This window comes from Alteromonas sp. 4NH20-0104 (assembly GCF_057547795.1).
Genome location: NZ_BAAJLP010000003.1, coordinates 173,014 through 218,294 on the forward strand (window position 1 = coordinate 173,014; position 45,281 = coordinate 218,294).

A 45,281-nucleotide genomic window follows, 5' to 3' on the forward strand; every position below is an offset into this window, starting at 1 on the left:
CACCACTGGCCACACACAGGCTTAGCTTAAGCATCTTTTTGGCGCGATAAGCCGCGCAGAGTTCCGGGTTTACACCACGGCTGGTGTCGCTGACTTTTATTCGTCCGGCACGCTCATACAGAGATTGCAATTCAGTAACCGCCTCAGCCAACTGCTCACCGTGGCGGAAAATCCCCACTTTGTCGGTCATCACTGATTGCATGGCTTCAATAATTTGCCAGGCGTTTTCGTTATTCTCGCTGCGCTGGAACGACGCCAGTTCATCACGAACCTCATTCACCTGGCTATCAATGGCCGTAGAACTGATTGCCAGGGTAGCCTCTGTGGTCAGGCTGTCGGCCATAAACTCGCCTACAATCATGCCGGCTACCACGGTTTCAGCCACCGAGTTACCGCCAAGGCGATTAAAACCGTGCATATCCCAGCAGGCTGCCTCGCCGGCTGCAAATAAGCCTTTTAGCGTTGGTGATTCGCCGCGGTAATCGGTACGGATACCACCCATAGAATAATGCTGAGCCGGGCGCACCGGAATAAGCGACTCGGTAGGATCGACACCTAAGAAATACTGGCAGATTTCCTTCACCTCGCGCAGTTTGCTGTTGATATGCTTTTTGCCCAGCAAACGGATATCCAGCCACAAATGTTCACCAAAACGGGACTGTACGCCGTGGCCGTTACGAATGTGCGTTTCCATCCAGCGCGACACCACATCGCGGGAGGCAAGCTCGCGCTTCTCGGGTTCATAATCCGGCATAAAGCGGTGCTCTTTTGCATCCAGCAACAGGCCGCCATCGCCGCGACAGCCCTCAGTAACCAGTATACCCGCCGGGAAAATTCCGGTGGGATGAAACTGCACCGCTTCCATATTGCCCAGTTTGGCAATGCCGGTTTCAAGTGCGATAGCAGTACCAATGCCCTGATTAATTACGGCGTTGGTGGATACCCGGTAAATACGGCCGAAGCCGCCGGTAGCAATACAGGTGACTTTAGCCAGGTAAACCATGAGTTCACCGGTAATGAGGTTTCGTACAATCGCACCCTGACAGCGGCCGTTATCATGGAGCAGAGCAATGGCCTCCATGCGCTCGTGGACTTCAATGCCCTCGGCAATGGCCTGATTACTCATGGTATACAGCATGGAGTGGCCGGTGCCGTCGGCCACATAGTTAGTGCGCCATTTGGCCGTGCCACCAAAGTTGCGTGCGGTAATCAGGCCGTGTGACTCATCCCTTTCTGTAATCGTTACTTCTTCGCCGTTGATCACACTTTTATGATCGCCTTTTTGTACCCGGTTCCAGGGGACACCCCAGGCAGCCAGTTCGCGCACCGCTTTCGGGGCGGTATGCACAAACATGCGGGCAACTACCTGATCGGCGCCCCAGTCACTGCCGCGAATAGTGTCGGCAAAATGCACGTCTTCGTTATCGCCCCAGCCCTTGGCACTGTTGCCTAAACTGGCCTGCATACCCCCTTGTGCTGCCGCACTGTGCGAGCGTTTGGGCGGCACAAGGCTTAAAATAAGTGGCGTAAAGCCACGGCGCTTAACCCCAATAGCGGCTCGTAAACCGGCCAGACCACCACCAATAATCAGCGCATCGGTTACAATCGTTTGCATTAGTCATTCTCTCCTTGCGAGGCGCTGTGCAGCTGCGAATATTCGGCGGGATGATAACGCTCTCCGGCGCGGTCCTGATGCTCGTAGCCTACTTTCATATAGGCGGCGAGCGTCAGTGATCCCAGTACCAGAAAGAATAAAGTGAGTACCCATTTGGCTATGGTCAGGCGTTTGCGGCCAACTTTTGGATCCTTGCCCATAAACCAGCCCCACTTGACGAGCACCCGGTACAGGCCAATGCCGCCGTGGAGCTCAACCACAAACAGCAGCATTAAATACAGCGGCCACATGCGCCCAGTCCATACTCTGTCGGATGAGGCGTACGGGCCGATATCCGCTGGATGCATGATTAACTGGTATAAATGAACAGAGGCCAGAAAGAATAAGGCGAAACCGGTGATCACCTGCACATACCACAGGTAACTGTCGGTATGGCGTATACCGCCAAGATGATTGTGCAGGGTACGGTACTGGCGGTGAGTGGCCGGAAACTTACGCATCGCCAGAAACGCGTGAAGCACAACTAACGACAGAATAAACAGCGCAAACAGGCTCACCAGAATGGGGTAGCCCTTACCAAAGATTGGCTCGCCCTCAAACATCTTGGTCACCCAGTACATGGCATCATTGCCCAGCAGAATGCTCGACACCATAAACATGTGCGCCCACATGAACAGGGCCAGAATGATGCCGCTGACACTTTGCAGCATGTCCATTACAGCGGGGCCGCGGGGGCTGGATAGCGGATTTTTGAACAGCACAGCACTTTCTCCCTGAAAGTCGGGTTCCCTGCATGCAGGGAAAGATGGCCTGAGTGATTGAATGTAAGAGTTAAGTTTTACTTTGTTATGACATGGCTGGTTGGGATTGCATAAGACGACAGCACAAACCATGCGGTATTTGTTTTACTTTACGGCACTAAAAAGTGTGGCGCAATGCACTAACTAAGGCAACTTTACCAATGTTTGTTCTGGATCATCCTCTGGTTTCAATCTCCCGTAAAAAGAGCAGGGTGGTTAAACTACTGGTACAGTTTTGTCTCGACAAGGAGCCTAAATGGCCCCTGGCTGTGCAGAATTTGGTATTTAAGAGGTCATCAGCAGGGTTGCTTTTACCGCTTTATGCCACTGGGTTAAACGCTGCTCGCGGGCGCTGTCGGTGGCATTGGCTTCAAACTCACGCTGGCAGGGATTCGCTTCGGCCAGTTGGTTTAATTCGGTGATATCTCCGGCCTGAAAAGCGGCCAGTAGTGCAGCGCCCAGTGCGGTGGTTTCCATCACTTTTGGCCTGACTACCGGCACATTCAACGTATCGGCCAGATACTGGCAAAACCACTCGTTGGCCACCATACCACCATCTACCTTTAAAATAGTTGGTGGATTACCGCCGCTGCTCATGGCAGTGACTAAGTCGTGGGTTTGAAAACAAATCGATTCGAGGGTAGCGCGCACAATATCATTGGCAGTAGTGGCACGGGTGATGCCGAAGACTGCCCCACGGGCATCAGGATCCCAGTGCGGTGCACCAAGACCGGTAAAAGCGGGCACTACCACCAGGCCGTGTTCGTTACCCACTTGTCCGGCAATGGCTTCGGAATCGGCGGCTTTTTCAATTAAACCCAGCCCGTCGCGCAGCCATTGTACCGCCGCGCCAGCAACAAAAATGGAGCCTTCTACCGCATAATGGGTTATACCGTTGAGCCGATACGCAATGGTGGTAAGCAGGCCCGTGTGGTTGATGTCACACTGGCTGCCGGTGTTGACCAGGGCAAAGCAGCCCGTGCCATAGGTGGCTTTAACGCTGCCCTGAGTAACACAGCCCTGGCCCACCATAGCAGCCTGCTGGTCGCCGGCAACACCGCTGATGTTTAACACCACAGGCAACAGGCCTGCCTGCGTTCGACCAAAGTCGTCGGCACAATCTTTAACCTCTGGCAGCAGGCCAGCTGGAATATCAAACAGCGCTAAGAGTTCTTCATCCCACTGCTGGCTGTGAATATTAAACAAACTGGTGCGACTGGCATTGGTCACATCGGTGGCGTGCACATTACCGTTGGTTAAACGCCAGATTAAGAACGTATCAACGGTCCCGAATAACAGCTTGTTATTTGCGGCCAGCTCGGCCGTGCCTTCCACATTGTCGAGGATCCAGCGAATCTTGCTGGCCGAAAAGTACGGGTCCAGTTTGAGGCCGGTTTTTTGTTGTACCAGGTTTTCATGCACAGACAAGCTACTGCAATAGCCGCTGGTGCGCCGGTCCTGCCAGACAATAGCATTGTACACAGGCTGGCCGGTTTCTTTGTTCCAGACCAGCGTGGTTTCCCGTTGGTTGGTGATCCCCACATGTTTGACAGACAGTTTGAGATCGCTGGCAACGGTTAGCGCTTCACGGGCCACATTCAGTACCGACTGCCAGAGTTCCTCCGGATCCTGCTCTACCCAACCGTTTTTGGGGTAGTACTGCGGAAATTCCCGCTGAGCCGTGTAAAGAATCTCAAACTGGTGGTTAAATAAAATGGCCCTGGAAGAAGTGGTTCCCTGGTCAATGGCCAGGTAGGCAGAGTTACCGGTTGCAGCAGGCATACGTTGCTCATTATTCAATTAGTTATAATGCTGTAGTTTAACGGGATAAAAGCGGAACGCCAGTCCCTGGCTTATGCGCGCCATACGACACAATAATTGTGGGTTAAGCCAATTTATTGCTTTGCTGCCTGCGATTTTTACTTTAATGTAAGTTAAGACTTATATTAATAAGCTTTTCCCGCTTCTACCTGCAGCATCAGCGGTTTAATACCCAACGACCTTTTACCACTCAAGGATGAAATATGACTCGCTTACGCTGCTTAAGTGCTTTAGTAGCTCTATGTTCCTGTGTTTTGCATATCAATGTTAACGCTGAAGAATGGCAACAAATTCCGGTGCCATCCACTGTAGAAATCATCAATGATGAGGGGCAACTGCAAACGCTGACACCGGCCTGTGCTCTGGAGACCATCACGGACCCTGCTACCGGGGCTGTTATTCCAAATGATTTCCACTTCTATTTTAAACCGGGCAATGCCGGTAAATTAGTGGTCTTTTTTAACGGTGGCGGTGCCTGCTGGAATGACGCGACCTGTGTAACATCACTGGCTCTGAGCGGCGTGCCTGGTGGCCGTCCTACTTATAACCCGTCTATGTACACCGAAAACTCGCCGGTCAATGCCGGCGGCATATTCGATGACGATAATCCGCGTAACCCCTTTGCCAACTGGAGCAAGGTATTTATTCCTTATTGCACCGGCGATATCCACATTGGTTCAAACGATGTGGTTTATGAAGATACCACCGGCATAATAACGGGCGTGCCTGCCGCGCCGGTACCTGTGCGCCACCGCGGTTTTGATAATTTTATGGCTGTGCGTGAGTGGTTGAAAGACTATTATGCTCACAGCACGGTTAAGCCCCGCAGAATGTTGGTTGCCGGTTCCAGTGCCGGTGGTTATGGTGCCACTATCAACTTCCCTTACCTGCAGGCTGCTTTCCCAAGAGCTCGTACCGCTTTGTTAAGCGATGGTGCTGCCGGGGTATTGTCTGCGGGCTTCGTGGAGTCGACCTTCTCCTTTGGTCATACCTGGGGCGTAGAAAATAGCCTGGCGCCGATGTTTGCTCAGTTTATGGGAGCTTATCAGGCAGCTACGTTAAATCAGGATATGATGGGTGTGCTGGCAGCCAGTTATCCTCAGGTTCGCTTTGCTCAGTATTCCACGCAACTGGATGCCGTACAGGTGCTGTTCTATAAAATTTCCTCAGAAATTGACGCCGGAAATATGGATCCGTTTACCTGGGGCCTTACTGAAGATGACTACCTGTTGTTTATGGAGTGGAGCGCTGCAATGACAGGCTCTTATACTTTCCTGAATGAGTATGTGCCAAATTATCAATATTTTATTGGCGCAGGTGATGCTCACACAGTGCTTACGAATACTTATCTCACCGCGCCGGGAGATAATCCGTTTTATGATGAAAGAGCGGGGCGAATGCGATTCACCCGCTGGCTTCATCAGTTTGCTAACCGCTGGCAGTTCAGAAAAACCAGTGTGATTGACCAGTAAAAAGTTAAGGCTGCCATCCGGCAGCCTTTTTTAATCGCTCAGATTAGCTCAGTAGCATCAGGAAACCACCGCCAATCATGAACAGGTTTTCCGACAGCGAAACAAAGCCCAGCGGCACATTGCTGTCGCCGCCGACGCAGGCGCATTTGAGTTCTCGCTTGTCTATATATACCGCTTTAAATACTGATAGGGCACCAACGGTACCGATAAACAGCGACACCGGAGCAACCCACAGGGCCGGCAAACCAGCTATCATGCCGATGCCTGCGTAGGCCTCCAGAAATGGGTAACAGTAACCATAGCGCAGCCAGCGCATGGCAAGCAGATCATAGGTAATAAAAGATTGGGTAAAGCTGTATAAATCCTGCAGTTTTTGCACTGCAAGAAAACACATGCTGACAGCAATAAACAGTAGTAATGACGATAAACTCAGCAGGCTGCTGCCCATGGCAAACTGCCAACCGACGGTCATTAATGCTGCTACCGAAAAAATGGTAATGACCGGCGTGTAGGTAGTACCTGTCTGGCCCGCCTCGTCTTTACCAAAATACTCGCGCAGGTCATCGTAACCGCCAACCCGCTTGCCATCAATGAAGGTTTGCGGGGTGGTTTCTACATCGTATTGCTGTTTAAACGCATCGGTTTCTTCGCGTGAAGATAACTGATGATCCTCCACCTCAAACCCTTTCCGCTCCAGTAAATCCTTAGAACGCAGGCCAAAAGGGCAGATATGTTGTGATGTCACCATGCGATATAGCCTGGCTGTTTTACTCATAACGTCCTCCACAATGAAAATTATTCACACCCAGCGCAACCAACCTGCAATAACTGCAGCTCAGCACGGTAAAATAGAGGGTGTTTTAAACTTTACGGGAGATCTATGCAGGAACTATTCCTGCCATGATGAATCAGCGGTTTTAGCTGTGTTGTGGCTTATTACAGGGTGTATTCAAGTAAAATCAAACTCAAAGTCGTAGTAGTGCTTACCATCGACTATCTGAATTTGCATATTTCCGTATAAACCCTCGAGACCTTCGGTGGCTGAATCTGGCACCACTATGACGGTTAACTTTTGCTCGCCCCGGCTCATAATGCCCAGATGTTGCAGGGAGAAGCTGCCTTTTTTGCCCTGTAGTTCGCCTTCAAAGGTTTCGATGGCTACGTAACCTGCCGACCCCTGCACTGTGCTGTGTTTACTGAGCATCTGGCCACTGGAAGTACCGGCAAGCTCGCCGGTAAAGGATTTTGTGAATAGCATTCTGCCCATGTCCAGCTCGTCCTGCTGCGGGGTTAACTCAACGGCAAATTCTCCTAATACACGTTGCATTCCCTCATACTCCTTTCCGTGGACTTATCCCGGCACCATGAAATGCTCACAGATAATATGTTAACGTCATGAATTTGTACTACTTTATGGTACTGTGGTGGGTAAAAAATAGTCAACAAATTTCTATCATATTGACTTAATACGTAAAAAAGCAGTAATCCGGGTCAGTTTTAGATGCGTAAATTGTCATAGCGCTGACTGTAAAGACCGTTATAATACGCGCCATGTGCATGTCAGCTGCAATCATTTTTTACCAGCACGCAAAATATTTAAGGTGTTAGCGATGGATGGAACTTCTCAGGAGTGGTCTGTTGAAGAGGCGGAACGCGTATACGGCGTTTCCCGCTGGGGCGGTGGCTATTTTCACATTGGTGAAAACGGCAATATTAAGGTTACCCCCAACCCTTCAGATCCATCAATTCAAATCGATTTCAAAGCGGTCATTGATGAAATCCATCAGGAAGGCGTGCAACTGCCGGTTGTAGTGCGTTTTCATGATATTTTGCGTTCTCAGGTTGCTAACCTGAATACCATCTTCCGCAATACCATTGCTGAGGCTGAATACAGCGGCGAATATCAGGGCGTGTATCCGGTAAAAGTTAACCAGATGCGTGAAGTAGTGGAAGAGATCGTTGATGTGGGCGAACACTACAACTATGGTCTTGAGGCCGGTTCAAAAGCCGAGCTAATTACCGTGTTAGCGCTTAACACCAATGAAGACTCATTAACCATTCTTAATGGCTATAAAGACGAAGAGTTTATGCGTCTGGCGTTGCTCGGTCGCAAACTCGGTCGGCGCATGGTTGTGGTCGTTGAGAAATACTCAGAGCTACTGTTACTGGTTAAAATCTCCAAAGAACTGGGCATTGAGCCGTTAATAGGTGTACGCGCCAAAATGACAGTGAAAGGCCGTGGTAAGTGGGAGAGCTCCGGTGGCGAACGTGCCAAATTTGGTTTGAGTTTTGCCGAAATCATTAATACCGCCCGTTACCTCAAAGAACAGGGAATGGCTCACTGCCTGAAGCTACTGCATTTTCATATTGGCAGCCAGCTTACCGACATCCGCTCCGTAAAAGAGGCGATTTCTGAAGGCGGCCGCATTTATGCCGAAATGCATAAAATGGGTTTCCCGCTCGACTATGTTGATGTAGGTGGTGGTCTGGGTATCGACTACGATGGTACTGCCTCAACCAGTGAATCCTCGCGTAACTACTCCATGCAGGAGTATGTGGCCGACGTGGTTTATGGCATGAAAGAAGTGTGTGATCTGGAAGGCGTGCCGCATCCTAATCTGGTGAGCGAAAGTGGCCGGGCGATTACCGCCCACCACAGCTGCGTAATCACCCAGATTATGGGCGAAATCCGCTCCAACAGCGCAGGCGTCGACACCAGCGAAGCAGAAGGTGAGCATTATTTCGTAAAGAACATGCGCGAAATGGCCAGCTCCTTCGACCAGCAAACCAATATGCAGGAACTGTATAACGATGCCTCTCAATACAAAGAGCAGGCGCTGGACGCGTTCAAGCTACGCGTTCTTTCTCTGGAAGAACTGGCAAAAATCGAAACCCTGTACTGGGAGATAATGGAGCGTTTACAGGAGTATTACGCCCACGCAGACTACGTACCCGAAGAGTTGCAGGAGCTTGATTACAGCTTGTCATCACAGTATCTGTGCAATTTCTCGGTGTTTCAGTCGGCTGCAGATACCTGGGCCATCGACCAGCTATTGCCGGTTGTGCCTATCTCGCGGATGAACGAGCGGCCGGACGTAAACTGCTCGCTGGTAGATATCACCTGCGACAGCGACGGAAAAATCGATCAGTTCACTGTTGGTCGTGAGATCACCGATGTGTTGCCCATGCATAAACTGCAGCCTAACGAGCCATACTACATCGGGCTGTTCCTGACCGGCGCTTATCAGGACGTAATGGGTGATATGCATAATCTGTTTGGTCGTCTGAACGAAGTGCATATCTTTAGTTACGACGACGATCCGGAAGATTTCTACATCGAAGAAGTGGTGAAAGGATCTTCGGTAGAAGATGTACTGAGCATTATGCAGTACAACCCTAAAGCCATGGCTTACGATGTTAAACGGTTAATCGACAAGCAGGTGTCGGCGGGCAATATCAAACCCCGCGAAGGTGTGCGTTGGACAGACTTTTATGAGGCCTGTCTGAGCGGATATACCTATTTAAAAACCGGTAAATAGCAGCAGCCCCGCCCGCAATTCTGTGGGCGGGGAACTACTCCGGCGAGCGACGTTTTGCCTGCTCAAAGTAAGCCTCCCAGAACTCCGCCGTGGTGGTGTTTATGAGATTAGACTCAGCGTTCATCAGCATCACATAGCCGGCTTTGTATTTCGGCGAAAACGACACATCTGCACGATAGCCTTTTACCCAGCCGCCATGATAGTTAAGCACCTCGCCGGCATAATCATAAATCCGCCAGCCAAGACCATAGTGGGCATCGCTAAGATCGTCACGCCAGCCGCGGCGGTAAACTTCACGGGTGGTGCGTACCCGCGGGGTGGTTACTGCTGCCACAACATCTTCCGGCACAACAGTGGGAAACTCTAATAACATCGCCTGCAGCCAGCGGGTCATGTCGTTGATGCTGGCATTCACACCGGCCGCGGGCGTAAACCGGTAGTAATTACTTTCCACCTGGCCCTCGCGCCAGCGATTTCGCGCTATGGCAATGTGCGGGCGGGCCCACTGCCCGGAAGCCAGCAAGCCGCCTTTGCCGGCACTGGCAGTATCCATTCCCAGCGGTGTGAGTAATTGCTCCTGCAACTGGCGCTGATAAGAGGTATTGCGACTGACAAAATACTCCTGGATCACGCCAAACAGCGCGTTCTGATAAGTGTAACACTCGCCGGGCTGACACAAGGGTTCGAGTCCGGCGAGTTGATTGAGGACCCGCTTTAATGGGTAATTCGCTTCAATAAGATTGTCGTAAGCGTTAGGCATAAAGCCACTGGACTGGCCAACAATATGGCCCAGTGTCATGCCTGGGTTCAATGTGCCTGCGGCGCCCAGCGTAGGGCTCATTTCGGTCACGGGGGTCGTCCAGTCGAGTTGATTCTGCCGCACCAGCTTGGCCATCAGTACAGCGGTAAAGGTCTTCGATACCGATGCCAGGCGGAACACCGTATTCTCGTCAACAGGCTTCCCGCCACTGTGAGTTCTGCCGTAAACCTTGATAACCGGTGATTTGCCCTGCTGATAAAATACCATGGCGTAACCGGGCACATTGTATTTGCGTGCGTCGCGCTTTACCTGGGCAGCATAGTCTTCAAACCACTGGTCGGCGGCGATCGTGGTGTTACTAACAATGCATCCAGGCATTACACACAGCGCGATAAAACAGTACCGACGCAGCAAGTCCAAATAAGGCAAACAAAAAACTCCGGAATATGGGATTGAATATTATTGTGGCAAATGATCGACGCTATTATGCGGGGTGACCGCACAGTGATCAACTCATTGAAAGTAAGTGCTGATTAATCCATCGCTGACTGTCAGTTCCGATTTCTTCGCAACCTGTTCAGCAAAGCAGGCTACAATGGCCATATGTAAATCAACCGCGAGACTGCGATGCTCACCCCCGCTCTGCAACAACAGTACTCTGAGGCCCGAAAATCGAGGGATCGCCGGTTTGACGGGCGGTTTTTTGTGGCAGTAAAAACTACCGGCATTTTTTGTCGGCCTGTCTGTCCTGCCCGTCTGCCGGATGAAAAAAACGTCGATTATTATCATTATGCCCAGCAGGCTATTGAACAGGGCTATCGGCCTTGTTTGCGGTGTCGGCCAGACAGCGCTCCGGGCTCATTTGCCTGGCGCGGCGTGAGTACCACCACCCAGCGTGCCATGCGCTTATTGAGTGAAGCGCTGGATGAAACGGTGCAGGCCATCGCTGAGCGGTTAGGGATCAGTGAGCGCTACCTTGGGCAGTTGATCAACCGGGAAGTGGGTATGTCTCCCAAACGGTTTCAGCTTCACAGCCGTTTATTGCTGGCTAAACGCCTGCTGCAGCAAACGTCTCTGCCAGTGGAGGACGTGGCATTGGCCTGCGGGTTTCAATCGAGTCGCAGCCTGCAAAGCCACTTAAAAAAGGATTTTGCCTTAACCGCCGGTGATATTCGCAAGGCTGGCGGGCGGCAGGCCTTGGCATCGGAACTAGTGCTTTTTATGCCGGTTCGTTTACCCTACAACTGGCCCCAGATCCGGGACTTTCTGCAATTAAGAGCACTGACGGATATCGAGAGTGTGGATGCGCGAAGTTATAGCCGTGCCTTTAGTGTTGATAATGAGCCGGGTTTTGTTTGCGCTACCTTCGATGAACAACAAGGCGGCTTTCACATAAAAGCGCAGCTCACCCGACCACAGCACTTGCAGCCGTTGCTGAGCACTTTGCGCCGGGTACTGGATATGGACACTGATCCGCATAGTGTCGGGCAGGCATTAAGCAATGCTGGCGTACCGCCTGAGCTGCAGGCCAACGGCGTGCGTTTACCCGGCGTGTGGAGTGTATTTGAAGCCGGCTGTCGGGCAATTATAGGTCAGCAAATCAGTATCAAAGCGGCAATCACGCAGTTGCAGCGTTTGAGCAACGAGCTGGGTGAAAAGCAGCCATATGGCCATACTTTTCCAACCCCGCAGCAAGTGGCATCGTCGTCGCTGGATATGCTTAAAATGCCTGGAGCCAGAAAGCAGGCTATCCGCGATTTTGCCGCGCTGGTGGCAGCAAATCCGGGTAAGGAACTCAGCGTCAGTGACATTCTGGCAATTAAAGGCATTGGCCCCTGGACCCTACAATATATTAAACTGCGAGGCGGCAGTGAGCCGGATATCTATCTGGAAAAAGATCTTATTGTTGCTCGTCAGGCACAGCGCTTTGCCATTAAGGCATCGCTGGGGGCACCATGGCGCAGCTACCTTACCATCCAGCTATGGTTACTGGCCAATCAGCACACCGGAGAATCTTAATGGCACTCAGTTACTGGAAAAGCCCTTGCGGACTTATGGCAATCAGCGCGGATAAACAGGGCATCACCAGCATTCGGTTTGTGTCAGAACCGGCCGCTGAGGCAACCCCCTCAGATCTTACTCAGGCCTGTTGCGAGCAGCTCGACGCTTACTTCGACGGTCACCTGACCACTTTTAGCGTGCCGCTAAACCCTTCGGGTACAGCCTTTCAGCAGCAGGTCTGGCGCCAACTGCAGGCAATACCCTATGGTCAAACGGTAAGCTACGGCGCTATTGCCAATGGCATCGGTAAGCCCACGGCTTCGCGCGCGGTGGGCATGGCTAACGGCAAAAATCCGTTAACCATTATTGTGCCCTGTCATCGGGTGATTGGCAGTAATGGCAAATTAACCGGCTATGCGGGCGGGTTAACCAGAAAGCAGTTTTTATTGGCTTTGGAAGGAGCAATTTAGGTGACATCGCGAGAGCTGGGCGCATTATTACTCCTTGGCGCGATTTGGGGAGCCTCGTTTATCTTTATGCGCGTGGCCGCGCCTGAATTTGGCATAGTGCCGCTGGTGGTCCTGAGAACGTCACTGGCAACCCTGGTGTTTTTACCCTTTCTATTTCTCACCGGCGGGGGCCGGCAAATGGTCAAACTGTGGAAGCCAATGTGTCTGTTGGGGGCAATAAATACTGCGGTGCCTTTTGCGTTATTCAACTTTGCCAGTTTGCAATTACAAAGTGGGGTACTGGCTATTCTTAATGCTACTGCGCCGATGTTTGCTGCTATGTTTGCCTTTATCTGGTTGCGCGAACGCCTCAGTAAGCTCGCTATAGCTGGCCTGATGTGTGGATTTGTTGGCGTGGTGGTGATCAGCCTGGATAAAACCCTGGGCAGTCAGCTTAGCATTGTGCCGGTACTGGCGGTGCTCGGCGCTGCCGGTTGTTACGGCTGGGGCGCCTGTATGATGAAGAAATCGCTGGCGGGGGTAAAACCGGTGGCCGTGGCTGCGGGCAGTCAATTCTGGGCCTCGCTGTTACTTACCCCGTTTGCATTAATGCAGCTTCCCCAGGCCTGGCCTTCGTCGCTGGCATGGATGAACGCTCTGGCGCTGGCTCTGGTGGGGACTGGTTTGGCTTATTTGCTGTATTTCTATTTGATAGCTTCTGCCGGCCCGGCCAAAGCGGTGATGGTGGGCTATCTGGTGCCGTTATTTGGCATTGCCTGGGGCGTGATATTTTTGAATGAGATGCTAAGTGTGTGGGACTTCTGCGGCGGACTGCTGATCTTGCTGGGGATAAGTTTTACCACGGGGGTCGCCCAGCGCGTTGCGCACTGGGCAAAACAGCGGTTAGTCGTCAATTAACTGCACGCGTACCAGATTACGGCCATCACGACGAGCCTGATATAACGCATCTTCAGCGTGTGCGGTTAGCTCATTAAGGTTTCGTTTTGAGGCGGTAAACGACACACCAAAACTGGCGGTTAAGTGCATTTCCGGATAGTCGCTCGGCGGTGGCAGAATAGCAATGCCATGGCGCAGCGTCTGTGCCAGTCCCTGCGCCTCACGAGGGCCCATTTCGGGGAGCAGAATAATAAACTCCTCACTGCTCCAACGCCCCAGTACGTCCTGTTCCCGCAGGTGACTGGAAATAAAACCAGAGACTTTGTCGAGCACGTCATCACCGGCATTGCGGCCAAACTGGTCGTTGATATCCATAAAGTGATCTATGTCGACCATAATAATACTCAGTGACGCATTTTGTTCCGAAAGCGACTGGTAGGTTTCTTCCAGCTGATTGCGATCCGGCAAACGGTGAGTATTGCGAATAATCAACTCCGGCTGCATATCGCGGCGGAAGTAGTACAGCAAATTATAGATAAGCAGAAACAGCGCAAAAATAATTACCAGCATGGTAACCACGCTGAAAATAAAGCCCTGGGAAATCTCTGCTTGTCTGGCGTCAAGCGGACTCAACAGGTAAACCGTCCAGCCAAACTGAGGCAGACTCACTTCAGCAATGAGGTGGTCTTTACCATCAATGGTGATCAGCTGGTTGTTAAGAGCGTCTTCGGCGCGGATAGGTTCCGGCAGGCTGGCGTACCAGGGTAGCTCTGATAAGTTGGTAAATTCGGAATAGGTGGCAACCAGCGTTTGATCCGATGACAGCATAATGTCGCCTGAACCATCTACGAACAAAAAGTCGTAGCCATACTGGCGTTTGTAGGTTTCAAAAACCGAAACAAAGCTTTTTAAGCTTTTTCCTACACCAAAAAAGCCTAAAAACTTACCGGCATCGTCATAAATCTTGATATCGATATAAAAATGTGGGTTTTCCCACTTACCAATATCCGCTACTGCATCGGCTTCTCTGTCACGATATTTAAAATACCACGACACCTCGCCTTCAATCAGTGCGAGCTTGGTACCATCAGAGTTGTATTGCATGCGGGCCAGATCGCTGGCAATAAAAAAGGTTAAGCCAAACTCCTGCTCCAGGCGGTCCAAGGCAGAAAATACCTCGGATTCGTTGATATTTTCATGCTCCATTAATTCTACCAGCTCCCGGGATTTTCCAAGTGCTTCAGAAACATGCAGCGGTTTTAATATTTGCGACACAATAAGCGAAACCGCTGGCGACAACGATTGTTGTTGAGCCCGGCTTTGCTCGGCGACGATTTTTGAGATGCTGAAGTGTACCAGAGTGACAATGGCAATCACTACTACTGCAAATAGCAGTAGTATACTTCGATGTAATGTCCTGAACGCATTCACTTGCTTTCTGTTTCTCCTTGTAAGCGATGGTTTGGCCCGAAGCTGAGTATAATACAGACAGATGGCTTTGCATGCTACTGTCGCCAAACACTGACGTATAAGCTCTGACAACGAAAAACTCCCGCAGCTTGCAAATGAGCGCTGACTTGTTGTGCCGGCTTGGTTAAACTATTGGCCAATTATCAGTTAAAAGGATGAGTTATGGCGTTTTCTGTAGTGGTTCTGGCAGCCGGTAAGGGCACCAGAATGAAGTCGGCGTTACCCAAAGTGTTGCACCCGGTTGGCGGTGTGGCGATGGTTCAACGGATTATCAATACCGCAGAATCCTTAACGGCTACTGCCGTGCATCTGGTTTATGGCCATGGCGGAGACCAACTGCAGGCCAATGTTAACGGACAACAAATTAACTGGTGTCTGCAAGCCGAGCAGTTAGGCACCGGTCATGCCGTAATGCAAACGGTTGAACATATCAGCGACGAAGAAGACGTGATGATCCTGGTAGGGGATGCGCCTTTGATTAAAGCCGATACCCTGCAGCGACTGATTGATGTAAAAGCCAGTTGCGACTTAGCGCTTCTCACCGTAAATCTTGACGACCCCACCGGCATGGGGCGCATTATTCGTAACGACGATAACATAGTGGCCATTGTAGAACATAAAGATGCTACCGAAGCCCAGCGTGCCATTACCGAAATTAATACCGGCATGATGATGATGCCTGGTAAAGACTTAAAACGCTGGCTCAGCGAACTGAATAACGACAATGCCCAGGGCGAGTATTATCTTACCGACGTTATTGCTATGGCCGCCAATGAAGGCAAAGTGATCAAAGCTGCCCAGCCAGACTCGCCGCTGGAGGTTGAAGGGGTTAACAACCGTATTCAACTGGCCCGCCTGGAACGAACCCTGCAGCAATGGCAGGCCGAAGAACTGATGACCAACGGTGCAACCCTGGCCGACCCGCTGCGTGTGGATGTACGTGGCGAGTTAACCACCGGACAGGATGTGTTTATCGACATCAATACGGTGTTTAAAGGCAAAGTAACGCTGGGTAATAACGTGGTTATCGGCCCCAACTGCGTGCTGATTGATTGCGAGGTGGCGGATAACGCGGTAATCGAAGCTAACAGCATTGTGGAACAAGCCAGCGTTGGTGAGTCCTGTACCGTAGGCCCATACGGACGGCTACGCCCTGGCGCGGTAATGGAACGCGGTGCTAAAGTGGGCAATTTTGTCGAAATGAAAAAAGCCCGCTTAGGCGAAGGCGCCAAAGCCAATCACCTTACCTACCTGGGGGACGCCGACATTGGCGCTGGCAGTAATATTGGCGCCGGTACTATTACCTGTAACTATGACGGCGTAAATAAGTTTAAAACCCTCATTGGAGAAAATGCGTTTGTTGGTTCTAATTCGGCTTTAGTCGCTCCGGTAGAGATAGGCGCTGGCGCTACAGTTGCAGCCGGCTCTATTATTACCGCTAAAGTGCCTGACGACGCACTGGCCGTGGCACGTAGCAAGCAGCGCAATATCGCTGGCTGGCAGCGTCCTAAGAAAAAATAATGGCTATTTCAGTATTGGTTATGGGTTTTGGCTACGCCGCCAAAACCTTTCACGTACCGTTTTTACAGGCGATGGATGCGTATAGCATTGCTGGCGTGGTGTCATCGGATCCGGCCAAGGTGCAGGGAACGTTGCCCGGCGTTAGCGTGTATAACAGCTTTGAGCAGGCAAGCACTGACAATCACTTTGATTTAGTGGTGATTACGACCCCCAATCATCTGCACGCCGAACAGGCAGAAGCGGCACTGCGCGCCGGGTGCCATGTGCTGGTGGAGAAACCCTTTACCCTCAGCAGTGAACGGGCAGAGCAACTGGTAGCGCTTGCTGCTCAGCTTAATAAACAGCTTTGCGTATTTCATAATCGCCGCTTCGACGGTGACTTCCTTACCCTTAAACAGCTAATCGCCGAGCGAACAGTGGGCGATATTAAGCGTCTCGAAAGCCGTTTCGACCGCTTCAGGCCCACGCCGCGTAAGCGCTGGCGGGAAAATGCCGGCCCGGGCAGTGGAATATTCTGGGATCTCGGCCCCCACCTTATCGACCAGGCCGTGCAGTTATTCGGGATACCGCAGCAAGTGTCGGCCGATATCCGTATTTTACGCAACGGCGGCGAATCCGACGACGCCTTTGAGGTAACACTGCACTATGCTGCTATCACCGTGAAACTGGGCAGTTCGCCATTCGAAGCAGGCCCTACACTACGATATACTCTGCAGGGAACCCTAGGCAGTTACCATAAGTACCACCTCGATCCGCAGGAAGACCAGCTTAAAGCCGGCATGTCGTTTGACGCCCCCGACTGGTCTGTAGCACCTGCGCCGCAGCACGGTACGCTTTACCTTGAAGATGAAAGTAAAACGGTGGCAACGCTCAACGGTGGTTACACTACCTTTTACCGTCAGCTTGCAACGGCATTAATTACCAGTAACCCCGAGGCGTTACCTGCCAGCGGGCAAAGTGTGGTTAATGTGATTAGGCTGATTGAACTGGCCAGGCTTGCCAGCGAACAGCAACAAACACTAAGCGTGGAATGCAGTTAACCGATCCGGATATTCACGCGCTGGGCGATGCGAATGCGCAAATTCGTGTGTACATTGGCAATCGCCCGGATACACAGGTTGAGCATTTGCAGCCCGGTATATCGCCGCTTTTGGATAAGGACATTTATACCATCGGTCAGGCCTGTGGCAACGGTTGGCGAAAAGTGTTTAACGTGTATGCCAAGCTGATATTTGCGTTACCGCCATCACTGGGGCTGCGAAACTCAACCACCTGCTGGCAGGACTTTCGTGATAGCCGATTGTTACAAGCCGGCTCTGATACCGCGTTGTGGTTCACCGAACCCGAAGCGTTTTCGCCCGATGTGCTGCACATTATAACCGGCAAGACCTATGCAAACTCCCTTTCTGTGGCCTCCTCCCTGTACTGGGAAACGCCTGAATTTGCGTTAAATAAGCAACGCAACATGGTAGTGTGCCCGTACTTTGATTACCGCCAACTTTCGAATGCAAAGATAGTGTTTCTTATCAACGTGCTCGAGCAGTTACATTTACCTATGTATAAAAATTAATTCGTAAAATTTGAAAGTTTAGTGCTATATTTAATTTCAAATGAAATATCTAACTTTCGAATGAAACAAAAAAGAAACCTTCACGCGCGTCATGAAAGTATTGTTAACTGGGTTGTTCAGCACGGACAGACCCCGGTGGAAACCCTCGCCCGTGAGTTTTCAACATCTGAAGTCACCATTCGTAAAGATCTGACCCTGCTCGCCGAGCAAGGCCGTCTTATCCGCCAGCACGGCGGCGCGGCGCCTTTGAACAAGCCACAACCCGCTACCAAAAATCAGTCATCGCTCAAACAGGCGATTGGGCAGCTTGCAGCCTCGCTGGTAAATGATAGCCACAAAATCGTTATCGACAGCGGCAGTACCACCGCCACTATGGTGGAGCACCTTAAACAACCTTCGCAACTGGTGGTGATGACTAATTCGCTGGATGTCGCCAACCAGTTGGTGACTTTTGATAATGAGCCTACCGTGCTAATGACAGGCGGCACCTGGGATAAGCAATCCCAGTCGTTTCAGGGCAATATGGCGGGTAAGATGCTACAGTCCTATAGTTTTGATCTGGCCTTTGTGGGCGCAGCCGGACTGGATGTGGAGCACGGCACCACCACCTATAATGAACTGACCCTGCTGAGTCAGGAAATGGCCCGGGTAGCCGGCAAGGTAGTGGTGTTGGCGGAATCAACCAAACTCAGGCATAAAATGCCGAATATCGAATTGGCCTGGCAACAGGTAGCAGTGCTGGTTACCGATGACGGTTTACCATTCAGTGCAGAACAACAATTAAATCAACAAGGTGTGAAGGTAATGAAAGCCTCACTCAATGGAGAATAGCTATGTGTGGGATCGTCGGTGCGGTTGCAGAGCGTAATGTAGTTGAGATATTGCTAGAGGGCCTGAAACGCCTGGAGTACCGGGGGTATGACTCCGCTGGGGTAGCGTTGTTACAACCCAATGGCATTCTTAGCCGCGTACGCCGTACCGGTAAGGTACAAGAGCTGGTAGACGCATTAAGCGATCAGGAAGCGCTCGGAACAACAGGTATTGCACATACGCGCTGGGCGACTCATGGCGGTGTAACTGAAGCCAATGCTCACCCGCACTTCTCCGACGATCGCATTGCGGTGGTACATAACGGTATCATCGAGAATTATCAGTCTCTGCGTGAACAACTCACCGCCAAAGGTTACACCTTTACCAGCGACACAGACACCGAAACCATTGCCCACACCGTCAACGAAGAGTTAAAGAATACAGATTCTTTACTGGCTGCCGTGCAGGCATCGGTGAAACAATTTCACGGTGCTTACGGCACCGTTATTATGGATCGTGCCGATCCCTCCAAGGTGGTGGTTGCCCGCTCAGGCAGTCCGTTGGTAATTGGACTTGGTCTGGGCGAAAACTTTATTGCCTCGGATCAAATGGCGCTGCTACCTGTTACCCGCCGTTTTATGTTTCTTGAAGAAGGCGATGTGGCCGAGATCACCCGTCGCAGCGTATCGGTGTTCGATAAAAACGGTAAGCCGGTTAAACGGGAGATTATCGAATCGAATATTGAACATGATGCTGGCGATAAAGGCGGTTATCGCCATTACATGCTGAAAGAAATCCACGAACAGCCAGTGGTTGTGCGTAACACCTTAAAAGAACGAGTCAGCGATGAGGGATTACTGCCGGATATCTTTGGCAAAGGGGCCGATGAGCTGCTCGCTAAGATTAAACATGTTCAAATTGTGGCTTGTGGTACCAGCTACCATGCAGGCATGACCGCGCGTTACTGGCTGGAACAGTTTGCTAATGTGTCCTGTAACGTAGAAATTGCTTCTGAATTCCGCTATCGCAAATCCGTGGTGCACGAAAACAGCCTGCTGGTAACAATTTCCCAGTCAGGCGAAACCGCCGATACCCTGGCCGCACTGCGTTTAGCCAAAGAGTTAGGCTATACCGCGAGCCTCACCATTTGTAACGTGCCAGGCTCATCGTTGGTGCGCGAGTCGGACATGGCGTTTATGACCCGCGCCGGGGCAGAAATTGGCGTGGCTTCCACCAAAGCCTTCACCACCCAGCTTACGGCGTTTTTAATTCTTACCCTCGCCTTAGGTGAGCACAACGGCATGGCCGCTGCCGATAAACAAGCCATTGTGCAGGGGCTGCACAGCCTCCCAGCTAAGCTGGAAGAAACTCTGGCTATTACCCAGGGCATTGAAGATTTAGCCGAGGAATTTGCCGATAAGAATCACTCCCTATTCCTTGGTCGCGGTGACCAGTACCCCATTGCAATGGAAGGGGCGCTAAAGCTCAAAGAGATTTCTTATATACACGCCGAAGCGTATGCATCAGGTGAGCTTAAGCACGGCCCTCTGGCGCTGATCGACGACGAAATGCCGGTTATTGTGGTTGCGCCAAACAACGAATTACTGGAAAAGCTCAAATCCAACGTTGAGGAAGTGCGTGCTCGTGGCGGAATCATGTACGTGTTTGCCGATAAAGACGCGTCATTCGCCAGCGACGAAACCATGCGGGTGATCAATGTACCCCACTGCGACGGCCCGATCGCACCGATTATCTACACCATCCCGCTACAGTTACTTTCGTATTACGTGGCACTGATAAAAGGCACAGACGTAGACCAACCAAGAAACCTGGCTAAATCGGTTACTGTTGAGTAACCAATAAAATTGCTTTATGTCGGGTGTGGGAGAGTAATAAAGTTTCATACTCAGTATTAAAGTATAATACTGAGTAATAGAGTCTCATACTATCTCAGGTCGGTTAGCTCGATCTATTTCTGACACCATCGTGTAGGCGGTGGTGTCCTTTTAGCTAATAGGGGACTTCGACATTCAGAGATAAGAGTGGTCAGTCTCTTAGAAAAATCAGGCTTTAACTTCGCGTAAAATAGTTCGTAAATTATAGGCTTTCTATTCTTTTAACCGTATTAATGCACTGCAAAGTTGGACTCATGTCTGATCGCTACTACATCGGTGAGTCGAAAGGCTCAAATTAAAAATACCTACACAATGTACTTAACCATAACAATGATGAAATTGCGATAGCCACGAAAACACCCGCTGAGCCCAAATCTTTTGCTAAGCCTGACAGTGGGTGAATCTCTTTTCCTATACGGTCAATAGTGACTTCAATTGCAGTATTGACAATTTCAGCGAACAGGACGAAGAGTATGGAGGAAAGTAAAATCGCCTTTTCCATATAAGGTATAGACCAAAGAGCAAGCACTCCCCCTGCTAAGATAAGTAAGATAAGTTCTTGCCGGAACGCTGACTCGTTTTTAACAAGCCATGATATAGCTCTTACAGAGTTTTTCATTGCTAATACAATACGCAATATGCCCTTTGGTTTGGCTTTAGGGTCGAAATACATTTCTGATGTGGTTTCGTCTATGACTCGCATTTTCGTAAAATATCCTGAGTGGGTTGGTAGGTGCTGCTTTGCACATTAGTAAGACCAAGTAATGTGTCAAAAAGGTTGTCCTGCGAATAAGGATGACTGGATAACGAATTTACACAATCACTATATTGAGGTTGGCTAAATTTGGAGGCCCAATAAACCATTGGTACATGAGTTTGCTCAACAGGCGCTAAATTATAGGGGAAACCGTGCAAATAAAGCCCATTCTCTCCCAATGACTCACCATGATCCGATAAATAAAGCATCGACGAATTAGGAATATTGGCAAGCTGTTCAATAATCTGGCCTAGTACGTAGTCTGTGTATGCAATAGTATTATCGTACGTATTTGTCAGCTCTGCCTCTTCACAATTTTGGATATCACTTCTGGGACAATCAGGCACGAACTTAGCAAATTTCTCTGGGTATCTCCGGTAATAGGTAGGCCCGTGTGAGCCAATCATATGTAAGACTATAACTCTATGTTCTTTAGATGGCCTTGAAAGAGTTTCTCTTAAAAGGTCAACAAGTACCTCATCATAACAATAATCTCCATCGCACAACTTGAGATCTCTTGACGGGTTGAAGTCTATAGTCTCTACCCTCTTGCATACTCCTTTACAGCTACTGTTATTGTCAATCCAGGTGACGTCAACACCTGCACGATGAATGATGTCTAAAACATTGTCCTGACTGTCTGCAATACGCGAATCATAATTTTCTCGTGAAAGTCTTGAGAACATACATGGCACGGAGACTGCGGTAGCAGTGCCGCAAGATGTCACCTTGCTAAAACTGATTGCACCTGCGTTCTGGATATTAGGCGTAGTACGCCTCGAATAGCCGTTGCTTGAAAACTTGTCCGCTCTGGCTGTTTCGCCAACCACTAACACTGTAATAGATGGGTGTATATTAGCGTTACCTTTTACGTAGGGACGCTTGTCTAATACTTTGTAGGGTAAAGGCGGATAGAAGTAAGTGTCCCGAAGGTACTTGTACCCTGAATCATAAAAGGCGTAGGGAATAATATACTTCGTTAGATCTTTGTTATTTCTGCCGACAGCTGCATAGCTCTTAAAAAGGAACGTGGCTATAATTGCAATACCCAATAAAGCTAATAAGTTCAGCACTAGAAGGTGCTTGATTCGAGCCTTGAGCTTTCCATTTATTTCCAGGTTAAAAATCGCAAATACAGGTATTAATCCCAGTATAGAGAAGAATAACAAAAGTGTTGAATTTAGATAAGAAAAGGCTTCACCAGAATTTGTTTCCATTACATTCTGTATCATGCTCTTATCGAAAATGACACCATAGGCCAAGGTGCCGTAAAGTAGAAGAGAACTTACAACGAAAGTAATTGCAACTGTGGTGCGCGGCAAAAATAGGGCACCAAAAAAACTTAGAAAAATAACATTCAAAAAGGTTAGCAAAAGCGGTACAGAGAGAAAAAATACCCAATCATTCAATGTTACAGGGGCTACAACTTCATAAACAGCAGAAAGAAATGGTGCGTTGAATATTGCTGCAATAAATAATGATGAAAGTAAAATGAACTGAGCTGATGTAGGATTGAAATTTAGTGTTCTTGGAAATTTCACAATAAGGATCTCGTGTACTTCTTAGCACACAAGTTACCTGTCAAAACTTAAATAACGCTTAAGAAAAACTGTGGAATGAAAATTTTCGCATTATTTTTTAATTGTATGAAAATATATATTCCTCACGTAACGGGCCTGTCTGGGACATAACTAAAGATCTCAGTCGTCGTTTTCGTAAGCAGACACTTTTCGGTTAATGCCTCGTGCGATAATAGTACCCAGTGGACGCGATGTGCATATCCTACAGACGATGCCATTTCTTTTTTAAAACATTCGTTGCGTACGTGTTTTTCATCGACGAGGATATATCTTCCCTTGTCAGTCTTCTCCAGCCACTGGTAGGCGGCAGATAATTGCTCATCAGTAGGGGTATGATAGCCAAAGTGGACGATGGGATAAGGCGAGAAGAGAATAAACTGTTCAGAAAAATCAACAAGTGCAATAGTTGCATCATGTTTACCAATTTCTTTTTCAATATTTCCAAATACGCTTTTAGGGGTTTTTACATCTTCGAGTAAAGTGTAACCCCATGTAGCGTACATGCCCCAAAGAGTACACAAGAAATAGGGCCAGGCTTTCCAGTGCTTCCCTCTAGAAGTAATCACCGTAACCAGACACGTCAGTACCCCCGTTACTAAAAAAAACATCCACGGAGAAAGCCCGAACTTTTCTTCTAATTTTAGGGCGAATGATGCTTCTACTATGCCGGAAAAACCAAACCCCAATAAGCCTACTGATAGTAAAAATACAACACCCCACATAAGCCAGGAAAATACTTTTTTATTAACAACTGAATCAAAGTAAGGCGCAGAGATCAGTGCCAGCATCGGCAATGCGGGTAAGATGTACACCCCCCGTTTGCCAGGACTTACGCTGAAGAAAACCAGGACAAGTACAATCCAACCCAACGGTAAGAGTATGCGGGCATCACCTTTTTTAATGGCGCGATACCAAAATGGGATGAGCCATGGAAGAGCGATGCTAATTGGCAGCCAAAATAATGGAATAACCTCAACGAGGTAATACCATAACGGCTTTATGTGATGCCAGGAATCAGCATATCGAGTGACCGTTTGCCTGAAAAGAATGTTATCTCTATATAGAGCAAGTGATGGATCGTGGCTATTTTCGACCAATATCAACATAGGTACAAACCATAGTGATATAGCCAGTAACATCACCACTGCACCCATTATCCACGGTAATACGGAGTTTTTGGTTTGCTTCTTAGCTATGTCCCGCTGAGGCCAAACGCGTTGATGTATCAAGTATGGTATCAGCATCAGGACTGGTAAAAATCCGACCCCTTTTGTGATGACGCCAATTCCCATGAAGAAAAATGCGAGGTAATACCATCGCCATTGCCTTTCAACTAAGAAAAAGCGCAGAAGACCATAGCATCCGATTGTTATCCAGCAGCAGACCATTGCGTCTATTTGTGCAGACTTAGCTTGAAGCAAAAATTGAAAACTCAGTAAAAGAAGTGACGTTGCGATCAGTGCTTCTTTTGTACTCCACAGTCGTTTTGAGATGTCATACACCAAAAAAAGTGTGAGTAGGCTGCATAAAGCAGATGGGAGCAGAAAGGCAATCTTAATTGACCCGATTAGCGCAAAGAAAAAAGCAATAGACCACATAAACACAGGTGGTTTATCAGGATAAAACTCTTCCGCTCTGGCTGGAAAGAACCACTGACCTGTTTCAACCATTTCTTTTGCAACTTGTGCAAAACGAGGTTCGTCAGCAGGCCAGGGATCTCTTAACCCAAGCCCGATAAATATCAACACGCTAGCCAGTACAAAAAGCCAGAAAGCATAATTTGGGTGCTTGTTCTTATGTTTAATGGCTAAGCTCGTCTGATTCATTGCTACATTTGCTGCTTTTTGTGAGTGAACGAAGAGTTTTATCGTCATTATGTTGACGACGATAAACCTTAAAAAGATACGCGCTTAGCAAGCTGGAAATCCCAAATAATAGGGCGCTTATGATTATTTTAAGTTCAGAGTTGACTAATACCCCCTTACCCATCAATGCAAAAACCGCCATTTGAGGGATGTAGCCAATAGTAGACCCAAGAATAAAAGAGCGTCGTGGAATCTTTGAAACGCCAGCAAAAATGTTTGTGAGTAGATTATTCCCTACTGGCAACAGTCTAATGATAACGGACTTAAGAAAGGGAGAGCGAAGTAGAAAGTGGTCTAACTTGCGCACCCGCATTTCAAAGTGTTGAATAATAATCGGTCTAGCGAAATATCGGGACACTGCCATAACTGTTGCACAGCTGAGGGTAGCTGCTAATGTTGAATAGATGACACCTTCAGCAAATCCAAAAGCATACCCCCCCATAAATGCGACTAACTGGCGTGGAAGTCCGATAGAAAGTAAAAATACTGAGACGGCTAAAAATTTGGCTATCCCTGTCACTCCATTATCACGGGTATGCTTGTCTATCCACTCCTGATTAAATGCGTCAAATGAGGGAGAGACCGAAATCAAATGACTAAAAAACAGAATGGTAAGTACCAGAATGAAGAAACGAAAGAGACTGGAATTCAACTAGATACTCTCTTCATTTTCTAAGATGACATCATTAAGTTTATTACGTTTCTGAAGCCAATAAACTCCTGCCATATCAATTAGTCCGACCCCAAGCCGTCCTAACATATTATATTTTGATTTTCCAAAATGCCTGTCTCTGTGATTCACTTCAACAACTTTAATGATCCCACCTTGTCGCCGGATCAGTGCTGGCAGAAAACGATGCATATGATCAAAATAGGGTAAATCGAGGAATGTTTGTTTTGGAAAGACCTTTAACCCACATCCGGTGTCAGGTGTATCATCATTAAGAAATTTACTTCTTACAGAATTTGCTAGTTTTGACTGAAATCTTTTCCAAGCTGTATCCTTTCTGTTTTTACGATGACCAGCAATGCAAAAGTGACTCCCTAACGGAAATTGAGAGGCCATAGTCAGGAGGTTTGGTATATCAGAGGGATCATTCTGCCCATCCGCATCAAGTGTAACTACAAGTTCTCCATCAGCATGGCTCACCCCTGTCCAAATAGCTGTACTTTGTCCCACCGAATGCTTATGCCGTAGTACGTTAACTCTGTCAAAGCCACTCGCTTTCAGATAAAGCAAGTTCTCAAATGTTTTATCCGTACTTCCATCATCGACATAGATGACTTCGAAGTTTACTACATCAATCAACGCTCTATAAATTTCCTCAATTAAGGGTTTTAAATTTTCTTCTTCGTTTTTCGCTGGTATTACAACTGAAATTCGCACGTAGCCCTCTGTCAAAGCCTCAATATCAAGCAAATTTTATTTTCGACAGTAAAACTCTAACAAACGAAACTTAAGATACGCTTATGAAGAGTCTTTTAATTGAGGTAATAATGTCCTAATCGCTCAGGAAAAAAGAGGCTGGTTAAGGAGGGAACGCTATAGGAGTGTGTTTCGACCAGCTATCGTAGCACTTTCGCCACGGCCCAGGCTTGCACTTACAATCACCTTGTCTCGTTATTGCAAATATTTTGTTCTGAGGAACGCCTGCGGCCAAATAAGCCGCAAAGTCAGTGCTTGAATCGCCATAAGCAGCAAAAAGTGTCCAGCCAGACTCCGTGTAACGCTTTAGAATATTTTGTTTAAACGTTTTAAAGTTTTTTCGCTCAGCCATCGAATTCGCTACCTGAATATCTCCATCTGGGAAATGGTAACGGGATAAAAAAAATGGAATGTTGAACTGGAAGTATACATTTCGCGCAGTCAGATAGATAATTTTGAAGCCGTTATCAGCATATGCTTGAACAAGTTCTGACGCATTTTCTCTTTCAGAAAAAATGCAGGCGTTACAGGGGGTCAATGTTCCATCGATGTCAAAAATGACAGCTTTGTCACGCTTACCATTGGGGTAGAAATTTCTGTAGAGGTTATTGAGCATCCACTAAGTAGCAGGGCTGATATAAAATAAGCCTTCATCGTTAGTCACAAGATAGTTATTAATATGAACATAATATCGAGATAAACTTAAGAGCTACTGAAGGAAACCATTTTATTTATTCTAATAGAGCCACGTGTACGTAGGTTAACTATAAGCACCTGTTCAATAGCTTCTTCAGCAAATCCTAAGGTTGAGAAGGTATACTCAAATAACTTTAAAATTGACGTTCAAATTATGAGAATACTTCTGATAGAAGACTCCTTATCACTAAGAAACAGTTTGAGCTTAGGCTTAGAAAAATTGGGCTACTCAGTCGATACTGCTGGCACTGGCTCTGACGGATTGAGTATGGCGTTGCTTGGTAGCTACGAAATAATCATCCTTGATATGATGTTGCCTGAGCTGGACGGCATGACTATTCTTAAAACGTTACGAAAAAGACATTTAGAAACAAAGGTTATCATCTTATCTGCGCGATCTGAGTCAGAAGACAAAGTAGCGGGGCTATTGGCAGGAGCAGACGACTACCTTTCTAAGCCATTCTCGTTTGACGAATTGACTGCTCGACTACTTAGCCTGATGAGGAGAGGTGCGGCAAATTGTCTCAATGACCAAGTTACTATCCACGATTTGACACTCAATATCCAGTTCAAAACGCTTTCATATAATAATGGCGTTATCAACCTGACCCCAAATGAGTACAAAATTGTTGAATGTATTTTCCTCAATAGACACAAGATAGTTACCTCAGAAATGCTGAGTGAATTTATTTCTGGAAGTTATGATCATATCTCAAAAAATGCTATTGAAGCTCACCTTTCCTCAGCAAGGAAAAAAGTAAGAGAAAGCGGCGCGTCTCTACCCATTAAGAGTAAACGTGGTTTTGGTTACACAGTTGTAGAAGCTAATGAAATCAATACGTAAAACATTAACACGAAGACTTTCTATCATTATTTCACTGCTAGTCATCGCCGTTTTGCTTGCAGCAGATATTGGCGTCGATTCTTGGGTCGAACAAGAATTTAACCAGGCTATGAAGGCAAAGGTTGGTATGCTTCAGAGCTTGGTAAATGAAGATGTCGAGGGTGTGGAGTTCGAGTTTGCAGGAGAGTATTTGCCTGAGTTTGAAGGGACATCTTCCCCCGAGTATTTTCAACTTTGGTACAAAGACTCAACGTTTGAAAAATCAGATACTCTGGGGCTTTACACCATCAATGAATTGCCTTACAGCAGCATTGGCTTGGAAGAATATTCTTTCCAGGATATTACTCTGCCCGATGGCCGTACTGGTCGGGTAATTTACACTCGATATATACCTCAGATTGATTCAGAAGACAGAGCTGAATTTTATCGCGTCATGGGTAACGATACACGCCCGTCAATGGTTATCGCGTACGCAACATCTACAGAACTGTTAAATTTTACATTGTGGTTTATTGATGGTGCTTTTCTGTTAGCCCTAATTATCGTGCCCTTAGTTGTTCGATTTGCCGTGCGCAACACTGTGTCATATGCTCTGGCACCCTTAGATACCTTAAACGCCAAGATAAAAGGACTGCGATTTACAACTCGACAAAAACATGAGGCTTTTCAAAATGATGTTGAGGAGTTGGAACCAATCACCCAAAGCTTGAATCACTTTATTGAAGATAATTATTCACTTTACCTGCGCGAGAAGAGATTGACTTCGGACATCGCTCACGAGCTAAAAACACCAGTCTCTGAATTGATAAATATGACCGAAGTAGCAATTAAGTTTCCAGGAGAAATAAGATTAGAAAAAGATTTTAAGCCTCGTGTATTGCAAATAGGCACAAGAATGAAAAACATTATTTCTGGCCTTATGTTAATTCAAAAGTATAGTTTCAAGAGCCTTGAGCTTACTGATGAGATAGATATCCACAAATTAGTAACTCAACTTATTCAGATCAAAGAAGCAAGTAATGTTAAGGTAGAGGTTAGCTCCAATTTTCAATTGAGCGTCAAGAGCAATCGCGTTGCAGTAGAATCGATAATAAGTAATCTGATAGATAACGCTATCGAACACGGAAAAACTGATACAGAAATACTTGTGAGCTTAGGTGTAAATTGTTCTAGTAATGTTTACCTCAGAGTGACAAATAAGATGGGGACAGAGGTTAACGAGGACGATCTAAAGCATATGTTTGAACCGTTTTGGCAAAAAGATGCCTCTAGAACATCTGAAGATAACTTTGGGCTAGGCCTTTCTATAGTAAGCGCACTGTGTGAAGCCGTAGATGCAGAAGTTTCAGTAACCAAAACCGACGAAGAATATATATCTTTTTTGGTGACTTTCAAAAAAGAGCTGAACATAACCCCACGTCTGCTTTAGCATAAACAAAATTATTATTTTTGATGTCACCAGCGTCCTCGGTTGGCATGCAAGACTCTCAATACAGGCTAAAAAATATCATTACGAGTGTGATATGTTAATCCTTAGAGCGCTGTTTTTGAACGATATACTCTGTTCGTGGGCTGATTTGGTATGAAACCCTCGGGCCGTTTGGGTCATATGTACTTTGTAAGTTCATCCAAAAGCCACATGAAATACCGGTAAACCCTTCAAGGTTTTTTGCCAGAAGAGTGTCAACTGACATGTTTCCTTCTAAGAATTTAGTTAGGTCACCCAACGATATTTCTAATGACTTTGCAGATTGCGTGGTTGAAAGGTTATTTTGTTTTAGTACTTTCTGTAACACTTTGCCTGGGCTGGTAGCTGGAAGTTTATTACTTCTGAGTATCATCATATTTTAGGCCTTGGTTAATAGCTAAAATTTCAACCTGGTTAAGTACTGCCAGCAACAGGAAAACTAAATAATACAGAGCGTAAAAGCTCTGGAGGTTAATTAAACCTCTTAATAATCTATCCTAGAGGCTTCTTCTTCCTTGGGCATATATACGTGTTTGGTACGGCAGCAGCGCTTGCGTACATAAATGTAAATCTTCATTCAGTCGCCACCTTTTTGCCAACCCATCCCCGCTAAATTGGGGCTGCTTTAAAATTGTTTCAATTGGCAGAATGTCAATATGGTCGGTAGATATTTCAATCAGTCTATCAACGATTGGTTTAATCGCAATCCCGCAATTTGCGGGATTTTTATGCTTAAAAGTTTGCCTGAAATTAAAAGCGGTAGGCAATATTTAATGAGCCTGATGCAGCGACCACATCGTCGTCATCTTCATCAAACATATCGGCGTAATCACCAGCAGTGCGGATTGCCAGCGTAAAATCGAGTGACACTTTCTGCCAGTTGTAACCAATACCGCCGCTAATCTGAGCACCGGAGAAGCTTTCATCAAAGCCATCTGCTTCCATTTCTTCTGAGTAGAAGCCACCACCGATGAAGGCTTTAAAGCCACTACTAGCGAGTCCTGTACCAAAATATGCATTAGCTTCTAATCCGGAAGCTTCGAGCTCTGAGAAGTCATCATGTTCCATTGAATAGTATTGACCACGCAATGAAAAATGGTCATTGAACGCGTAGTCGCCAAATACGCTAAAACCTGCAAATTGATCTTCTGAATAGCCATCAACTTCAACGACAAGCGCGTATGAACCTATTCCAGCGCTAAACTTGCCGCTGGATTGTTGAGATTCATTTTCTGTATTTGCCAACACCGGAGAGGCAAGTAATGTAGACAGGCAGGCAGCTATTATTGTTTTATGCATTAGTTTAAATCCTTATTTAAAAATCATTCCCAATCAATTGGAAATCGCGGCGAGGCTAACAAAATTTAACAATCAGGTAAATGATGTGGACAAATAAAATTGTTATAAATTGTTGTTTTATATTAGTTTGTTTAAATATTGATAGGGGCAATTTTTCTTTATCGGCATTTGACCGTAACAGAATCCTGCGCTCTGAATATGTTTGACCCTCCCATGAATAGTTCGGGCTTGCTGCGATCACTAACAGGCAGACATTTAAGAATATCTGGTGTAATATTGCACCAGGAGCTAAATGGTGGAATGATAATTATGCCTCGTCAAAGCATTACCCTGACTGAAAAAAATGATGAATGGCTGAAGAGCCAGGTTGAAGAAACCCGGGACTATGCAAACAAAAGTGAACTCGTAAACGATTTGATTCGCCGGGCACGACGTGCCGAGGCAGTCAATCAAAAGCTGGAAAGTGCAGAAAATAGTGGATTCGTTGATCAATCCCCCGCAGATATGCTGAAAGAATTTAAAGCTGATTTGAAACGATAGATGAATCGATACAAGTTATCGCTGAATGCCAAACAGGATCTCAAACGCATTTATGCCTACGGCTTTGCCGAATATGGCGAACTCCAGGCGGATAAGTACTTTGAGGGTTTTTTTCAGACTTTTGAAAAAATAGCGACGAACCCCGCTGCTTATCAATCAGTTGAGCATATTCGAAAGGGGTACAGGCGTTGTGCTTATGGTGCCGACAGTATTTACTATCGCTTCAATGGTGTTGAGGTTGAAATCATGGCAATACTGGGTGGGCAAGATGTAGATGAGTGGCTTTAAACCACTCATCCCGTTCTAATAATGACCGCTAGCTTTATTCGGCAATGAAAATGGTCTTTTCGTTAACAAATTCACGCATTCCAAAACCACCGTGTTCACGGCCATAGCCACTGTCTTTCACGCCACCAAAAGGCAGGTTCGGTTGAGCCAATGAATAGCCGTTGATATTCACCATGCCGGTATCAAACTCTTCTCGCGCCAGTTTGATTGCCTTTTCCTTGTCTGTAGTAAAAATGCCGCCGCCGAGGCCATAGCGCGAGTCGTTGGCAATTTTCATGGCCTCTGCATCGTTTTCAGCTTTGATAAACGAAGCAACCGGACCAAATAATTCGTCGTCATAGGCTGGCATTCCCGGCTTTATGTTCTCCAGGATGGTTACCGGATAGAACCAGCCTTTACCTTCAGGCACTTCACCGCCTAGCAGAACAGAGGCGCCTTTTTCTACTGATTCCATAACCTGTTTATGCAATTCATCGCGTAAATCTTCACGGGCCATCGGGCCGAGGTCGGTATCTTCGGCGCGCGGGTCGCCTACTTTAAGGGCTTTAAACGCTGCTAAAAATTGCGTTTTAAATTGATCGTAAACGGACTCATTAATGATAAATCGTTTTGCCGCCACACAAGTTTCGCCATTATTCACTATGCGCCCCTGCACACAGGCTTCAACGGCGGTCTCGATATCGGCGTCTGACAACACCACAAACGCATCGTTACTGCCCAGTTCCAGAACCGTCTTCTTAGCTAAGCTGGCGGCTGTTTCTGCCACTGACTTACCTACGCCATCACTGCCGGTAAACGTCACACCGCGCACTTTATCGTGTTTAATCAGTGCACTGGCCGTTTTGCCATCAATAAGCAGCGACTGATAGACGTGCTCGGGAAAGCCTGCATCGGTGTAGAGTTTTTCAATAAGTTCAGCCATGCCAAAGACATTCTTAGCATGCTTCATAACGGTTGTATTGCCAGCCATAATATTCGCCGCGCTGTAACGAATCACCTGGTAGAGCGGAAAATTCCAGGGCTGAATACCAAGGATAACGCCAAGCGGCTGATAGGTGATTATCGCCGTACCGCCTTCGAATACGCGGTTTTCATCTTCCAATACGCTGGCACCATTTTCAGCCGTGTAGCGACAAATCGCTGCGCAGAGCTCTACTTCCTGTTTACCCTGCGCTACCACTTTACCCATTTCTTTAACCATTAAATCGATAATCGCATCAGATTGGTTTTCGATTTGCTCAGCAAGCTTATTCATCAACTCGGCGCGCTCGGCAAAGCTAGTTTTCTTCCATGACAGAAAAGCCGTATTGGCTGAATCGACTGCTTGATTCGCTTCAGCTTCAGACATAAGAGTATATTCTGCAACGGGTTGCTCGGTGGTTGGATTTACCGTGTTTACTGTCTCTGACATTATTTGTCTCCTGATATCAACATGTTCAGAGATGGTTGCAAGTCAAAGACCACTTTTAAAATACAAGTTTTGTTCATTAAAATCAGAGTCTTATGTTGTTCTCTGGATTTCAGTACTGCCACAGGACTATAGAGTTTTCATTACAATAGTATTTATTTCACGGTGCTACCTGTCCAAGTTTAGCCTTCGCAGAAAGTAGCGAGAGAAGATGTTATTGAACTGAGGCAATGCTCTGGGCGTTTATTTTGAAAACGCTATCGGGTAGGGAAAATATTAGGCCTCATGCGAAGTGGAGGCCCTTGTTGTTTAACGGTTTGCGGGCTGATGTATCAGGCTGTTTGGTTAGCATCATCCGGTGGGTCTATTTCAATAACGTTCGCGCTCATGGTTTTGGGCGGTACGGCAGGTCCAAACTGAGTGAACGTGGCCACATCGGAAGCATCATGACCAAAAGCAATTGCGACACGGGCGCCGTCAGACGAAGGTTGGGTTGCATCAAAGGTGTACCAGCGACCGCCCACGTAAGCTTCAAACCAGGCGTGCATATCCATAGGGGTTAAGCCGTGCAGGTAACCCACCACCATTCTGGCCGGAATGCATAAGCTGCGGCACAGTGCGATACCCAAATGCGCTAGCTCACGACAAACGCCCTCGCGTGACTGATTGACTTCCGTGGCAGACAATTGAAAGTAGAGAGAGTCAGGGTTAAACCGCACGTTGGTTCGGATCCAGTTTTCGATAGCCGCGACTTGCTCGTAGCCAGGCACGCAATGGGTAACAATGCTGTGCGCCATTTCAACAAAACGATCTGATTCACAATAGCGTGAAGGTAACAGGTAACCCAGTACATCATTGGGTAAGGTGTCTATTTCATTGAAACCTGCCCAGCGGTCTCCCAGCACTGCAGGTGAAGTTAATACCGTGGCAGACGTACTTACCGAAAAGCTTCCAACCGGTGCCACTAAACGCTGACACGAATTGCCAAAACTGTCGTTGTACTCGGTAACGGGCACATTAGGCGAAATAGTATAGGTTTGCTCGGCCACCCACTGGCTTAAATCATTACGGGGTCGCAACATCAGAATAAACGGAGTCGGTGTTGTTATATCAAAGGTAAGATTGCATTCTGTTCTTAACCACATACCCAGACTATTTCCTTGTAAGTTGCGAACTGAGTAGCAATGAAGTCGCTACTCAGTGATGGTGTATAAACAGTATCGGCGTATATGTAACGCTACTCGCCGTTTGAGGAGTTCGCGGTACTTGTGCTATTTGCCGAACCTGGCGTGTTTTGTTGACTTGGTGCTGCCGCAGGCGAACTTTGTACGGGCTGATTATTTTGCGCCGCATGCATTAAATTCGTTGTTGATGTTGGTTGATGTTGCGCTAAAGCGGAATCGCCTTGTGATGCTTGTGCTGCCTCTGTAGAGGCCGGCTCTGAGGAGGGCGTAGCAGACGAGTTCACTGGCTGGGCCAGCTGGTTTACCGTGGCATCTTGTTTGTTTTCAGCAAACCCTTCTGGTGCTGGCAAGCCATCAAATAAGGTTGTTAATCCCTCTCGCCAGGATGTGCTGATATGCGAAAAATACGCATCGTCTTCAGTAATATGATACTGGTTATTAAACTCAAACTGGTTTGGCTTTAAACTCACCAAATCAATGGGTAAACCTACCGAGATATTACTTCTTACTGTTGAGTCGAGCGACACCAGGGCACATTTTATCGCATTCACCAAAGTGGTTTCAGGTTGCATAAACCTGTCCAGCACGGGTTTACCGTACTTGGTTTCACCAATTTGAAAAAACGGGGTTTCATCCGTGGCTTCAATAAAGTTCCCTTCAGAATAAATCAGGAACAGCCGCTGAGGTTCACCGGCCAACTGACCACCAACAATGAAGTTTACCCCCATATTGATCTTGGACTGGTCTAAATAGGCCGCGGTATCTTTTCTGACTTCACGCAAACATTCACCAAACAAGGTGGCAACATCAAACAATGTCCTGGCATTCCAAATATTCGGCACATCAGGATCGTTGGCGCGTTGTTCAATGAGATTAACCACACTTTGTGTAATCGACAGGTTACCCGACGTTAAGGTCACAATTACACGGTCTGTGCCGTTATTATAAGTGCGCATTTTTTTGAACGAAGCAATTTGATCAACCCCGGCATTCGTTCTGGAATCAGAAGCGAAAACCATGCCTTCATTCATTTTTAGCGCCAAACAATATGTCATAGGTTATCTCACAACTAGGAGGTCAAAAAGCATAAACTACATTCCGGATCTATACAACAAGTGCTAATTTTACTGAGGTGTGGGCTGACATACTTTATTTACAGTGTCAGGCAGGTGTGACGGCTTGAGTGAAGACATTAGCAGTCTGTTGATGACCTCTCGGTGAGGGAGCCAGTGATGAGCTAACTGCTGTTGTTAAGTGTGTCTGACGGGTGAGTTTTGAGTCAGTTTTCAGTGTGGAATATCTGCTCGTGGGCGCTGGTGTAAAAAGCTTGCAAATCGAGGGATGCCCCGTTGTGTGAGGCCATAATATTTGTAGGTTATCCAACTGCCTATCGGGGGCGGTGACCGCCGTTGAGCAAGGCTAAATCCGCTGCCAATTTTAAATTGCTGACCCTGGCGGGATTCCACCAGCAGTGAGCCCATTGAGCCTTTAAACTTTCCTTTGCCGGGTAAGTGGGCAAGCACTTTTGCTTCGTCGTCCTGAAAGCGTTTGGCTTTTAACAAGCCGGGGTTACGCCCTTGCTGGTAGCGCGCCTGCCGGTGATGCAGCATCAGTCCTTCACCGCCCTGCCGGATAATGTTATCCAGGGCACTTTCAAGGGCTGGCAACGAATCCAGGGTAAATTGTTGAATCATTCTCAGGTTTGGATGCCGGGTCTCGGCTACCAGTTTCTTCATTCTGGCTACGCGCCTTTCAAAGGGCAGGTCGGTAATGGGTAAGTCAAACACCATCATCCTGATAGCCTGCCAGCGTTCATCGGGGTGATGACTCAGTACCGTTGAGGCGATAGTCTCAAAGTCGCTCCGCTGACTCCAGAGTTCACCGTCCATTGGTTCCTGAGGCCAGTTTTGGGTAAACCATGCTGGTGGGGTTATGGGATGACCATTACGGGTAACAAGCTTGCTGCCGGTCCAGCGAGCCCGAATGCCATCGAGTTTTTCACTGATCAGGTATTCGCTAATAGCGATGTCGCCTTCATAGGTTTCAGCCAGTTGCAGCGGCGCAGTCTGCGCCATTGAAGCGGCACACCAAAGCATGTTCAGTAGTAAAATGAAAAGTCGCAAGATCATCACCCGGCCCGGAGTAAAACTAGCAGTGTAGAGGGTTTATCACCTTGGTAAACTGGGCCTTAGTCCGGTTTAGCGCGGCAGGCTGCTCAGGTAACGTTTAAGGTTTCTGGGGGTAACGCCGGTTTGCCGTTTAACCACGCGCGATAAATGGCTCTGATCACTAAAGCCTGCAGTATCGGCAATGTCTGCCAGCTTTTGCCCGCGGGTCAGTAACTCGCGAACGCGCTGCACACGCCGGTATTCAATGTAGCGGTGTACTGAGGTGTAAAATGACTGGCGAAAAGCCCGGGCAAAGTGAAATTCGCTTAGTCCTGCCGCGCTGGCAATCTCGGCGATGGTGATAGAGCGGTGCAGGTTGTCTTCAATATAATGCTGCACCGTTTTTTTTGTGCGTAAACTCAAACCACCGGAAAAGCGAGCTTTTTGCGCTGCCCGGTGGGACTGCATTTTACATAACTCGGCAAAAACGTCCTGGACAACCGTTTGAATGTGAAGCTGTTGAATGTCGTCCTGCCAGTCTTGGGGTTGCCCCAGTTGTTGCAGGATAGCTGCCAGCGAAGCGTGTTCTAGGAATGAACGGTCTGGCACGCTGAATAAGCGGGGTTCGATATCCAGTTCCCGGGCGATGAACTCGCGCAGGTGGATATCGGTGAAGTAAACGTGAGTAAATTCGAAGCGCCCCTGGATTTCCCAAACCGATTCCTGCTGCTGCGGGATGATGCAAATGGCATCCTTAAAGCCATTACGCTGTGACTGGCGTGCGTCAAGGCGGAAGGTTTGTTCGCCACCCGAGGTATACAGTGAGAGGGTATGCACTTCATCGGTGTGATAGCTCACCCGGTCCAGTTCGTTTTGCCAGGCGGCTATACGGATATCTGAAGGCAGGCGTAATTCCCCTCTGAGTGTGGCGTTGGAGAGGGATAAGGTATCGAAGATGGCCTGTTTCGTCATTGTTGTATTATTCACCAATGGTCTAACAGCGCAAAGAATAATTTAACCCCGGCGCAGCGGATATCAAAAATAACCGCAGGATTGTCCCAAAATGTCAGGAATGTCCCAGTTTTTGTTTGCTGTACACGCTATTCTCGCGGCTTTCATCCTCACCGAGTAAAACCTATGACGCTGTTTTTATATGTGTTAACCGTGGCTATTTGGGGCACAACCTGGCTTGCCATTTACTATCAGCTGGGCAATGTGGATATTGTGGTATCAGTTTTCTACCGCTTCGGTTTGGCCACTATGATTATGATCCCACTGGTAATGCTGCTGAGGAAAGGGCGGATAGGCAGCCGTCAGGACCAGCTGTTTTTTATTGCCCAGGGCGCCTGCCTGTTTTCGCTGAATTTCCTCTGTTTCTATTACGCTACTCAATATATTCCATCTGGTCTGGTATCGGTGATCTTCTGTTTAGCCACGATTTACAATGCCATTAACGGTCGATTGTTTTTCAACACCAGGGTAGCCAGTTATGTGTGGCTGGCGTCTTTGTTTGGCGTAGCCGGGTTGGCACTGTTGATGGCCCCTGAAATACACCTTGATGATAGCTGGGTGACAACATTGAAAGGATGCGGGCTGGCCGCACTGGGCACCTTGTTTTTCTCGTTTGGCAATATGATCTCTGTACGTCATGGCAAAGCCGGTATCACCCCGTTGCAAAGTAATATGTGGGCGATGATGTACGGTACATCGTTGCTATTGTGCATTTGCCTTGCTCGTGGTGCTGCCTTTTCGTGGGGAACCGGCGCTGAATATACCTGGAGCCTGTTTTACCTTGCCTTGTTCGGCTCTGTGATTGGGTTTACCGCTTATCTGTCTCTGGTGAGTCGAGTGGGGCCCGGTACGGCGGCCTACACTACGGTATTGTTTCCGGTAGTTGCATTGAGTTTGTCTGCGCTTTACGAGGGCTACCACTGGACCTTAAGCAGTGCCATCGGGCTTCTGTTGATTCTGGTTGGTAACTATTTGATGATCAATAAAGGTCGGTGGGTTATGCGTCCTGCAGTTGTTCGCTCTTAATATCTATCGCGGACAGGAAGATAATTAGAAATTCCTGACTAGAACGATGCCTATTTCTTATTACGTTTTATTATGTTGTTAACACTAAATTTACTTATTCGCTGACGCTCAAAATTGGCAGTGATAGGCTCTGTACGATGTGTTAGTCATTGGAGTATTGCGTGCGAATTGTTGTCTGTTTATTGTTACTGATCAGCGCCCGGGTAATGGCGGTGCCGGATTTTAGCGGCGAAGATGGTTACCGTCTTTGGCAGCGCTACGATGTCATCGATGCGGCCTTGCCGGCGGCTGAACTAAAGGTGGTTGGTCGCACCGAGACCCACAATATTATTCGCGATGAATTTCGCCGGGCGTTTGCCAACCGGGTAGGTCAGTCGAGTGGTACCTTATTAGTACAAAAGATTACCCCCGAACTTCAGGCGCGCTTCAACCTGCAGGCTGATGTTACTGTGCAACTTGGTGATGAAGGCTTTATTCTTAAGCGCCACGGTAACGATATCCTGATCACCGCAAAAACGGATATTGGTTTATTGTATGGCAGTTATCACCTGTTACGTCTGGTGTTTATTCAACAGCCACTGGGTTCGTTGTCGGTACTGCAAAACCCTAAAATTCAACGTCGCTTACTGAATCACTGGGACGACCTCGACCGTCATGCAGAGCGTGGTTATGCCGGTGAGTCGATTTTTGACTGGCATCGCCTGCCCCTTGATAAAGACCAGCGTTATTACGATTACGCCAGAGCGAATGCGAGTATTGGTATCAATGGCATGGTGCCAATCAATGTTAACGCTAATGCCCTGATGCTTACTCCCATGTATTTGCAAAAGGTTAAAGCGCTGGCCGACATTGTGCGTCCTTATGGCATTAAAATGTACCTGTCGATCAAGTTTAGTTCGCCCCAACAGCTGGACGGGCTGGACACATCGGATCCCCTCGACCCGCAGGTACAAAAGTGGTGGAAACACAAAGCGGCGGAAATTTATCAGTTAATCCCTGACTTTGGCGGCTTTCTGGTGAAAGCCAACTCCGAAGGCCAGCCTGGACCCGGCGACTACGGTCGCACGCATGCCGAAGGCGCGAATATGCTGGCAAGCGCATTAACGCCCCATGGCGGCGTCGTGTTCTGGCGGGCTTTTGTGTACGCCAACGATCCGGCCAAAGAGCGCAGTCTGCAGGCTTACGATGAATTTGTACCGCTGGACGGGAAGTTTATGGACAATGTGATTGTGCAGGTGAAAAACGGCCCTATCGATTTTCAGCCGCGCGAGCCATTCAGCCCGCTGTTTGGCGCTACGCCAGAAACGCCGCTCGCCATGGAGCTGCAAATTACCCAGGAATATCTAGGCTTTTCAACTCACTTAGCTTATTTGGGCACCTTATTTGAAGAAGCAATGGATGCCGATACTCATGTAAAAGGCCCTGGTTCAACCGTGGCTAAAGTGGTGGATGGTTCGTTGTACAACCATCAGCTTACCGGTATCGCCGGGGTGGCGAATACCGGCATGCAACGCAACTGGACCGGTCATATCTTTGCTCAGTCTAACTGGTATGCATTTGGCCGTTTAGCCTGGGATCACACGTTAAGCGCGCAGCAAATCGCCAATGAATGGATTAAGCAAACTCTAACGGTGCAACAACAAGCCGTGCGGCAGGTGGAAGCCATTATGATGCCGTCGCGCGAATATGTAGTGGAATACATGACACCGCTTGGCCTGCATCACCTGATGGACTCTGGTCATCACTACGGGCCGGGTCCGTGGGTAGATAACCTGGGACGGGCAGACTGGAACCCGGTGTATTACCATCGCGCGGATAAACAGGGGATCGGCTTCGATCGCACCGCGTCTGGCACTGATGCTATCAGTCAGTATGCGCCTTACTGGCAACAGAAGTTCGCTAATCCTGAAACCACACCGAAGGAATTGTTGCTATGGTTCCATCATTTGCCGTGGGATTATCAACTGGCGAATGGCGAGACTTTATGGAAAGAGCTGGTCAGGTACTATTACCGGGGTGTTGATGGCGTCAGTGATATGCAGCAGCACTGGCAACAGGTAAAACCCTATATCGATGCCAATCAGTTTCGTCAGGTGGAAATGGCGCTGAGCATTCAGCACCAGGAAGCAAAGTGGTGGCGGGATGCTAGTGTGTTGTATTTCCAGACGTTCTCTGAGCGTCCTATCCCTGCTGGTTTGCCACAATCGCAGGGGAGTCTGAAAGAATTTCAGTCGCGCAAATTTCCTTTTGCGCCAGGGCAAGGATAAGTACTCTCTTCAGTGTTGACTTTGAAAGCGGTGATAGGGGCAACCTTATCACCGCTTTTTTATTTTTGACATATGGCATATCACATATATGATATCTCACATATATGGTTTGAGGTATATGTACAATGATGCTATTACAACTTTTCAAATGCCTGTCGGATAACACCCGGCTGCAGTCAGTGTTGCTAATAAGTCATTTTGAGGAAGCCTGTGTGTGCGATCTCATTGCTGCACTTGAGCTCGACCAGCCCAAGGTGTCGCGACACCTGGCAGAACTGCGTCGCTGCGGCATTTTGCAGGACGAGCGTCGCGGCAAATGGGTGTATTACCGGCTCCACGACGACCTGCCTGAGTGGGCATTACATATTATCCGCCAGGCCGGTGACAATAATGTCTCTTACTTCAGTAGCGCCATCGATAAACTTCATCAGTACCGGCAGCAGGGGCCGGGTTGTCAGTAACCACACAGTAACCAAAGGTCCGTCATGAAAATTCTTTATATTTGTACTCATAATCGTTGCCGCAGTATTCTGTCGGAAGCTATCACCAACCATGTGGCGGGCGATAAAATTATCGCCCGCAGTGCCGGCAGTCAGCCTGCTGGGGTGGTACATCCGCTGTCTTTGCAGTATCTCACCGAAGCGGGGATCCCAACGGATGGACTAACCAGTCAGTCTTGGGATGAGTTTGAAGCCTTTGCGCCGGATGTTGTGGTGACCGTATGTGATTCTGCCGCCGGTGAAACCTGCCCGGTATGGTTCGGGAAATCCGTAAAAGTGCATTGGGGACTGAGCGATCCGTCTAAACTGGCAGGCAGTGATGAGCAAAAAGCGGAGGCTTTCCGTGCCTGCATCAGCGAAATTACCGAACGGGTAAACCAATTACTGCCGCTTGCTGAAAAAAGCGTGACACCAGAACAGCTCAGAGCCGAACTGGCCGCTTTGGGAGCGCAATAATGAGCATCGATAATACTTCACTGCCCAATATAGACGAGTCGCAGCTGGATATTCCCAGTTTTGAAAAATGCCAGGGCGAAGCTGCCGCCCATGCACCACGTATATTGTTACTTTATGGTTCGTTACGTAAACGTTCCTTCAGCCGCCTGGTGGTGGAGGAGTGTGCCCGGTTGCTGAGCCGTATGGGCGCAGAGGTTGAAGTCTTTAATCCTGAAGGGTTGCCGCAAACCGATACCGAAGATGAAAATCATCCTAAGGTGCAGGAGTTACGTTCCCTGATGATGTGGTCTGAAGGGCAGGTATGGTGTTCACCGGAACGGCATGGCTCCATGACCAGTATCTTTAAGAGTCAGATAGACTGGGTGCCCCTAAGTGTGGGGAGCGTGCGCCCAACGCAGGGCAAAACGCTGGCGGTGATGCAAGTGTGCGGTGGTTCGCAGTCGTTTAACGTGGTGAATCAGTTACGGGTACTCGGGCGCTGGATGCGCATGGTGACCATTCCCAATCAGTCGAGCGTTGCCAAGGCCTTTATGGAATTTGACGATAACGACAGAATGAAGCCCTCGCCTTACTACAATCGTATTGTCGATGTGATGGAAGAACTGATGAAATTTACCCTGCTATTACGCAATAACAAAGACTACTTTGTTGACCGCTATTCCGAGCGGGTGGAATCCGCCGAGAAACTCAGCGAACGCGTAAACCAGCGGTCTATTTAGGGAGTAGCGAATGGGATTATTTGAACGTTATTTATCGGTGTGGGTCGGGCTTGCCATTATCAGTGGTATTGCTCTGGGTAGTCTTGCTCCCCAAATGTTTGCCGCTATCGCCGGTATTGAGTATGCGCATGTTAATCTGGTAATTGCGGTGCTTATCTGGTTGATGATTTACCCGATGATGGTGCAGATTGATTTTTCCTCCTTGAAGGATGTGGGTAAAAAACCAAAAGGACTGGCACTAACGCTGATCATCAACTGGCTGGTGAAGCCGTTTACTATGGCAGTGCTGGGCTGGTTATTTTTTAAAGGACTATTTGCCGACTGGGTAGACCCACAAACGGCCAGTGAATACATTGCTGGTATGATTCTGTTAGGCGTAGCGCCCTGTACCGCTATGGTGTTTGTATGGAGCCAGCTGACCAAAGGGGATGCCAATTACACCCTGGTACAGGTGTCGATCAACGACATTATTATGATTTTCGCCTTCGCGCCTATTGCCGGAATGCTGCTGGGCGTTACGGATATCACCGTGCCGTGGGATACCTTGTTTTTGTCGGTGGTATTGTATGTGCTGATCCCGCTGGTGGCTGGCGCGCTAACCCGTAAAAAGCTCGATAACGGTGATGACCATTCCCTCCTCAACCAGTTTTTGGCGACCATGAAGCCCTGGTCAATCATCGGTTTGCTGGCAACCGTGGTATTGTTGTTTGGCTTCCAGTCAGAAACCATTCTGCACAAGCCTCAGGCCATTGTGCTAATTGCCATTCCGCTGTTAATTCAAACCTATGGCATATTTGCTATTGCCTATTTCGTTGCTAAACAATTGAAGTTGCCGCATAACGTGGCGGCGCCGGCGTGCATGATTGGCACGTCTAACTTTTTTGAATTGGCGGTAGCGGTGGCGATTTCGTTATTTGGGCTGCACTCGGGCGCGGCACTGGCAACCGTGGTTGGTGTACTGGTGGAAGTACCGGTCATGCTGTCGTTAGTGTGGTTTGCCAACCGCACCCGTCATTGGTTTGCATAAAAGGGGCACTAAGCCCCTTCTCAGAAGGTAAATATCTGCACGCTGTCTACGAATAAGTCGGAGCGACTTACTGTTCCGCCGATCATATAAATATCGCTACCCAGGGTCGTAGTTGCAGCATGACGGCGAGGAACCAGGGGAAGATTCGCGTTGCTCCACTGCCCTGTATCAAAGTTATAGCGCAGGGTTTGCTCCAGCTCGTCGTAATTACCAAACGTGTAGAGGTTATTGTTAATCACCGTCATAGCGTGGGCACTGGTTTCAACCGGCAAGGAAGTGAGTTCGCGCCATTGTGATGAAGCAGGTATAAACTGGTAAAAAGTATCGAACTGTTTTCTGCCGTTAAAACCGCCGGCTAAATAAATAGCGTTATTATAAACAACAGCCTCGGTGGCAAAGGCGACAGGCATTTCGTCTGACTCGGTCCATTGTTGTGTTTTGGTGTCATACACACTTACCCAGGGGACATGTTTAAGTCCCTTGCGCAGGCCGGCACTGGCAGTGGAGCCGCCGAACACGTAAATCTTATCGTCTGAATACACAGCGGTGTTCATTCGGGTTGCGCGTGTATGCGATGGGGCCTGGGTGACTTCTTGGGTGCGGGTGTTGAACACTTCAACAGCTGATTGCAGGTAAGGACGTCTGCCCTCCAGACTCATGCCGCCAATAATATAAACCGACTCTTTGCCGTCCCACACGGCGCTGAAATAGCGTCTTGGGATTAGTTTGCTTTTGAGTAATTGTGACGTGTTGGTTTGCGGATCGATAATCTCGATATCGCCGGAAAAGCCACTACTGGTTGTGCCGCCAAAGACATAGATTTTTTCGCCATCATTGGCCACGGAATGCCCATAACGGGCTTCGGCCAGCGTGAACTCCTGAGATCTGGCGGTTAGATTGCCGACCGGATTGCCAATCGTTTCGCTGGGTGGTGTGGTGTTGCATCCCGTAATAAAAAGTAAAACTATGAATAAAATACGAAATTGCATAGAGAGATAGACAAGCATAACCTTATATCCTTATAAATGTCTTGGGGCCTTATTGAATAAGGTTTACATTTCACTGTCTATAAAAAATGAACTCACTTGTACTCATCTATGCCTCTTAACGGATTAGTTGAGTTGCCCTCAATACGTTGGTATGCTGAATATCTAAAAGTCACCGGGTTAATGCTTGGTTATTATGCATAATGACAAAAAAAGAACAGCCAATCAGTAAAGACAAAATGAACGACGCAGGCGAGCAGGAGCGTGACGCCGGTGCAAACAGTCTTACCCGCATGCTCAGTATTTTGAATCTCTTTACCGAAGACAACCCGCTTTGGGCTACCAATGAGATTCTTACCGCGCTTGAAGTGTCCCGCTCCACTGGTTATCGCTACATTCGTTCCATGGCCAGTGCCGGCCTGATAAGTGCCGTAGGCAATGGTTATTATATTCTGGGGCCGCGTATTATTGAGCTCGACCTGCAAATTCGCAATACCGATCCGCTGCTGCAGGCATCGGAAGGTGTGCTTGAGGAACTGTGTGATTCCACTGGCCATTCTGCACTACTTTGTACCCTGTTTCAGAACTCCGTACTGTGTGTTCGCGAGTCTCTGGTGCTTTTCAGTCCGGCTGATCTGATGGGGCGCGGTCAACGCCGCCCATTGTTTCGTGGAGCCATGTCTAAAGTCATTCTTGCCCATTTATCGGCGCACCGGTTGCGCAGTATCTTTAATCGTCGCCAGGGTGAAATTTTCGACGCCGGACTGGGTGAAAGCTGGGATGAATTTCGCGCTAATATGGCGGCTATCCGCAATGATGGCTATGCAAAATCCAGCGGAGAGTTCACCCGCAGTATGATTGGCGCCAGCGCCCCGGTGTTTAACGTCGGTGATGAAGTCATCGGTTCGGTGGGTGTTGCCTGGGACAAAAGTGAAATGGGCCAGGTGGACTTCGACCGCATCGCTCTGTTAGTAAAACGTGCTGGCCGTGAAATTTCAGCCCGCATGCGCGACCGCAGCATGGGCAAGGTACTGCGCCCGAGAGCCGTCGGCTAACAACAGCCCCATGGTAAATCGTATTCGGCAAGCGACAGCTCTGAGGCCAAGGTAGTGGAATGATAGTATGCGTCTGGTCTCTGTATTGGCTTGGAATCGTCGATGCTTGTTCGAAGAAACGAGCACCATACCCAGTAAAATAGCAACCAGC

Annotated in this window: 42 protein-coding genes (1 of these 42 running past the window's edge); 21 read left to right on the plus strand and 21 right to left on the minus strand. The window is 48.1% G+C overall.

Annotation, left to right across the window (positions count from 1 at the left end; all coding sequences use genetic code 11):
- From AC27IB_RS03500 to glpK, 3 genes are all read right to left on the minus strand, one after another.
- Positions 1–1,615, minus strand: partial view of a fumarate reductase flavoprotein subunit gene (locus AC27IB_RS03500; RefSeq protein WP_487118950.1) — the 5' portion only. The gene continues 359 nt to the left of window position 1, outside the view; only the first 1,615 of its 1,974 coding nucleotides appear in the window; its start codon is at positions 1,613–1,615; the stop codon falls past the left edge of the window.
- Entirely contained in the window at positions 1,615–2,376 is a 762-nt protein-coding gene (locus AC27IB_RS03505; RefSeq protein WP_487118952.1) for a fumarate reductase cytochrome b subunit, read from the minus strand. Before AC27IB_RS03505 ends, AC27IB_RS03500 begins: the two co-directional genes overlap by 1 nt.
- Positions 2,377–2,700: 324 nt before the next feature.
- Complete coding sequence (gene glpK / locus AC27IB_RS03510) at positions 2,701–4,197, minus strand: glycerol kinase GlpK (RefSeq protein ID WP_487118954.1); 1,497 nt, start codon at positions 4,195–4,197, stop codon at positions 2,701–2,703.
- Positions 4,198–4,439: 242 nt separating this feature from the next.
- Here glpK and AC27IB_RS03515 point away from each other — a divergent pair, with 242 nt between their 5' ends.
- Positions 4,440–5,708, plus strand: a complete 1,269-nt coding sequence (locus AC27IB_RS03515; RefSeq protein WP_487118956.1) for a pectin acetylesterase-family hydrolase — start codon at positions 4,440–4,442, stop codon at positions 5,706–5,708.
- 43 nt (positions 5,709–5,751) lie between these two features.
- Here the strand turns inward: AC27IB_RS03515 and AC27IB_RS03520 are convergent, their stop codons facing one another.
- Both AC27IB_RS03520 and AC27IB_RS03525 read right to left on the minus strand, forming a co-directional pair.
- Positions 5,752–6,483, minus strand: coding sequence for a MauE/DoxX family redox-associated membrane protein (locus AC27IB_RS03520; RefSeq protein WP_487118958.1), 732 nt, complete (start codon positions 6,481–6,483; stop codon positions 5,752–5,754).
- Between the two features lie 174 nt (positions 6,484–6,657).
- Positions 6,658–7,035, minus strand: a complete 378-nt coding sequence (locus AC27IB_RS03525) for a DUF3224 domain-containing protein (protein WP_487118960.1) — start codon at positions 7,033–7,035, stop codon at positions 6,658–6,660.
- A 283-nt stretch (positions 7,036–7,318) separates the two neighbouring features.
- Between AC27IB_RS03525 and speA the strand changes: the two genes are divergently transcribed.
- Entirely contained in the window at positions 7,319–9,247 is a 1,929-nt protein-coding gene (gene speA, locus AC27IB_RS03530) for a biosynthetic arginine decarboxylase (protein WP_487118962.1), read from the plus strand.
- Between the two features lie 34 nt (positions 9,248–9,281).
- On the opposite strand, the gene AC27IB_RS03535 is transcribed toward speA, so the two are convergent.
- Positions 9,282–10,385, minus strand: a complete 1,104-nt coding sequence (locus AC27IB_RS03535; RefSeq protein WP_487119011.1) for a serine hydrolase domain-containing protein — start codon at positions 10,383–10,385, stop codon at positions 9,282–9,284.
- Positions 10,386–10,634: 249 nt separating this feature from the next.
- On the opposite strand from AC27IB_RS03535, the gene AC27IB_RS03540 reads away from it, so the two are divergent.
- Genes AC27IB_RS03540 through AC27IB_RS03550 form a run of 3 tightly spaced genes read left to right on the plus strand, consistent with a single transcriptional unit; the run spans position 10,635 to position 13,375 of the window.
- On the plus strand, positions 10,635–12,026 hold the full coding sequence (locus AC27IB_RS03540; RefSeq protein ID WP_487118964.1) for a DNA-3-methyladenine glycosylase 2 family protein: 1,392 nt from the start codon (positions 10,635–10,637) through the stop codon (positions 12,024–12,026).
- Positions 12,026–12,478, plus strand: a complete 453-nt coding sequence (locus AC27IB_RS03545) for a methylated-DNA--[protein]-cysteine S-methyltransferase (RefSeq protein WP_487118966.1) — start codon at positions 12,026–12,028, stop codon at positions 12,476–12,478. The genes AC27IB_RS03540 and AC27IB_RS03545 overlap by 1 nt, the downstream gene beginning before the upstream one ends.
- Positions 12,479–13,375, plus strand: coding sequence for a DMT family transporter (locus AC27IB_RS03550; protein WP_487118968.1), 897 nt, complete (start codon positions 12,479–12,481; stop codon positions 13,373–13,375).
- Here AC27IB_RS03550 and AC27IB_RS03555 read toward each other — a convergent pair.
- On the minus strand, positions 13,361–14,785 hold the full coding sequence (locus AC27IB_RS03555; RefSeq protein ID WP_487118970.1) for a sensor domain-containing diguanylate cyclase: 1,425 nt from the start codon (positions 14,783–14,785) through the stop codon (positions 13,361–13,363). The genes AC27IB_RS03550 and AC27IB_RS03555 overlap by 15 nt on opposite strands.
- 201 nt (positions 14,786–14,986) lie before the next feature.
- Here AC27IB_RS03555 and glmU point away from each other — a divergent pair, with 201 nt between their 5' ends.
- Genes glmU through glmS form a run of 5 tightly spaced genes read left to right on the plus strand, consistent with a single transcriptional unit; the run spans position 14,987 to position 20,581 of the window.
- The gene (gene glmU / locus AC27IB_RS03560) at positions 14,987–16,345 is read left to right on the plus strand and encodes a bifunctional UDP-N-acetylglucosamine diphosphorylase/glucosamine-1-phosphate N-acetyltransferase GlmU (RefSeq protein WP_487118972.1); all 1,359 of its coding nucleotides are present in this window, start codon (positions 14,987–14,989) and stop codon (positions 16,343–16,345) included.
- A complete protein-coding gene (locus AC27IB_RS03565; protein ID WP_487118974.1) occupies positions 16,345–17,385 on the plus strand; it encodes a Gfo/Idh/MocA family oxidoreductase in 1,041 nt (346 codons plus the stop codon). Before glmU ends, AC27IB_RS03565 begins: the two co-directional genes overlap by 1 nt.
- Positions 17,376–17,915 (plus strand): DUF6942 family protein, encoded by a 540-nt coding sequence (locus tag AC27IB_RS03570; protein ID WP_487118976.1) that lies wholly within the window; start codon positions 17,376–17,378, stop codon positions 17,913–17,915. The genes AC27IB_RS03565 and AC27IB_RS03570 overlap by 10 nt, the downstream gene beginning before the upstream one ends.
- A 60-nt stretch (positions 17,916–17,975) precedes the next feature.
- Positions 17,976–18,746, plus strand: coding sequence for a DeoR/GlpR family DNA-binding transcription regulator (locus tag AC27IB_RS03575; protein ID WP_296048438.1), 771 nt, complete (start codon positions 17,976–17,978; stop codon positions 18,744–18,746).
- Between the two features lie 2 nt (positions 18,747–18,748).
- Positions 18,749–20,581 carry a glutamine--fructose-6-phosphate transaminase (isomerizing) gene (gene glmS, locus AC27IB_RS03580; protein WP_296048440.1) on the plus strand — a complete coding sequence of 611 codons (1,833 nt, stop codon included), beginning with the start codon at positions 18,749–18,751 and terminating at the stop codon, positions 20,579–20,581.
- Between the two features lie 334 nt (positions 20,582–20,915).
- On the opposite strand, the gene AC27IB_RS03585 is transcribed toward glmS, so the two are convergent.
- From AC27IB_RS03585 to AC27IB_RS03610, 6 genes are all read right to left on the minus strand, one after another.
- On the minus strand, positions 20,916–21,323 hold the full coding sequence (locus AC27IB_RS03585; protein ID WP_296048442.1) for a diacylglycerol kinase: 408 nt from the start codon (positions 21,321–21,323) through the stop codon (positions 20,916–20,918).
- Entirely contained in the window at positions 21,311–22,918 is a 1,608-nt protein-coding gene (locus AC27IB_RS03590; protein WP_487118979.1) for a phosphoethanolamine transferase, read from the minus strand. The genes AC27IB_RS03585 and AC27IB_RS03590 overlap by 13 nt, the downstream gene beginning before the upstream one ends.
- A gap of 122 nt (positions 22,919–23,040) precedes the next feature.
- Complete coding sequence (locus AC27IB_RS03595; RefSeq protein ID WP_487118981.1) at positions 23,041–24,783, minus strand: ArnT family glycosyltransferase; 1,743 nt, start codon at positions 24,781–24,783, stop codon at positions 23,041–23,043.
- Positions 24,758–25,474, minus strand: coding sequence for a TVP38/TMEM64 family protein (locus AC27IB_RS03600; protein ID WP_487118983.1), 717 nt, complete (start codon positions 25,472–25,474; stop codon positions 24,758–24,760). Before AC27IB_RS03600 ends, AC27IB_RS03595 begins: the two co-directional genes overlap by 26 nt.
- Positions 25,475–26,209: a glycosyltransferase family 2 protein gene (locus tag AC27IB_RS03605; RefSeq protein WP_296053842.1), complete on the minus strand. Its 735-nt coding sequence runs from the start codon at positions 26,207–26,209 to the stop codon at positions 25,475–25,477. It abuts the gene before it with no gap.
- A 142-nt stretch (positions 26,210–26,351) separates the two neighbouring features.
- Positions 26,352–26,864, minus strand: a complete 513-nt coding sequence (locus tag AC27IB_RS03610) for an LNS2 domain-containing protein (RefSeq protein ID WP_296053841.1) — start codon at positions 26,862–26,864, stop codon at positions 26,352–26,354.
- Between the two features lie 234 nt (positions 26,865–27,098).
- Between AC27IB_RS03610 and AC27IB_RS03615 the strand changes: the two genes are divergently transcribed.
- Together AC27IB_RS03615 and AC27IB_RS03620 are read left to right on the plus strand one after the other, a co-directional pair.
- A complete protein-coding gene (locus AC27IB_RS03615) occupies positions 27,099–27,788 on the plus strand; it encodes a response regulator transcription factor (RefSeq protein ID WP_487118985.1) in 690 nt (229 codons plus the stop codon).
- Positions 27,772–29,217, plus strand: a complete 1,446-nt coding sequence (locus tag AC27IB_RS03620) for a sensor histidine kinase (RefSeq protein ID WP_487118987.1) — start codon at positions 27,772–27,774, stop codon at positions 29,215–29,217. Before AC27IB_RS03615 ends, AC27IB_RS03620 begins: the two co-directional genes overlap by 17 nt.
- A 97-nt stretch (positions 29,218–29,314) precedes the next feature.
- Here the strand turns inward: AC27IB_RS03620 and AC27IB_RS03625 are convergent, their stop codons facing one another.
- Both AC27IB_RS03625 and AC27IB_RS03630 read right to left on the minus strand, forming a co-directional pair.
- Positions 29,315–29,632, minus strand: coding sequence for a helix-turn-helix transcriptional regulator (locus tag AC27IB_RS03625; protein ID WP_487118989.1), 318 nt, complete (start codon positions 29,630–29,632; stop codon positions 29,315–29,317).
- Positions 29,633–30,006: 374 nt separating this feature from the next.
- Positions 30,007–30,555 carry an outer membrane beta-barrel protein gene (locus AC27IB_RS03630; RefSeq protein WP_296051589.1) on the minus strand — a complete coding sequence of 183 codons (549 nt, stop codon included), beginning with the start codon at positions 30,553–30,555 and terminating at the stop codon, positions 30,007–30,009.
- A 309-nt stretch (positions 30,556–30,864) separates the two neighbouring features.
- Between AC27IB_RS03630 and AC27IB_RS03635 the strand changes: the two genes are divergently transcribed.
- Entirely contained in the window at positions 30,865–31,095 is a 231-nt protein-coding gene (locus tag AC27IB_RS03635) for a ribbon-helix-helix domain-containing protein (protein ID WP_296051587.1), read from the plus strand.
- A complete protein-coding gene (locus tag AC27IB_RS03640; protein WP_296051585.1) occupies positions 31,096–31,383 on the plus strand; it encodes a type II toxin-antitoxin system RelE/ParE family toxin in 288 nt (95 codons plus the stop codon).
- 34 nt (positions 31,384–31,417) lie between these two features.
- On the opposite strand, the gene AC27IB_RS03645 is transcribed toward AC27IB_RS03640, so the two are convergent.
- From AC27IB_RS03645 to AC27IB_RS03665, 5 genes are all read right to left on the minus strand, one after another.
- A complete protein-coding gene (locus tag AC27IB_RS03645; protein ID WP_296051582.1) occupies positions 31,418–32,794 on the minus strand; it encodes an NAD-dependent succinate-semialdehyde dehydrogenase in 1,377 nt (458 codons plus the stop codon).
- Positions 32,795–33,123: 329 nt separating this feature from the next.
- Entirely contained in the window at positions 33,124–33,936 is an 813-nt protein-coding gene (locus AC27IB_RS03650; RefSeq protein WP_296051579.1) for a transglutaminase family protein, read from the minus strand.
- A 92-nt stretch (positions 33,937–34,028) separates the two neighbouring features.
- Positions 34,029–35,030 carry a proteasome-type protease gene (locus AC27IB_RS03655; RefSeq protein WP_296051577.1) on the minus strand — a complete coding sequence of 334 codons (1,002 nt, stop codon included), beginning with the start codon at positions 35,028–35,030 and terminating at the stop codon, positions 34,029–34,031.
- Positions 35,031–35,261: 231 nt separating this feature from the next.
- Positions 35,262–36,104, minus strand: a complete 843-nt coding sequence (locus AC27IB_RS03660) for a DNA ligase (protein WP_487118993.1) — start codon at positions 36,102–36,104, stop codon at positions 35,262–35,264.
- Positions 36,105–36,173: 69 nt separating this feature from the next.
- Positions 36,174–37,055: an AraC family transcriptional regulator gene (locus AC27IB_RS03665; protein ID WP_296051572.1), complete on the minus strand. Its 882-nt coding sequence runs from the start codon at positions 37,053–37,055 to the stop codon at positions 36,174–36,176.
- A 165-nt stretch (positions 37,056–37,220) separates the two neighbouring features.
- Between AC27IB_RS03665 and AC27IB_RS03670 the strand changes: the two genes are divergently transcribed.
- The 6 genes from AC27IB_RS03670 (at position 37,221) to arsB (ending at position 43,089) form a co-directional block, all read left to right on the plus strand.
- Positions 37,221–38,120 (plus strand): DMT family transporter, encoded by a 900-nt coding sequence (locus AC27IB_RS03670; RefSeq protein ID WP_296051569.1) that lies wholly within the window; start codon positions 37,221–37,223, stop codon positions 38,118–38,120.
- Between the two features lie 161 nt (positions 38,121–38,281).
- Positions 38,282–40,387, plus strand: a complete 2,106-nt coding sequence (locus AC27IB_RS03675; protein ID WP_487118995.1) for an alpha-glucuronidase family glycosyl hydrolase — start codon at positions 38,282–38,284, stop codon at positions 40,385–40,387.
- A 125-nt stretch (positions 40,388–40,512) separates the two neighbouring features.
- Positions 40,513–40,848 carry a metalloregulator ArsR/SmtB family transcription factor gene (locus tag AC27IB_RS03680; RefSeq protein ID WP_296051564.1) on the plus strand — a complete coding sequence of 112 codons (336 nt, stop codon included), beginning with the start codon at positions 40,513–40,515 and terminating at the stop codon, positions 40,846–40,848.
- Between the two features lie 24 nt (positions 40,849–40,872).
- Positions 40,873–41,343 (plus strand): arsenate reductase ArsC, encoded by a 471-nt coding sequence (locus tag AC27IB_RS03685; RefSeq protein ID WP_487118997.1) that lies wholly within the window; start codon positions 40,873–40,875, stop codon positions 41,341–41,343.
- The gene (arsH, locus tag AC27IB_RS03690; RefSeq protein WP_296051559.1) at positions 41,343–42,062 is read left to right on the plus strand and encodes an arsenical resistance protein ArsH; all 720 of its coding nucleotides are present in this window, start codon (positions 41,343–41,345) and stop codon (positions 42,060–42,062) included. The genes AC27IB_RS03685 and arsH overlap by 1 nt, the downstream gene beginning before the upstream one ends.
- Before the next feature lie 10 nt (positions 42,063–42,072).
- Positions 42,073–43,089 (plus strand): ACR3 family arsenite efflux transporter, encoded by a 1,017-nt coding sequence (arsB, locus tag AC27IB_RS03695; RefSeq protein WP_487118999.1) that lies wholly within the window; start codon positions 42,073–42,075, stop codon positions 43,087–43,089.
- Positions 43,090–43,109: 20 nt separating this feature from the next.
- Here arsB and AC27IB_RS03700 read toward each other — a convergent pair whose 3' ends face one another.
- Positions 43,110–44,096, minus strand: coding sequence for a Kelch repeat-containing protein (locus tag AC27IB_RS03700; protein WP_487119001.1), 987 nt, complete (start codon positions 44,094–44,096; stop codon positions 43,110–43,112).
- A gap of 182 nt (positions 44,097–44,278) precedes the next feature.
- Here AC27IB_RS03700 and AC27IB_RS03705 point away from each other — a divergent pair, with 182 nt between their 5' ends.
- On the plus strand, positions 44,279–45,130 hold the full coding sequence (locus AC27IB_RS03705; RefSeq protein ID WP_487119003.1) for an IclR family transcriptional regulator: 852 nt from the start codon (positions 44,279–44,281) through the stop codon (positions 45,128–45,130).
- The last annotated feature ends 151 nt before the right edge of the window (positions 45,131–45,281 follow it).

Excerpts from the sequence above, each read along its gene's own strand:
- AC27IB_RS03565 (WP_487118974.1), top strand. The coding sequence starts at position 16,345 with ATGGCTATTTCAGTATTGGTTATGGGTTTTGGCTACGCCGCCAAAACC.
- AC27IB_RS03570 (WP_487118976.1), top strand. The coding sequence starts at position 17,376 with ATGCAGTTAACCGATCCGGATATTCACGCGCTGGGCGATGCGAATGCG.
- arsB (WP_487118999.1), top strand. The coding sequence starts at position 42,073 with ATGGGATTATTTGAACGTTATTTATCGGTGTGGGTCGGGCTTGCCATT.
- AC27IB_RS03645 (WP_296051582.1), bottom strand. The coding sequence starts at position 32,794 with ATGTCAGAGACAGTAAACACGGTAAATCCAACCACCGAGCAACCCGTT.
- AC27IB_RS03540 (WP_487118964.1), top strand. The coding sequence starts at position 10,635 with ATGCTCACCCCCGCTCTGCAACAACAGTACTCTGAGGCCCGAAAATCG.
- AC27IB_RS03680 (WP_296051564.1), top strand. The coding sequence starts at position 40,513 with ATGATGCTATTACAACTTTTCAAATGCCTGTCGGATAACACCCGGCTG.
- AC27IB_RS03700 (WP_487119001.1), bottom strand. The coding sequence starts at position 44,096 with ATGCTTGTCTATCTCTCTATGCAATTTCGTATTTTATTCATAGTTTTA.
- AC27IB_RS03665 (WP_296051572.1), bottom strand. The coding sequence starts at position 37,055 with ATGACGAAACAGGCCATCTTCGATACCTTATCCCTCTCCAACGCCACA.
- AC27IB_RS03660 (WP_487118993.1), bottom strand. The coding sequence starts at position 36,104 with ATGATCTTGCGACTTTTCATTTTACTACTGAACATGCTTTGGTGTGCC.
- AC27IB_RS03685 (WP_487118997.1), top strand. The coding sequence starts at position 40,873 with ATGAAAATTCTTTATATTTGTACTCATAATCGTTGCCGCAGTATTCTG.
- AC27IB_RS03610 (WP_296053841.1), bottom strand. The coding sequence starts at position 26,864 with ATGCTCAATAACCTCTACAGAAATTTCTACCCCAATGGTAAGCGTGAC.
- speA (WP_487118962.1), top strand. The coding sequence starts at position 7,319 with ATGGATGGAACTTCTCAGGAGTGGTCTGTTGAAGAGGCGGAACGCGTA.
- AC27IB_RS03525 (WP_487118960.1), bottom strand. The coding sequence starts at position 7,035 with ATGCAACGTGTATTAGGAGAATTTGCCGTTGAGTTAACCCCGCAGCAG.
- AC27IB_RS03515 (WP_487118956.1), top strand. The coding sequence starts at position 4,440 with ATGACTCGCTTACGCTGCTTAAGTGCTTTAGTAGCTCTATGTTCCTGT.
- glmS (WP_296048440.1), top strand. The coding sequence starts at position 18,749 with ATGTGTGGGATCGTCGGTGCGGTTGCAGAGCGTAATGTAGTTGAGATA.
- AC27IB_RS03655 (WP_296051577.1), bottom strand. The coding sequence starts at position 35,030 with ATGACATATTGTTTGGCGCTAAAAATGAATGAAGGCATGGTTTTCGCT.
- AC27IB_RS03595 (WP_487118981.1), bottom strand. The coding sequence starts at position 24,783 with ATGAATCAGACGAGCTTAGCCATTAAACATAAGAACAAGCACCCAAAT.
- AC27IB_RS03635 (WP_296051587.1), top strand. The coding sequence starts at position 30,865 with ATGCCTCGTCAAAGCATTACCCTGACTGAAAAAAATGATGAATGGCTG.
- arsH (WP_296051559.1), top strand. The coding sequence starts at position 41,343 with ATGAGCATCGATAATACTTCACTGCCCAATATAGACGAGTCGCAGCTG.
- AC27IB_RS03535 (WP_487119011.1), bottom strand. The coding sequence starts at position 10,385 with ATGCCTGGATGCATTGTTAGTAACACCACGATCGCCGCCGACCAGTGG.
- AC27IB_RS03520 (WP_487118958.1), bottom strand. The coding sequence starts at position 6,483 with ATGAGTAAAACAGCCAGGCTATATCGCATGGTGACATCACAACATATC.
- AC27IB_RS03585 (WP_296048442.1), bottom strand. The coding sequence starts at position 21,323 with ATGCGAGTCATAGACGAAACCACATCAGAAATGTATTTCGACCCTAAA.
- AC27IB_RS03670 (WP_296051569.1), top strand. The coding sequence starts at position 37,221 with ATGACGCTGTTTTTATATGTGTTAACCGTGGCTATTTGGGGCACAACC.
- AC27IB_RS03620 (WP_487118987.1), top strand. The coding sequence starts at position 27,772 with ATGAAATCAATACGTAAAACATTAACACGAAGACTTTCTATCATTATT.
- AC27IB_RS03640 (WP_296051585.1), top strand. The coding sequence starts at position 31,096 with ATGAATCGATACAAGTTATCGCTGAATGCCAAACAGGATCTCAAACGC.
- AC27IB_RS03650 (WP_296051579.1), bottom strand. The coding sequence starts at position 33,936 with ATGTGGTTAAGAACAGAATGCAATCTTACCTTTGATATAACAACACCG.
- glpK (WP_487118954.1), bottom strand. The coding sequence starts at position 4,197 with ATGCCTGCTGCAACCGGTAACTCTGCCTACCTGGCCATTGACCAGGGA.
- AC27IB_RS03615 (WP_487118985.1), top strand. The coding sequence starts at position 27,099 with ATGAGAATACTTCTGATAGAAGACTCCTTATCACTAAGAAACAGTTTG.
- AC27IB_RS03625 (WP_487118989.1), bottom strand. The coding sequence starts at position 29,632 with ATGATGATACTCAGAAGTAATAAACTTCCAGCTACCAGCCCAGGCAAA.
- AC27IB_RS03705 (WP_487119003.1), top strand. The coding sequence starts at position 44,279 with ATGACAAAAAAAGAACAGCCAATCAGTAAAGACAAAATGAACGACGCA.
- AC27IB_RS03630 (WP_296051589.1), bottom strand. The coding sequence starts at position 30,555 with ATGCATAAAACAATAATAGCTGCCTGCCTGTCTACATTACTTGCCTCT.
- AC27IB_RS03575 (WP_296048438.1), top strand. The coding sequence starts at position 17,976 with ATGAAACAAAAAAGAAACCTTCACGCGCGTCATGAAAGTATTGTTAAC.
- AC27IB_RS03545 (WP_487118966.1), top strand. The coding sequence starts at position 12,026 with ATGGCACTCAGTTACTGGAAAAGCCCTTGCGGACTTATGGCAATCAGC.
- glmU (WP_487118972.1), top strand. The coding sequence starts at position 14,987 with ATGGCGTTTTCTGTAGTGGTTCTGGCAGCCGGTAAGGGCACCAGAATG.